Raw genomic sequence first — 56,087 nt, forward strand, 5'->3', positions numbered from 1 at the left:
GAGGTGACGATGTCGCGCATCACGCCCCGGGGGATGACGGCGTAGGCCTCGGTGAACACGGCCCGGCCGGTCATCAGCGCGGTCTGGGGCGGCAGGCCGCCGCAGGGCGGGTGGTAGGGCAAGGGGGGCATCCAAAGGGCTCCGTGTCCGACAGGTGTGACGAACTTCCCCGGAACGCGTCAAGCTGCCGGTGCACCCGCCACACGGCGTGGCGGTTTTTCGATCTCGTTTCACAGGGGATGTGAAACCCTGCCAAGCTTGCCGCGTCGGCTTCGGAGGCGGCGTCCTGGCTTGCGCTCACGGGATCGCCGCCGAGAAACGGGCTCGCAACACGGCGTCGCGGCGCCATTCGCCGATTGCCAACGATCCCGGCTTTTTATGATCGTTGATTTCTTCAACAGATCCGTATGTCTGGCGTCAGGGCAACAATATGCCGAAAAAGCTAAAGGCATTCGTCTTCACTGTTGCTGTGTTTGTCATCTTGGCGGGAGCCTATGTGGCTTTCCGAGCCCGTGGCACGGAACAGGGAAGCTTTGTGACGGCGCCGGCCTATCGCGGCGACATCACCACCATCATCGCGGCCAGCGGCTCGATTGAGCCGATCCGACTCGTCAGCGTCGGCGCACAGGTGTCCGGACGGGTGGTGGGCCTTCATGTCCAGCTCGGGCAGCAGGTGACGGAAGGGCAGCGCATCGCCGAGATCGACTCGATGCCTCAGATGAACGCCGTGCAGCGCAATCAAGCGGCCCTGAATGCCCTCCAGGCGCAACGCGAGCGCGCGAAGGTCGTTCTCAGGCAGACCGAGTCGGCCTTTCGCCGCCAGGGCGACATCGTGGCTGGAAAGGCCGGGACCCGTCAGGACTACGAGGCGGCCGAAGCGGCCTACGGGATCGCCCAGACCGACATCGCCGCCCTCGACGCGCAGATCGAGGGGGCGACGGTCAACGTCCGGAACGCACGCACCGAACTTACCTACACGCAGATCACCGCGCCGATCGGCGGTACCGTCGTGGCGATCGTCACGAAGCAGGGACAGACGGTGATCTCGTCCCAGATCGCGCCGACGATCGTCCGCCTCGCCGATCTCGGTACCATGTCGGTCAAGGCCAGGGTCTCGGAGGCCGATATCGGACGTCTCAAGCCGGGCATGTCCGTCCTCCTCAGTACCCTGGCGCAGCCCAACCGGCGCTACGAAACGACCTTGAAGACGATCGATCCGGCGCCCGATCAGATCGCGATCGAGGCGAATGCCTCCACGCAGGCCGGCGGCGCCAACGCGTCCAGCACGGAGAACCCGGCGGTCTACTTCAATGCAAGGTTCGAGATCGCGAACGCGGATGGGGCGCTCAAGCCGCTGATGACCGCCCTCGTGAGCTTCATCCTGGAGGAAGCCAAGGATGCGGTCCTGGTCCCTGCCGCCGCCGTCGAGCGGACCGGTCCGCGCCAGGGCCGCTTGCGGATCCTGGGTCAGGACGGACGGCCGGAGGAGCGCAGCGTTCGGACCGGCTTGAGCAACGGGGCACAGCTTCAGGTCCTCGAGGGGGTCGCCCCCGGGGAGGTGGTGATCATTGCCGACCCGCGGGACGGTGCCAGTTTCGCCAATTCCCGGAAGCGCTCGTGATGGAAGGGCTCGAGGCTCCGCAGACGCCGCGCGACGGGGGCACGGCCCCCGACGCCGAGGCGCCGGTCCTGCTGGTCCTGGAGAACGTGCACCGGACTTACCGGATGGGCGACCAGATCGTGGCGGCGCTCGACGGGATCGACCTGCGGATCCGGGCCGGGGAATTCGTGGCCATCATCGGGCAGTCGGGCTCCGGCAAGTCGACCCTGCTGAACCTCCTCGGCTGCCTCGATCGACCGAGCGAGGGCCGCTACTGCATCGATGGGCGCGATACCGCCGGGGTCGATCCCGACGCGATGGCAGCGCTGCGCCGGCACACCTTCGGCTTCGTCTTTCAAAGCCATAATCTGCTGCCGCGTCTCCCGGCTTGGGCCAACGTCGCCCTTCCGGCGATCTACGCCGGGGAAGCCGCTGCCTCGCGCAAACGGCGGGCCGCCACCCTGCTCGTCCGGCTCGGCCTCGGGGAACGCCTCGATCATCGTCCGACCCAGCTCTCCGGTGGACAGCAGCAGCGCGTCGGCATCGCCCGGGCGCTCATGAATGGTGGGCGGATCATCCTGGCGGACGAGCCGACCGGATCACTCGACAGCCGCACGAGCGCGGAGCTTCTCACCCTGGTCCGGACCTTGTGCGACGAGGGCCACACCGTGGTGATCGTGACGCATGATCCCCAGGTGGCCGCGACGGCCGACCGGGTCGTCGAGATCGCCGACGGGCGCATCCGCACGGATCACACGCAGCGGATGGGTCAGGGGACCCGCCCGCCCCTCCAGCCGATCCCGGACGGATCGCGCCGCTGGGCCAATCAGATTCCGGAGGCGGTCAAGAGCGCGATCGGCACCCTCCTCGCGCATCGTCTGCGCAACGTCCTCACCATGCTGGGGATCGTGATCGGGATCGCCGCGGTCATCCTTGCCGTGGCGATCGGCCAGGGCTCGGAGCAAGAGGTGCTGGAAAAGATGAAGGGCCTCGGGAGCAACAGGACCGAAGTCTTGTCTCGATCCTACTACAGTTCCGGCCTGGGAAGTCAGAGGGGATCCCTGTCCCAGGCGGACCTCGACCGATTTTCGGCCTTCTCCTTCGTGACGGGGGCAACGCCCAGTGAGGAGAAGCCGAGCGTTCTTCGCCATCAGAACATGGTCATGTCTGGGACGGTGTACGGTGTCGAGCCGGCCTTCTTTCGCATTCACGATTTTCCGATCGTCTTGGGGCGAAACTTTACGGAAGGCGGCGCGCGAAGTTCAGGCGTCGAGATCATCATCGATGCGTCGACACGTGCGTCGCTGTTCGCACCGGGTGAAGATCCGCTCGGCGCCCTCATCCTGGTTGGGATGGTTCCGGCGCGCGTCGTCGGCATCGCGCAGATCGATGGTTCGTCCCGCTTCGGGCGTCGGCCATTCGCCGCCATCCTCAACAAGACCTTCAGCTATCGCATCTCGGGCCACGCGTACTTCGGACATCTGACGCTCCAGATCGCCGAGACCGTGGACCGCGACGTGGCCCTGGCCGCCATCTTCAAGTCGTTGCGCGCCTGGCACGGCGCTCAGGATTTCATCTTGTTCGACGCCGAAGCCCAGCGGGAGGCCATGCTGAAAGCCAAGGTCATCCTCGGGTTGGTGACCGTCTCCATCGCTGGAATCGCCCTGGTAATCGCCACCGTCGGCGTGATGAACATGATGCTCGTCGCGGTGACCGAACGAACCCGTGAGATCGGTCTGCTGATGGCGCTGGGCGCACGGCGTTCGGACGTGATGCTGCAGTTCTTCATCGAGGCCTCCACCCTGTGTGTCGTGGGCGGGGCCCTCGGAACCGGCCTGGCCCTCGCGCTCGGAGAAGTGGCGCAGGTCGTCACGCTGCCCTTCACCCTGGCCTTCGGCTGGCGCTCGGCGGTGGCCGCGTTCCTCTGTGCCAGCCTCGCCGGCCTGGGGGCGGGCGTCGTGCCGGCGCGGCGGGCCGCTCAGGTCGATCCGGTCGAGGCGCTGACACGATGACACCACCCGCCACCGGCCCGATGCCGTTTCTGGCGATGGCCGCCCTCCTGACGGCCGCCCTGCTGATGGCGGGCGGGTGCGTGGTGGGGCCCGACTTCGTGCCGCCCGTCCCGCCGGATGTTTCCCGGTACGGCGAGCGAGCCGATCCGACGCATCTGGTCGCCCCTGGGGTCGGGGGAACGCAGGTTCTGATCGCGGGAGCCAACCTGCCCGACGCGTGGTGGCACCTGTTCCGCTCCCGTCGTCTCGATGCCCTGGTGCGCGAAAGCCTCTCGGCGAACCCCACCGTCGAGCAGGCCGAGGCCGCCCTCCGCCAAGCCCAGACCCTGACCCAGTCCGTGCGGGCGGACATGCTGCCGAACCTCTCCGTCGGTGCCACGCGCGCCGGCGGTGGCGGCCTGGGACAGGCCGGCCCCGTCTCGTACGGGCTGTACGGTGCCAGCGTCACGGCCGGTTACACGCCCGACCTGTTCGATGGGATTCGCCGCGCCGTCGAAGCCCAGGCGGCCCTGGAGGTGGTGGCGAGCGAGCAGCTGCGCGCGGCGACGCTCGCGCTCACGGGCAACATCGTCACCGCGGCGATCCAGGAAGCGACCGTGTCGGAGCAGATCGCCCTCTCCGAGGTGATCCTGCGCCAGTACCGAGATCAACTCGCGCTCGTGAAGGTCCGTTACGACGCGGGGGCCGAGCCCATCGCCAACGTCCTGAGCCAGGAGAGCTTGATCCGTTCCCAGGAGGTGACGATCATCGCCAGCCGGGCCGCGCGGATCCAGACGCGGCACCGACTCGCCGTGCTCCTGGGGCGACTGCCCAGCGCGTACGAACGCCCGAGCTTTCGCCTTCGCGAGCTGACGCTGCCCCGGCGCCTTCCGATCAGCCTGCCGTCCCGCCTGCTGGAGCAGCGTCCGGACATCCGCGCGGCCGAAGCTCAGTTGCACGCGGCCTCAGCCGGCATCGGTGTGGCGACCGCGAACCGGCTGCCCAACGTCACCCTGACCGCCAACCTGGCTGCGAGCGCCGCGACCCTCGCAAGCCTGGCGGCATCGAGCGTCTGGGGGGCCGGGCTCGGGCTGGCGCAGCCGCTCTTCGACGGAGGAGCCCTGGCGGCCCGACAGGCGGCGGCTTCGGAGGGCTACGCGATCGCCCTGGCGACCTACCGCATGACGGTCTTGAACGCGTTCCAGAACACTGCCGATGTGCTGACGGCGCTCGAGGCGGACGCGAAGATTCTGACCGGCGCCATGCAGGCGGAAGCTCTCGCTCAGGAAGCGCTCACGGCGTCCCAAGTTCAGTACAAGGCTGGGTCCCTCGCCTATTCGGGCCTTCTTCTGAGCCAAGTCCGCTACGCCTCGGCAACGCTCACCCGTCTCGCGGCTCAGAGCCAACGCCTCATCGACACAGTCGCGCTTCAGCAGGCCCTGGGCCGGAACCGGTTCCAGCCGGACATCGATTGATCGCGATCCGGTCTGAAGTCCAAGGCGGAAGGCCACGGCGCCAGTTTACGGCGATCCTGTCGATCGACCTGCACCGTGGCCCTCTCGACGACGATCCCCCCTGCCCGGCCCCGGGGCGCTGCGCCGGCGGTCGCTGGCTCTGCCCCCGGTACCTGGATCGGTTCACCCTGCCGGGCTGTGTCGTCTCTCCGGGATGGCACTTCCGGGGGCTGGGTCCCGATCCGGTCCGCATCGACGGAGCCCCGTGGACCTGGCCCGCTCCCGTCCGGTCCTTCGGAGCTCAGGTCGCGGTCCTGAGACCGGCATAGCGACCGACCGAGGCGTGGCCGCCCCTGAAGCCGGTCGCCGGACCTGCCGATCCGGGCATCGGGGTCGCGCGTGGCGGGGATCCACGCTCCCTCCCGGCCGATGCCGATGCGAGGAGTGCCTGCCGGAGAGACATGACTTCACTCCGCAGGCGCGCGTTCTCGCGCTCGATGTCCCCCAGGCGCGTGACACCGGCCGGCGACAGGCCACCGAAGCGTCGGCGCCAGCGGTAGAACGTGCCGATGGAGACGTGGGCGGTCGCGCAGATGGTCGCGATGGCGGTTCCGCTGGCCGCCTCCTGCAGCAGGAAAGCGATCTCTTGATCGGTATGTTGGGATCGACGCATGCGCCTCAGCCAATCGAGCGAGTCTCCGAGGACGCGGTCCAGCAAGAAACGCACCGTCGACCGATGGGTGCGGAAAGACCTGTCGCTCGGTCGAGAATGCAATTTTTGACGTTCGACCTGCGGGAGCGCACGCGTCGTGGGCGGAACGCCGTGGTTTTACGCAAGCCGCCGCCGCTCTGCAGCCTATTTGGCCTTCCTCACCGAGCGCTCAACTCGGACAATTCGCCGGTCACGGAACGAGGCGAGAGCGATGGTCGAATTCACGAGACGCAGCTTCCTGGGAACGGCGGCGACCCTGTCCGCTCCGGCCATCATCCGCCCGGCCTGGGCCGCCGACACCGTCAAGCTCGGCTGCCTGTTCTCGTCCTCGGGCACCATGGCGAATATCGAGGGCCGCCTGAACCACGTGGTGCGGATGGCCGCCGACGGCATCAACGCGAAGGGCGGCGTCAACGGGCGTCGCCTCGAGGTGGTGACTTCGGACCCCGCCTCCGACTGGCCGCTCTACGCGCAGATCGGTCGACAGATGCTGCAGCAGGAGAAGGTCGCCGCCCTATTCGGCTGCTGGACCTCCGTCTCACGCAAGTCCGTGCTGCCGGTGGTCGAGCAGAATGACGGGCTGCTGTTCTATCCGCTCCACTTCGAGGGCGACGAGAACTCGAAGAACATCGTCTACGTGAATTCGCCCCCGGCGAGCTCGGTGCTGCCGGCGGTCGATTACCTCATGGGTGCGGAGGGCGTCGGGGCCAAGCGGTTCTTCATGATCGGCTCGGACTACGTCTGGCCGCGGACCATCAACAAGCAGCTCAAGGCCTACTGGACGTCCAAGGGCGTGCCCGAGACCGCGTGGCGCGAGGAATACGTACCGCTGGGCTTCTCCAACTTCCAGACCCTGGTGAACCAGATCCGCAGCTTCGCCGCGCAGCCCGGTGGACAGCCTATCGTAGTACTTACAGTGGTCGGCTCCTCGATTCCCGATTTCCTGCGGGAATTCGCCAATCAGGGCATCCGCGCCACCGACGTTCCGATCCTCGGACTCGACATGGTGGAGGCGGATCTCGAGGGCCTCGACACCGCCCCCCTCGTCGGCCACCTCAACTGCTGGGCCTATCTCCAGGCCGCCAAGGCCGAGGCGAACACGACGTTCCTGTCCGAGTGGGCGGCCTACGTGAAGGCCAAGGGCGTCCCCTTCAGTGCCGACACGGTCATCGACCCCATGGTGTCGGCCTATGACAGCGTCCAGCTCTGGGCGCTCGCCGCCGCCAAGGCCGGCAGCTTCGACGTACCGGAGGTCCGCAAGGCTTTCCCCGGCCTCAGCTTCGCCGACCCGTCCGGTTACACGCTGACCATGGGGAGCGAGAACAACTACGTCGCCCGGGGCGTCTTCATCGGCTCGGTCAACGAGAAGCAGGGCTTCGACATCCTCTGGCAATCGCCCGATGCTCCCAAGCCCGTGCCGTTCAGCCCGTATGGTTGAGGGCCCAGGACGGTTCGGTTTCGTCGCTCTCCTGCTGTGGGCTTCGAGCCTGGTGATGCCGCCGGCCCTGGCGGCCGAAGCGACGCTCGATCGCGGCGCCCTCGCCACGGCGCTCTGCGGAGACGGCGCGGCGCAGGCCAAGGCGGTGGAGGGGGTCCTGCGCAATTCTGCGGAGGCGACATCCGGTGACCTCGCCTGGGCCGGCACGATCCTGCGCGCCCTCCTCGATCGGCGCCTGGCCTGCCTCGGTGAGTCGGCCCTGGTCCTCGACCGAGCCGGTGCCACCGATGGTCGCGACGCGGCCACCGGCACGGCGCGCTCGGTCACGGGCGGGCGCTCGCCGGTGCTCGGCCTGCGCCAGCGCGCCCTCATCGAGACCGCCTCCGGAGCGGCGTCGCTGCTGACCGGGGCGGATGTCGAGTTGCGCCGGGCCGGCCTTGCCGCCCTGGAGCGCCGGATCGCCACCGTTCCGGAAGCCCTCCTCCTGCGCGCCGCCTCCGCCGAGACCGATCCGGGCCTCAGGGCCGGCCTCGCGGCGATCGCGCAATCGGCCGCCCTGTCCTCCGCCGATCCGGCGCGCCGCCTCGCGGCGATCCGGGCCGTGTCGGAGACGCCCTCGGGCGCGGCGTTCTCGCGGCTCTCCGCTCTCAAGGCCGATCCCGCCTATGGCAGCGATCCCGCCTTCCGCAGCGCCCTCGACGCGGCCCTGGCCCGCGTCGAGCAGGCCGTGTCGATCGGGAACGGTCTCGCCGTGCTCTACAACGGCCTGAGCTTTGCCAGCATCCTGTTCATGGCGGCGGCCGGCCTCGCGATCATCTTCGGGCTGATGGGCGTCATCAACCTCGCCCAGGGCGAGTTCATCATGATCGGCGCCTACGCCACCTACGGCGTGCAGGAGGTCCTCCGGCGCCTCGCGCCGGGCTGGCTCGACGCGTACCTGCTGGCCGCAATCCCGGTGGCGTTCCTGGCCTCGGCGCTGGTCGGCATCGCCATCGAGGCCCTGATCCTGCGCCATCTCTATCGACGACCGCTGATGAGCCTGCTCGCCACCTGGGCGGTGAGCTTGTTCCTCATCAACGGGGTACGGGTCGCGGTGGGGTCGCAGAACCTGCAATTCGCGATGCCGCCCTACGTCAGCGGTGGCGTCCCGCTCTATGCCGACTTCGTGGTCACCTGGAATCGCCTGTTCGCCATCGCCTTCGCGGCCGTGACCCTGGTGCTGACCCTCGTCATCCTGAAGCGGACGCCGCTGGGCCTCGACATCAGTGCGGTGACGCAGAACCGCGACATGGCCGCCTGCCTCGGCATTCGCACCCGGCGGGTCGACCGGCTCGCCTTCGGCTTCGGCTCGGGGCTGGCCGGCCTCGCCGGGGTGGCCCTTTGCCCGATCTACAGCGTGAATCCCGGGATGGGCGCGAACTTCGTCATCGACAGCTTCATGGTGGTGGTGCTCGGCGGCGTCGGCACCGTGGTGGGCACCCTCGTGGCGGCGCTCGGCATCGGGGGCGCCAACGTCCTGATCGAGCCGCTCTACGGGGCCGTGGCCGCCAAGGTCATCGTGCTCGCCGGCATCATCCTGTTCCTGCAGCGCCGCCCCGAGGGCCTGTTCGCCGTGCGGCGCCGGCGATGAGCGGCGCTCTCGACCTGTCGCCCGGCATTCCGGCGGCCCGACGGCGCAGCCCGATCCTCGGGGGCGACCCGCTCCTGGCGGGCCTCGTCGGGCTCGTCCTGGCGGCGGCCCTCGGCCTCGTGCTGCTCCCACCCGCCCCCTACCTCGTCAACATGGTCGGGCAACTCGCGGCCTTCGCGATCCTCGCGGTCTCCCTCGACCTCGTCTGGGGCTATCTCGGTATCCTCAGCCTCGGGCACGGATTGTTCTTCGCTATCGGCGGCTACGTCTGCGCGATGCACCTGCTCGCCCATGCCTACGCGGTCACCGGCACGGCCCCGGACCTGATGCAGTTCATGGGCTGGAAGAGCCTGCCGGTCTACTGGACCGGCCTGACCAGTGCGCCCTACGCCCTGGCCCTGGCGCTGGGCCTGGCGGCGGCCGTCGCCTTCGTGTTCGGTCTCGCCTCGTTCCGCTCCCGGGTGAACGGCGTCTACTTCTCGATCATCAGCCAGGCCCTGGTCTACGTCGCCATGCTGCTGATGTTTCGCAACGATACGGGTCTGGGCGGCAACAACGGCATGACCGGGTTCTCGCTGCTGTTTGGCTGGCCCATGGGTGCCCCCGGGGTCGTCACCGGTCTCGCCGTCGCGACGCTCCTGTCCCTCGCGGCCGTGCTGGTCGGTGCGCGGGCCCTGGTGGCGAGCCCCCTCGGGCGACGCATGCTGGCCTGCCGGGACGACGAGGCGCGGCTGCGCACCCTCGGCTACGGCACCACGCGCCTCAAGCTTGGAATCTGGTGCCTCTCGGCCGCCATCGCGGCGCTGGCGGGTCTCCTCTACGTGCCCCAGGTCGGCATCATCAATCCACGGGTGCTTAGCCCCGACCTATCCATCGAGATCGCGGTCTGGGTCGCCATCGGTGGTATGGGCCGGCTCGGCGGCGCCGTGATCGGCGCGATCGCGGTCAACGCCCTCAAGTTCTGGCTCAGCGCGGCGATGCCGGAAGCCTGGCCCTTCATCCTCTCGGGCCTCGTCCTCGTGGTGGTCCTCGGGTTGCCCAACGGTCTCCTCGACCTCGCCACGCTCCGGCTGAAGCCGAACTGGCTCCAGCGCGCGGGACCGCAGCCGTGAGCGCCCTCGTCATCGACAGCCTCGAGGTCGTGTTCGGTGCCTTCCGGGCCCTGGACAGCCTCTCTCTCGCCGTCGATCCGGGTGAGGTCCGCGCGGTGATCGGTCCCAATGGGGCCGGCAAGACCACGCTGCTGGATGCGATCACGGGGATTGCCCGACCGAGATCCGGGCGCATCCTCCTCGGCGACGGGCGCGACCTGACCCAGGCTTCGGAGGCCGAGATCGCCCGGGCGGGGGTACGCCGCAAATTCCAGAAGCCGAGCGTCTTTCCGGCCCTGACGGTGCGCGAGAATCTCGGCCTCGGCTGTGGCCCGGATTGTCCGGCGCGGGAGCGGCCGGTCCGCCTGGCGCGGGCCCTGGCGGAAACCGGCCTCGAAGCGCGCGCCAGCGTGCCGGCCGGCGCTCTCGCTCATGGCGAGAAGCAATGGCTCGAGATCGGAATGGTGCTGGCGTCCGAGCCCCGGGTCCTCCTCCTCGACGAGCCGGTGGCGGGCCTGTCCGACGACGAGACCGCGCGTACCGCCGAACTCATCGGCGCCCTGCGCCGGCCCGACCGGGCCATCCTGGTAATCGAGCACGATATGGCCTTCGTCGAGGCGGTGGCCGACCGGGTCACGGTGCTGCACGAGGGCCGGACCCTGTTCGAAGGCGCGATGGCGGGAGCCCGCGCCAATGCCCGCGTGATCGACGTGTTCCTCGGCCGATGACGCGCGCCCCCATGCCAGCGCCCGCACATCCGGCCAGCCTGACGGTGACGGGGCTCGACCAGCACTACGGCAGCGCCCAGGTGCTCCGGAACGTCGGCTTCAGCGTCGCGCCCGGCACCTGCCTCGCGGTGCTCGGCCGCAACGGTGCCGGCAAGACCACCCTGCTGCGCTGCCTCACCGGCCTGATCCCGGTGACGCGGGGGACGGTCACCCTCGATGACGTGGACTTCACGCGGCAGCCTTGCGACCGGCGGGCCCGTTCCGGGCTCGCCCTCGTGCCGCAGGGCCGCGAGATCTTCGCGGACCTCAGCGTCGCAGAGAACCTCCGGGTCGCGGCCCGGGCGCACGGGCTGGACCGGAGTGGCGCCGTCGACGAGGCCGTCTCGCTGTTCCCGGCCCTGCGCGACCTCTGGCACCGCCCGGGCGGCAACCTCTCCGGCGGCCAACAGCAGCAGCTCGCCATCGCCCGGGCTCTGGCGACGCGGCCCCGCGTCCTGCTCCTCGACGAACCGACCGAGGGCATCCAGCCCTCGATAGTCTCCGCCATCGAGGGCGTGATCGCCGGGCTCCAGGGCCGCGTCACCGTCGTTCTGGTGGAGCAGTACCTCGCCTTCGCGATCCGGCTCGCGGACGCCTTCGTCGTTCTCTCGCGCGGCGCCGTGGTGGAACAGGGCCTGCGCCAGGACCTGAACCACGACGCCGTTTCCCGGCACATCGCCGTCTGACCCGCCCGACCCAGGAGCCCGCATGTCGACGCATCACGAGATCCCCGCGACCCCCGAGAGCATGGTGCTGGGCTACTTCGACGCCACCCTGCCCCCCGTGCTGGAGATGGCCTCAGGCGACACCGTGACCCTGCACTCGTTCCCGGCCGGCGGACGGGAATCCCTCCACCCCGATCCCGCTCGCGTGCCCGCGGATTACCGGTTCGCCCTGGACACCCTGGCGCAGGGGCCCGGCCCCCACTTCGTCACCGGACCCGTCCACGTGCGCGGTGCCGAACCCGGCGACGTGCTCCAGGTCGACATCCTGGACCTGAAGTTCCGCATGGACTGGGGCTTCGTCGCGATCCTGCCGCTCCTCGGCACCCTGCCGGACGAGTTCACCGACTACGAGACCATCCACCCCGACATCGACGTCGCCCGCGGCGTCGCCGTGCTGCCCTGGGGCACGGAACTGCCCCTCGATCCGTTCTTCGGCATCATGGGCACGGCGCCCCCGGCCGCCTGGGGCCGGGTCGGAACCCCGGTCCCCCGCGGCTTCGGCGGGAACATGGACAACAAGGAGCTCAGGGTCGGCACCACCCTCTACCTGCCGGTCTACAATCCGGGCGCCGGCTTCTACGCAGGCGACGGACACGGCGTGCAGGGGGACGGCGAGGTCTGCATCACGGCCCTGGAGACGGGCCTCACCGGCACGTTCCGCCTCACCGTGCGCAAGGATCTCGGCTACGCGTGGCCCTTCGCCGAGACGCCCACGGACCTGATGTCGATCGGCCTGCACGAGAGCCTGGACGAGGCGATGCGCCAGGCCGTGCGCGAGATGGTGCGTCACGTCTGCGACCGCACGAACCTCACCCGCAACCAGGCCTACATGCTGTGCTCCCTCGCTGGGAACCTGCGGATCACCCAGACGGTGGACGGCAACAAGGGCGTGCACATGCTGATGCCGAAGAAGGCTCTGATGTCGAAGCGTGCCCTCTGATCCCGAAGAGCGCTCGCGGCTCGCGCGGGCACCCGGGCTGCGAAGGCCGGCCTCCTGAGGCCGGGCTCACGCCGGGGCGTTGAGCCGTCGCGAACCGAGCCGCCAGGGCCGGATGGACGAGGCTGTTCGCGGACATCCTCGCGGAGGGGCCGAGTTTGGTGCGTGCAACGGCCGGCCTCGCGGCTTACTGAGGTCTGACCCATCCAAGCCGCCAGGGAATCTCAGCCGCATGGTCATGAGACGAGTCGTCAAGCTCACCGCGTTCGGCGCGCCGCAGGTCCTTTCGATCGTCCTGGAGGCGCTTGCCCCGCTCGCGCCCAGTGAGGTGCGGGTTCGCCAGACCGCCATCGGTTTCAATTTCATCGACATCTACCAGCGCCAGGGGGTCTATCCCCTCCCCCTGCCGACCGGCCTCGGCTTCGAGGCGGCCGGCGTCGTCGACGCGGTCGGGTCGGAGGTCGCGGGCCTTCGGGTCGGCGACCGGGTCGCCTACATGAATGCCGGGGTCGGCGCCTACGCGGACCTGCGCAACGTGCCCGCCGACAAGCTCGTCACCTTGCCCGAGACGATCACCGACGCGGCTGCGGCCACCCTCCTGTTCAAGGGCATGACCGCCCAGTACCTCCTACGCCGGACATACCCGGTCCAGGCGGGGGATCTCCTGCTCGTCCATTCGGCCGCCGGCGGCGTCGGGCAGATCCTGACCCGCTGGGCGACGGCGCTCGGGGCGGAGGTGATCGGAACCACGGGCTCGCCGCACAAGCACGAAGCCGCGCGCGCCGCCGGATGCGTCGCGGTGGTCGACCTGAACGACCCGGACTGGCCGGAGGCGTTCCTGACGGCGAGCGGCGGTCGCAAGGCCCGCGTCGTCTACGATGCGGTCGGCAAGGACACCCTGATCCGATCCCTCGACTGCGCCGCGCCCTTCGGGCTCGTGGTCTGCTACGGCGCGTCGTCCGGCAAGGCTCCGGCGGTGGATCCCGAATTGCTCAACAAGAAGGGCTGCCTCTTCCTCACGCGCCCCTCCGTCTTCCCGCACAACGCCGATCCGGCAACGTTCCGGGCCAACGCGGCCGACCTCTTCGATGCCATCGCCCGGGGGCACGTGACCGTCGACATCGGCGGCCGCTTCGCGCTCGACGCGATCGTGGAGGTCCACCGCGCGGCGGAGGAACGTCGCTGCAGCGGAGCACTCCTCATCACACCGTAGACGATCGGTCACCGGGCCGGTGTTGCATCCATAATTCGGTTGGCCCGAGGTTTGCTGGAGCCCTGTCACAGACACGGAGGGTTCATGACGGCTTCCTCGGTCCAACTCAGCCTGGACAGTATTCGCAAGTCCTTTCCCGGCAAGGGCGGATCGGTGCCGGTTCTCGACGGACTGAGCTTCGACATCTTCGAACGCGACTTCGTCAGCATCATCGGGCCCAGCGGCTGCGGCAAGACGACGGTCTTCAACGTGATTGCCGGGCTGCTCGAACCCGACAGCGGGACGATGACGTTCCGCGGCGAAGTGGTGTCCGGACTCCAGGGCCGGGTCGGCTACATGATGCAGAAGGACCTGCTCTTCCCCTGGCGGACGGTTCTGCAGAACGTGATGCTCGGCCTGGAGATGAAGGGCGTCGACCGGGCCCAGGCCCTCGACACGGCGCGAGAATACCTCTCGACCTTTGGGCTGTCGGGCTTCGAGAACGCCTATCCGAAGATGCTCTCCGGCGGCATGCGCCAGCGGACCGCCCTGATCCGGACCCTGATCATGGATCCCGACATCCTGCTGCTGGATGAGCCCTTCTCCGCCCTCGACTACCAGACGAGGCTCTACCTCGAGGGGGTTCTGCTGGACGCGGTCGAGACCTTCCACAAGACCGTCGTCCTGGTGACGCACGATATCGACGAGGCCGTGGCCCTGTCCAAGCGCGTGGTCGTTCTCGGCAACCGTCCCACGACCGTGAAGTCCGTCCACGAGATCGGGCTCGATGCCCGATCGCCGATCGGCGCACGAAGCGATCCGCGCTTCTCGGACTACTTCCAGACCCTCTGTGGCGAACTCGAGATCCAGACCCGTCAGAGGGCTGCCTGATGGCGACGCAGACGCTGAAGTCCTCCCCGACCCTAAAGCCTGCGACGGCGACGCGGCCGGCCCGCGCGACGTCCGCGCGGTCCCGCCCAGGTCCGGGATCCCTTGCGCGGGCTGCGGACACGACCCTGGGGCGCGCCGTCATCCAACTTCTGGCCGTCGCGGCGTTCTTCCTGGCCTGGGAGGTCGCGGTCCGGGCCGGCTGGCTGACGGAATTCCTGGTCGGCGCCCCATCGGGCATCGGGCGGGTCTTCCTCGCTTCCCTGCTCGACGGGTCCTTGCCCGTCGACACCTGGTACACCGTGATCGAGGCGATCATCGGGTTCCTGATCGGCACCCTCCTGGGCTCGGTGGCCGGTCTCGGGCTGTGGTACTCGGCCTTCGTCGCCCGGCTCGTCGAGCCCTTCATCGTGGCGATCAACTCGGTGCCGAAGATCGCCCTGGCCCCGATCGTGATCCTGTGGTTCGGCACCGGATTCGTCTCGAAGGTGGCGCTCGCGGTCTCCCTCACCGCCCTCGTCGCCCTGATCGCCGCCTATCAGGCCGCGCGCGACGCCGACCCCGACCTGCAAGCGCTGCTGGCCTCGATGGGCGCCTCGAAGAACCGCATCTTCAAGAGCGTGATCGTGCCCTCGACCCTGCCGGCCATCATCGGGATGTTCCGCATCAACATCGGCTTCGCCCTGGTGGGCGCAGTGGTCGGCGAGTTCATTTCATCCCAGCGCGGGCTTGGGCATCTGATCTACGCGGCCTCGAGCCTCTACGACCTTAACACGGTCTGGGTCGGCTTGTTCGTGCTGATGTTCGTGGGCTTCCTGCTCTACCACGTCATTGATTTCGCCGAGCGTCGCATCCTGCCCTGGCGTCAGGTCACCACGGCCGGGCAGGTCCAGGTCTGATCGCCCCGCCCGCTGAGCCAATCCGTGTCTCCGGCCCGTGCTTCCGCGCTGAACCGAGGCCGAACGGGCGCAGCTGGATTCTGCCTCCATCGAACCTCCCGACCATCTTTCGAAGAAGGGCCCCTCGGATGATCCGCTCCAAGCGTCTGCGTCTCTCGACCACCCTGGCGGCGACCCTCGGGTTCGCCGGTCTCGCGACGCTGCCGGCCCGGGCGGCGGACAAGGTCACGATCTCGCAAGCCTTCCAGTCCATGCTCTACCTGCCGTTCTACGTCGCCATGGATGGTGGCTTCTTCGCGGGCGAAGGCGTCGAGGTCACGAAGGAGACGGCAGGCGCCCCCGCGGTCGCGCTCTCGGCCGTGATCTCGAAGAGCGCGCAATACTCGATCCACGGGCCCGAATGGACCGCGATCGCCGCCTCGAAGGGCGCCCCGGTCAACGTGGTGGCGAACGTGGTCAACGGGGCCGCCGTCTGGATCGCCACCGCGCCCGACGTGACCTTCAACGACGTGAAGGATCTGAAGGGCCAGAAGATCGTCACCGGGCTGATGCCGACCACGAGCACGTCGCTGTTCCTCAAGCTCCTGAAGGAGAGCGGGCTCAAGCCCGAGGACGTCGAGATGACCCAGGTCCAGCTCGGCTCCGAGCCGGGGCCCCTCCTGGCCGGCCAGGCCAAGATCGCCGTGATGTACGAGCCCGGCCTCGACCAGGTCGTGGCCCGGGGCATGAAGGTCGTGCTGGGCTTTCCCGAGCGCTACGGACCTTACGCCTTCTCGGCCGTGAGCGCCCGCAAGGACGTCGATCCCGCCGTCACCCAGAAGGTCGTCACCGGACTGCAGAAGGCGATCCGCTTCATGCACGCCGAGCCCGAGAAGACCGTCGCCATCGCCAAGAAGCAGTTTCCCACCCTCGATCCGGCCGTCGTCGAGGCGGCCGTCAAGCGGATGATGCGGGAGAAGGTCTATCCGGACAGCGTCGACATCACGGCCGAAGCTCTCAAGACAGGCATGGAAACGCAGGTGGCGCTGGGCAACCTCTCGGCCCTGCCCGATTACGCGACCTTCGTGCGCCGCGACTTCATCGAGAAGAGCCTCGCGGCGAACTGACGGCGTGCATCCCCGGAGGCCGTGCCGCATCGGCGCGGCCTCCGCCCGCCCAACACAATGGACCCCCCGATGCTCAACCACCTCGGTCTCGTCGATGCCCTGCGGGCGTTCCGCGATGGGCGCGCGTCGCCCGGCGCCTACCTGGCGGCCTGCCATGAGGCGGCCCGCGCCCGCACCGATCTGGCCGCGTTCACCTTTCTGGCGCCGGAGCTCTCGGTGCCGGAGCTCTCGGCGCAGGACGGTCCCTGGGGCGGCATCCCCGTCGGGGTCAAGGATATCATCGCCACCGCCGACATGCCGACCACGAACGGCTCGCCGATCTATGCTGATCGGGTGCCCGCCGCAGATGCCTGGACCGTCGCGCGCCTCAAGGCCCTCGGGGCGTCGGTTCTCGGCAAGACGGTCTCCACCGAGTTCGCCTGGCGCCACCCGGGACCGACCCACAATCCCTGGAAGCGGGGCTTCACGCCTGGTGGGTCCTCTAGCGGCTCGGCCGCTGCCGTCGCGGCCGGGATCGTACCCCTCGCCCTCGGGACGCAGACCTTCGGATCGGTGATCCGACCGGCGGCCTATTGCGGCGTCGTCGGCTTCAAGCCGAGCTACGGCGCGATTCCGCGCACCGGCGTGCATCCTCTCGCCCCGTCTCTCGACCACGTCGGCCTGTTCACCCGCTCGGTGCGGGATGCCGCCTTCGCCCTGTCTCACCTGATCGGCCAGGATGACGCGGATCGGCATGGGCGCCCGCTGCCGGCCTTCGCCCTGGATCTGGACACGGAGCTCGCCCCGCGCGCCGCCCCGCGCCTGGCCTTGGTTCGGACGACGCTGTGGGATCGGGCCGAGCCGGAACAGCACACGATGCTCGAATCCGCGGCGGCGGCCTTCCGAACGGCCGGAGCGCAGGTGTCCGACCTGACGCTGCCGGTGGCCTTCGAGGGCCTCTGGGATTGCGCCCGCCTCCTCCTCGCTGCCGAGGCCAGCGCCTGCTTCGGGCCCCTCGTGGCCCGGTTCCCGGATCGGACGAGCCAGGTCCTCAAGGACCTCGTCGCGGAGGGGGCGCGGATCCCGGCCGTCGCCTATCTCGGCGCCCTGCAGCAGCAGGCCGCGCTCCGGGCGGAACTCGATACCGTGCTCGCGGGCTACGACGCGGTCCTGACCCTGCCCGCCTCCGGGCCTGCCCCGGAAGGCTTGGCCTCGACCGGCGATCCTGCCTTCTGCGTGCCCTGGACCTGCCTCGGCGTTCCGGCCGTCGCCCTCCCAGCCGGAACGCACGGGGGTCTCCCGCTCGGGCTTCAGCTCGTTGGCCCCTACCGGACCGATCGCGCGTTGCTCAGCACGGCTCTCTGGTGCGAGACGGCCCTCGCCCGTCCCCTCGCATTCCCCGCCCTCTGAAGGGCCGTCCTCGCGTCACCGGACCACTTTCCCATGCTCTCCCTCCTGTCGCTGCGAAAGCAGATCGATGCCGGATCCCTCACGCCGCGCGCAGCCATCGCACACGCGGAAGCCGCCATCGCCGCGCATGAACCGATCGTCAGGGCCCTGGTCAGCCGACTGCCCGACCCGATCGTGCCGGAGCGGGGGCCCCTCGCCGGCCTCGCCGTCGGCGTGAAGGACATCCTGGACACTGCCGACCTTCCGACGCAGATGGGCTCGCCGATCTATGTCGACTGGCGCCCGCGCGCCGATGCGGCGGTCGTGGCACGCCTCAAGCGCCTCGGTGCCGTTTCCCTGGCCAAGACCACCACCACGGCCTTCGCCTTCCTCGACCCGACCGAGACGCGCAATCCGCGCCATCCCGGCCATACGCCGGGCGGTTCGTCGGCGGGCTCCGCCGCCGCGGTGGCCGCCGGGATGCTGCCTCTGGCCCTCGGCACCCAGACCGGAGGCTCGGTGATCCGCCCGGCCGCCTATTGCGGCGTCGTGGGGATGAAACCCTCCTTCGGACTGCTGCCGACGGTGGGGATGAAGTGTTTCTCCTGGACGCTCGACACGCTGGGCCTGTTCACCGCCGGCGTCGCGGATGCCGCCCACGCCCTCGCGCTGATGACGGGACGCCCCGGTCTCGACCTCTCCGCCGCCGACCCGGGCACCCCGCGGATCGGTGTCGTGCTGCCGGACTTCTGCGCCCCCGGGGAGCCCGAGGCCCTGGACGCCCTCGCGCGGGTGCGTGCCGCCATCGAGACCGCCGGAGCCCGCGTGCGCGACCTGGTCCTGCCCGCGGTCTTCGCCGAGGCCTTCGGGCTTCACGGCACGATCCAGGATTACGAAGCGGCCCAGTCTCTGGACTGGGAATACGCGACCCATCGCGCGGATCTCGGCCCGCTTCTGCGCGCGCATCTCGACGCCGCCCAAGCGGTCCGCCCCGCCGCTTACGACGCGGCACTGGCGGTGGCGGACCGCGCGCGACGGCAACTGCCGGACCTCTTCGCCGCGCATGATCTCGACGTGATCCTGACGCTCTCGGCCCCCGGCCCGGCGCCTGAAGGCTATGCCAGCACGGGGGATTCCCGCTTCAACCGGCTCTGGACCCTCATGGGCGTCCCTTGCGTGACCGTGCCGGTGGGGAGTACCGCGGCGGGCCTGCCGCTGGGTGTGCAGGTGATCGCCCGCCTCGGCGACGATGCCCGAGCCATCCAGGCAGCCCATTTCGTCGAAACGCGAATGCGCGGCTAGGTTTCTCGCGAACGGGTTTTTCCATAGAGTAAGGGTGGGAGTCCTGCGTAATACTTGATTGGCGTCGATGATCTGCCGAATCGAGGTAAGTCATTGGGCCTGTCATATTCGCACGATCTTCGCCGAGTCGCCGGTCTTATCGCAGGTCTGCTTAGGTCCGCCTCGCCACTTCCCGTCCCTTTTCGGAAGGCGGCCGATCGAGACCGGACCGGCCGAATCCCGCTGGATCCGGTCGAGCGCGGACAGGCCGGTGGCGACCCGATTCGGACTTGGCACCGATGGTCAGATCGCGCCGCCTAACCGACGTCCTGCGATCGCTGCGACCCTCCAAGGCGGCGATCGGGCCATTCAGGTGTCGGCGCCGAACGATTTCGTGCACACCATCGGTGAGGATGCGGGTGCCGATCGCGCCGAAGGCCAGTCCCAACAGAGCCTCCGTGGTACGCGCGAACCGCACTTTGATCCGCCGCACCGGTCCCGTCGAGACCAGCCGTGGGTAACCGTGGGTGATGAGGAGCGCGGAAGCGCAGCCGAGCACCTGCAACGGGGTCAGACCGGCACCGTAGAGGAAGGCCGCGACGGAGGCAGAGGCCGCGGCGGCCTTCGGGTTGGAGAAAGTGATGAGCAGGCCGTGTCGCCAATCGGCAAGGGGCGTCTGGCCTGCCCCCTGAAACGTGGTTCTCCCGATAGGTATGGCTTCGAGCCACCGACGATGCACGACCTTCGAACCTGGGCCGTCGAGTACGTCGTCGTCGTCGAAATCGCACCCGTTGAGGGATCAGGCGCCCGCGCGCCGCTGGGGCTCGCCACCGGCATATCCGTGGCCTGAGCCCCTTCCCCCTGGAGCGACGCTCAGTGGGGGCGCGCCGTCTGCAGGCCCGGTACGGCTCCGAGGAGATCGCGCGTGTAGGCGTGCTCCGGAGCGCGGAACAGCTCGGCGGTGGGACGCATCTCGACGATGCTGCCGCGATGCATCACGGCGATGCGATCGCAGATCTTGGCGGCGACGCGCAGGTCGTGGGTGATGAACAGCATCGCGAGGTTCAGGCGTTGCTTGAGGTCTTCCAGGAGATCCAGCACCTGCGCCTGGACCGAGACGTCGAGGGCCGAGACCGCCTCGTCGGCCACCAGCACGTCCGGCTCCATGGCCAGCGCCCGGGCGATGCCGATGCGCTGGCGCTGGCCGCCGGAGAAGGCGTTGGGGTAGCGCTCGGCTGCGCTCGCCGAGAGGCCCACGAGGTCGAGGAGGTCGCGGGCCCGAGCGCGGGCCTCCCGCGCGGGCGTGCCGTGCGCGATCGGTCCGGCGGTGATGATCTGCTCGACGGTGCGGCGCGGGTTCAGGGACGCGAAGGGGTCCTGGAAGATCATCTGGATGCGCTTGCGCTCGGTCCGCAGGGCGCGGGGGGGCAGCGCCGTGTAGTCGAGGCTGCCGAGGCGCACCGTGCCCCGGTCGGGCTCGATCAGCCGGATCGCGAGGCGCGCGGTGGTGGACTTGCCCGAGCCGGATTCACCCACGAGGCCGAGGGTCTCCCCGCGGCGGACGTCGAAGGCTACCGCCTTGACCGCCGCGACCACGCGCGGCTTGCCGAACAGGCCGGTGCGGGTCTCGTAAGTCTTGGTCAGGCCGATGGCCGAGAGGGCGAGCGGCTCGGCCGCGCGGGAGGCGCGCGCCGGCGGCACCAGGCTCGGCACCGCGGCGAGCAGGGCTTGGGTGTAGGGGTGCTGCGGGTCCTGCAGGACGGCCGCGGCGCTGCCCTGCTCCACCAGCCGGCCGCGCTGGAGCACGGCGACGTGGTCGGCGATGTCGGCCACCACGCCGAAATCGTGGGTGATGAACAGGACACTCATGCCTCGGCGCTGCTGCAACTCCCGGATCAGCTTGAGGATCTGGGCCTGGGTGGTGACGTCGAGGGCCGTGGTCGGCTCGTCGGCGACGAGGATCGAGGGTTCGAGGGCGAGCGCCATGGCGATCATCGCGCGCTGGCGCTGGCCGCCGGAGAGCTGGTGCGGGTAGGCCCGCACGATCTGGGCCGGGTCGGGCAAGCCGACCTCGGTCGCGAGGGCGATCGCCCGGACCCTGCGCTCGGCCGGGGTGAGGAGACCGTGTGCCTCGAACATCTCGGCGATCTGGTCGCCGATGCGCATGACCGGGTTGAGCGCTGTCATCGGCTCCTGGAAGACCATGGCGATGCGGCGACCGCGCAAGCCGCGCCAGCCGCGCTCGCCCAGGGTGAGGAGATCCTGGCCCTCGAACAGGATCTCCCCGCCGACCGGCTTCAGCGCCCGGGGCAGGAGGCCGGTGAGCGCGTAGGCGCTCATCGACTTGCCCGAGCCCGACTCGCCGACGACGCAGAGGATCTTGCCCGGCATCAGGTCGAGGGAGAGGTCCTCGACGGCGTGAGGCCGGTCCGAGCCCTTCGGCAGCGCCAGGGTGAGATTCCGGATGCGGACGACGGGCTCGGTCATGCTCAGGCTCCCTTGAGGGTGGCGCGCCGGGCGAGCACCGCCGGTCCGGTCTCCGCGAGGTCCCAGTACAGGCCCGCCATCAGCATCAGCGCCTCGCGCGAGGGCGGCCCGAGCAGGTGCTCGTCGGGTCCGTGCTGGAGACAGGCCGGATAGGAGTGGGGCACCCACAGGGTGGGCAGCCCGAGGATCTCCGAGAAGGCGTCGTTGGGCAGGGACCCGCCGAGGTTCGGCAGCAGGGCCGGCCGCTTGCCGGTGCTCGCGGCGATCGAATCCAGCGCCCAGGTGACCCACGGGTCCTCGACGGGAAGCCGGGTGGCGCGGAACACCTCGGTCCGGGCGGCGCGGACCGTGACCATGGGATAGCCGTGCGCATCGAGATGGGCGCGCAGTGCCGGCAGGATGCCCTCCCAATCGGTGCCGACGACGAAGCGCAGCTGCAGGGTTGCCTTGGCGGTGGGCGGCACGGCGTTGAGGGGGCCGTCCGGATCGCCGGTCTTGAAGGCCAGCACCTCGAGGGTGTTCCAGGCAAAGACCCGCTCGGCGGCGCTGAGGCCGGGCTCGCCCCAATCCGTATCGATCGTCGGCGCGGTCGGGTCGGTGCCGACGGTGATGTCGGCGAGCGCCGCGCGCACGGTGTCGGGGATTGCGGGCGGCCGCAGGGCGTCGAGGAGGATCCTGCCGCGTCCGTCGACGAGGGTCGCGATGGCGTTGGCCAGCACCGTGCCGGGATTGCGTAGGAGGCCGCCCCAGTTGCCCGAATGGTGGCTGCCTTCGCGGAGATCCAGCAGCATCTCGAAGGTGTAGCCGCCGCGCGAGCCGAGAAAGACGGTCGGGCGCTCGGCGCTGACCCGCGGTCCGTCCGAGGCGATGAGCACGTCGGCTTTCAGGGCTTCGGCCTCGGCGCGGCAGATCTCGCGCAGGCCCGGCGAGCCGGATTCCTCGCCCATCTCGACCAGAAGCTTGGTGTTGAAGCCGAGGCGTCCGTCCCGCGCCGCCATCACGGCCGCCAGCGCGCCGAGGTTGAGGATGTGCTGGCCCTTGTTGTCGGCGGTGCCGCGCCCGTACCAGCGCTCGCCCTCGATGGTGATGGTCCAGGGGGCGAGCCCGTCGCGCCACTGCTCGGGATAGCCGCGCACGGTGTCGCCGTGCCCGTACATCAGCACCGTGGGCAGGTCGGGCCCCTCGTGGCGCTCGGCGATGAGGAAGGGGCCGTGCGTGCCGTCCGGGTTGTCGAGGATGCGGCTGGTGAAGCCGAGCGGCGCGATCAGCGGGACGAGGAACTCGTCGAGATAGGCGTGCAGTTTCGGCAGTTGGCCGGGGGCCTGACTCTCGGTGGGTCGGGCGACGGCCTCCTGCAGGACCTGGAGGAAAGCGCCCTCGTCGTAGTGGCGCGCGGCGCGCGCGATCGCATCGTGTCGGGACATGGACTCACTCGATCTCGGTGACGGGTCGGTGGGAGGGGCGCTCAGCGCCGCCCCTCGGGGGCGGTGACGTCGCGGATGCCGTCGCCGAGCAGGTTGATCGCCAGGACGAGGACCAGGAGGGCGACGCCCGGGATGGTGATGACCCAGGGCTGGAAGAACATGTACGGCTTGCCCTCGGCGATCATCAGGCCCCAGGACGGCAGGGGCGGCTGGACGCCGAGGCCGAGGAAGGACAGGGCGGCTTCAAGCAGGATGGCGTGGGCCATCTCCAGGGTCGCCACCACGATGAGCGCGTTGAGGATGTTCGGCAGCACCTCCTGGAACAGGATGCGGGCCGGGGAGAAGCCCGTGGCGCGCGCCGCCGCGATGAAATCCTGGTCGCGGATCTGCCGGGTCGCCGCGCGGGTGACCACGGCGAAGCGGTCCCAGAGCAGGAAGCCGAGCACCAGGACCACGACCTTCAGGGAGCCGCCCACCAGGGAGGCCATGGCGAGGGCCACCAGCACCACCGGCATGGCGAGCCGCGTGGTCACGACGTAGCTCACCACCGCGTCGACCCGGCCGCCGAAATAGCCGGCGCAGATGCCCAGCGTCGTGCCGATCACGCCCGAGATGGCGGCGGCCGCGATCCCGATCAGGAGCGAGATCTGGCTGCCGTAGATCAAGCGGCTGAGGTAGTCGCGCCCGAGCTTGTCGGTACCCAGCACATGTTCCCAGGTGCCCTTCTGTTGCCAGATCGGCGGGATCAGGCGGCGGGAGACGTCCTGGGCATAGGGATCGTGGGGGGCGATCAGGGGCGCGGCGAGGGCGCAGAGCATGATGATCCCGAGGATGCCGGCACCGATGAGGAAGCCGCCATGGTGAAGGCCGCGCCGGAGGGCCAGGGCGGTGGGCGAGCGGGCGGCGGGCAGCGAGGCCGCAGCGTCGGTCGGACCGGTCATGGGCGTCTCCGGAAGGCCGGCGCGGAGCGGGGACACGGATGGCTGGAGGGTCATTGGCGCAGCCGGGGATCGAGGGCGGCATTGAGGAGGTCGGCGGCCAGCGTCAGGGCGATGTAGATCATCGCCAGAACCAGCACGATCGCCTGCACCACGGGGAAGTCGTTGCGGGCGATCGACTCCCAGGCGAGCTGGCCCAGCCCCTGGAGCGAGAACACCGCCTCGATCACGATGGAGCCCCCGAGCATGAAGCCGAACTGGACGGCGGCGAGCGCGATCACCGGAATGACGGCGTTGCGCAGGGCATGCCGGATCAGGATTTTCCGCGGGGGCAGGCCCTTGGCCCGGGCGGTGCGGACATAGTCCGAGGCCAGCACCTCGAGCATGCCGTTGCGGGTGAGCCGCATCACCGCCGGCATGGCGTAGTAGCCCAAAGCGACGGCCGGCAGCACGAAGTGCTTCCAGGTCGTGTTGCCGGAGACCGGCAGCCAGCGCAGGTTCACCGAGAAGATCATGATCAGGGTCAGGCCGAACCAGAAGCTCGGCATCGCCTGGCCCAGTACAGAGACCGAGAGGGCGGCCCGGTCGATCCAGGTGTCGCGCTTGACCGCGGCGAGCACCCCGAGGGGGATCGCCACGAAGAGCGCGACCGCCAGCGCCACCACGCCGAGGAACAGGGTGATCGGTAGGCGGGCGGCCAGCAGGTCGATCACACGTTCGCGGAAATAGAACGAATTGCCGAAATCGAGCTGGATCGCGCGCCCCGCCCAGGCGACGAACTGCGCCAGGAGGGGCTGGTTGAGCCCGTACTGGACGCGGATCGCCTCCACTTGCACGGAGGTCGCCTCCGGCCCCGCGATGGCGGTGGCGAGGTCGCCGGAGAGGTGCAGCAGCATGAAACTCGCCACCGACACCGTCACGGCGACCGCGAGGGCCACGAGACTTCGTTGGATCATGAACCTGAGCATGGTCCGGCTCCCTCGCTCGATGTTGGCGGTCGGTTCGGCGTCAGGGACCGGCCGTCACTTCCACTGGGCCGCGTAGAAGCGCGGCAGCTCGTCGGGCTGCGCCGTGAAGGTCAGGTCCGAGGTGAAGGCGTAGTTCGTCGAGTAGGAGAACAGCGGCAGGGCATAGGCCTGGCCCGCGATGCGCGTCAGGGCTTCGGCGTACTTCACCTTCCGCACGGCCGGATCGGTGGCCCCGTCCCCGGCCTGGAGGGCCGCGATGGTCTCGGGATCCTTGGTCAGGTCCTCGTCGCCGCCGCGGAAGTAGACGCCGGTGAAGGCCGAGACGTCGAGCACCGAAAACGAGCCCCAGGTCTGGAAGGCGATCGAGACCTTGCCGCCGCGGATCAGGTCGCGCAGGGCGGCGTAGCGCAGGTAGTTCAGCCGCGCCTTGATGCCCACCGCGCGCAGGTAGCCGATCACCGCCTCCGCGTAGTCGCGCTCGCGGTAGGCTCCGAGGTCGATCTCGAAGCCATCCGGGTAGCCGGCCTCCTTCAGGAGCGCCTTGGCCTTGGCCGGGTCGTAGGCGTAGCGCGGAACGCCTTCGTCGGTGCAGCCGAACTGATCGATGAAGCAGGCGGCGTTCATCACCCGGCTGCCGCCGCGCACCAGGTTGTCGACCATGGCCTTGCGGTCGATGGCGTAGGAGATCGCCTGGCGCACGCGCGCGTCCTTGAGGGGCGAGTTGGCGGCGGCGCGTCCAAGGGTGTCGAACTGCAGGAAGCCGACCCGCATGGTCTCGGCGCTGAGCACGGTGACGTTCGGGGCGGCCTTCAGCTGGTCGGCTTGGTCGCTCGGCACCCGCCAGATCCAGTCGATTCCGCCGGTGACGAGTTCGGCCATGCGGCTGTCGGCGTCCGGGATCACGCGGAATTCGAGCTTGCCGATCTTCGCCGAACCGATCGGGCTGCCGGGCCAGTACTTGGCGAAGCGTTCCATTTTCACGCCGCGCCCGTTCTCCACCGCGGTGACGCGGTAGGGGCCCGTGCCCACGGGCGCCTTAGCGAAGCCGTCGAGGCCAACTTTCTTGAAGTAGGCCGCGGGGAAGATCGGGGTCGGACCGGCCAGGTATTCGAGGGCTGCCGGGAACGCCGTCTTCAGGTGGATGCGGACCGTATGCGCATCGACGACCTCGGTCGATTTCATCCAGTCGACGTTCTGCTTCGTCACCGTGCGGGCGTCCGGTGTCAGCACGTAATTGAAGGTGAAGGCCACGTCCTCGGGGCCGAAGGCGTCGCCGTTGTGGAAGGTCACGCCCTCGCGCAGGGTCAGCTCGAGGGTGACAGGATTGATCCATGTCCAGGCGGTGGCCAGCATCGGCTGGTAGGTGCCGGTCTTCGGATCGCGGTAGATCAGCGTGTCCCAGACGTTGCGAGCCAGGATGACGCCCTCGCGGGCGCTGTTGTGATAGGGGCTGACATTCTCCGGCTCCGTGTCGGAGGCGTAGACCAGGGTGTCGTTGGCCTTGCCGGCGAATGCGGGCGCGCTCGTGGCCAGCATCAGCAGGGTGAGCGCAGCGCGCAGCGCGGAGTCGTGTCGCGCTCCAGTCCCATTCGCCATGATCCGGTTCCTCTCAGCGCTGGCATGAGCCGGCGAAGCCGTGACCGCTCCGTCCTGCCACTTTTTTAGCCTTGCCATGGTGTTGTGCAATTAACATCGCAACAAGTAGAATTTTGCGATTGCTGCCGTGCCGATTCAGCAATGGATAGCGACGGTTTCGCCGACGGAGAGAGGCCATGCAGAGTGCGAGCCTGCGTTACTTCCTAGCCGTCGCCCGCACGGGCTCGATTGCCGCCGCCTCGACACAGCTGAACGTCGCGGCGTCCGCGATCAGCCGGCAGATCGCCAATCTCGAGGCCGAACTCGGCTGCATTCTGTTCGAGCGCCGCCCGCGCGGCATGGTGCCGAGTCCCGCGGGCGAGCTCCTGTCGGCGCACGCACACCAGACCCTGATGCGGGCCGAGCAGGTGGCGGCCGAGATTCAGGAGTTGCAGGGTCTGGCCCGCGGCTTCATCCGGGTCGCGACGTCGGAGGGCTTCGCCCTCGACCTGTTGCCGAATGCCATCGCGGAGTTCCACGCCGTCCATCCGGGCATCCGCTTCGAGGTGCAGATGCTGCCGCCGGCCCAAGTCACGCAGGTGGTGGCGGCGGGCGACGCCGATATCGGCATCACCTTCGCGATGGCACCATCGAGCCTCGTGTCGGTCGTCTATGACAACGCGGTCGAGATGGTCGCGCTCAGCGCCCCCAATCACCCCCTCGCGCGTCAGCCCGCGATCCAGCTCGCGGACCTGCGGGCCTATCCGATCGCGGTGCCGACCCTCGATACCACGGCTCGCCGGGTCTTCGACGCGGCCTGCCTGGCGGAAGGGATCACCATCGAGCCGACCCTGACGGCCAACGTGCTCTCGGCCCTGCTGCCCTTCGTCCGCCGGACGAAGGGATTGGCGCTGATGTCGGCGCTGACGGTGCAGACCCCGGTGCGTCTCGGCGAACTCGTCTGCATCCCGGTGCGCGCCCGAGCGAGCCTTATGCGCGGCATCCAGGTCCAGGTCATGCGCGACCGCAAGCTGCCGCATGCCGTGCAGGCGTTCCTGCGCCAGCTCATCGCTGCGCTGCCGCAGGCGGGGGGCGCAACGATCTGATCAGGCCTGGAGCGGCGGGACCTGACCGGTTGTCCCGCGCACGTCCGGTCTGACCAGCGCCCCATGGGCGACGTCCGCGGCCTAGCCACCGAGAGCCTCGGTGCGGCGCCGGCCCAGGTTCGTTTTGCGAGGGGGCCGGGCGAAGGCTCGCCGTCTGATCGCCAGCCATTTCGGTCCCAGGGCCGGCGGGGGAACGACCGAAACGGGTCGACCCGGGCGGTCACGCGTATCGCGGTCAGGAGGCGCGCGCAGCAGGGACGTTGTCAGCGATACCGATTGGGAAGACCGTCTCGTCCGAGGGTCCTGAGATCGAGCTGCTGAAGGTTTCGCGAATAAGGTTATTTCTCGGTCTAATCTTGTGCCTAGCTCGAAAAGTTCCGGGAATTCTGGAGTGTTTTCATCATAGGCCCAACATGAGCAGGGTTTGAATTGCTTTTGTTCTGCCGGGTTCGAAGCGTGCGCCGTGTGCTTCGCCAGCACCCGCCGGGTCCTGACACGGACAGCCTGCATGGCGATCCTCAGCATCACGAGTTGCGACTACGCCGATGGACAGGCCTTCGAAGCCGACAGGGATCTCCACAGCGGCGGCTCGGAGATCACGTCGCTGGGCACGCCGTTTGCGGCCTCCGTCAGGGGCCTCCGCTACCCGCACGCCGGCGCCACGCCCGGACAGCGGATCTTCATCGCCCGTCCATTGACTTCGGCATGAGGCGACGACCAGGCCCTGGCCATGCGCGCCAAAGCCGATATTCAGCTGCGACTGTCCGATTGCACGGCAGCAACGGCCACTCGGCTTGCTGCAGAAATCGAGGGATCTGAACCCGCCAGCCCGTTTTCGACACGGGTTGTCGGCCGTCGAAGACCTGAAAGATGGTACGTATCAAAGTGATCCGGCGGAGGGTATCCGTTTCGAGGAAATCCAGCGCCCCGCGCGGATTCCCGTTGCTGAGACCAGGGTGCGACCCTTGCCACACGTTAGCTTCGATCCGCCGCCCAAAGGGGTGCGGGGGGAGTCGTGTGCCGGCTGACGCCGAGCCAGCGAGACGGGGCGTCTCCCCCTGCCCGTCCCTGTCAGCGTGCCGGGTTGCGTGCCCGAACGATCCACGCCGCGCCGTCGATCATCACCGACCGCGCGCCGGGGCGGTTCGCGAAAGCGGCTCGGACCGCGGTCAAGGCGCGGGCGCGGATGTCGTCGGGCTGATCCGCGAGCACGCGCGACAACGGGCCGACCTTGGATGCCATCGCCACCGCGTCGTCGATCGCCGCGTCCCACGTCTCGCCCTCGCCGTACGGGATAGACGCATCGAAGGGCGCGATCGCGATCTCGGTGAAGCCGGCCGCCGATAGGATACGCTCCACCCGACCCCGGTCGCCAAACGAGAAAGGGCCGGGCGCCTCGGCATCGGGCTGCACGGTCGGCGGGACGATGCCCTTGATCGCGCCCATCGGCAGGCGCACCCAATCGTTCTCGGCCGCCCCGCGCCAGCAGACGAACGCGACCCGCCCGCCTGGCCGGAGCGCGCGGCGCATATGAGAGAACGCCCCGGTCGGATCGTCGAAGAACATCACGCCGAAACGCGAGAAGAGGATGTCGAACGCCCCCTGGGGCAGCGCCGCGCTGCCGGCGTCCGCCACCTGGAACAGGGCCGGAATCTCCTGTGGTGCAAGCGTGCGCGCGCGGTCGATCAGTGCTTCGGAAATGTCCACGCCCAGCACTTGGCCCCCCGCGCCGACGCGGGCGGCCAGAGCCAGGCTCGACGCGCCCGCGCCGCAGCCGACGTCCAGCACGCGCTCGCCCGTCCCGGGCGCGGCGGCTTCGATCGCGGCCTCGCCGAACACCGCCAGCATGGCGTCGAGCCGGGCCTGGTACGTGACCCAGCGCTCCCCGCTTCGGCCATTCCAGTCGGCGATCTGATCGGCATTTCGGTCGGCCATGCCTGATCCCTTTTCGAAGCGAAGGGTACATGTCGAATTTGATAGTGCCCTATAGATCGGCTGCACAAGACAAAAGAAAGACTAGCGAGGCGCGTTCGTCGCGCTCAGGCCGCGGAAAGCCGACATCCCTCCGCGACTGCATCTCGGGCGCAGCCCATCCAATCCATGCGCATGACGGATCGGTGAGAACGACGCTGTGTAAAACACCATGTCTGTCGAAGAGGCGTCCCTCGTGCACCCGGAACCGTGCAATCACAGGCGCCCCGACTGCACCGCGAGTGTCATCCAGAATGTTCGGATGGTGGCATTGCAGAAGAACGTTTGGCAGTTTCGGCACACGCCTCGGACCACCTACGCGTCGCGCGCGATCCGCGCCGAGACGAGAAACGCCAAGTCCCAGACGATCGTGCCGGCCGCCGCGCGATGCTCCTCCCGGAGACGATCCGCCAGCGTGTCGAGGCCCAGCGCATCCGCGCTCGTCACGCCGCGCTCGACCATGCGGGGGAGCATGGCTTGGGCCAGCGTCGCCAGGAAGGAGGGCTCGCCAGCCTGCAGGAGCACCCCTTCGCTGCGTGCTACCTCGATGCCGTGCCCCGCCGCCCGCATCAGGTCCACCAGGCGCAGCGCCAGCCCCGGATCGCCGCCCTCCGCCGCGACCGTGTCCCACAGCCAATCGTAGAGCCGACGATGCAGCGTCAGCGCGCCGAGCCCGGCGGGCAATCCGGCACGCCCGTGCTCCTGGAACGCCAGGATCGCCCCGGGCTTCCCAAGGGCGCCGAGTCGCGCGAGCGTCGCCGCGGCGGCGGGCAGGTACATCAGGACGCGGCGCCCGACGATGGCATCGAAGCGGCCCAGTTCGGGCAGCGCACCCGCGAGGTCCGCCTGCCGGTACCGGATCGGCGCGGCTTGCAGTCCCGCCTCGGCCGTATGGCCCATCGCCATCGCCTCCGGGCTCCGGTCGATCGCGATGACCTCGCCGTCCGGTCCCACCAAGCGGGCGACCAAGCGGCTCAGGTCCCCGTTTCCACAGCCGACATCGAGTACGCGCATACCGGGGGTGAGGCCGATCTCGGCGAAGAACCGGGCACTGGGTCCGTTGGCCGGGTTGGGGGCGGCCTGCGCGACGGCAGGTGGCAATGCGAGAGCGGGCGAGGCGACATGGGACATGGCCTCACCGGTAGGATCAAAGCGCTTCTCCGCCAAGTCGCTCGCCCCCGCCCGGCTCTGGCGAGGGCCATCGGCCTCGGACGTGTCGCCGCTCGGAGGGACGCTTTCACGGCTGTGGACCGGGAGGCCCAGCAAACGCCCTCCGTTGTCGCCGGGTCGCGACGCGATGGGGTGCGGCCCTCGCGCCGCTTCCCCCTGCCGGCAGGGGCCAGGGGCCCGTCAGTCCGCTACCTTGTAGCGGGCGCAGAGCTTGTTGCCGTCCGGGTCGCGCAGGTAAGCCAGATAGATTCGGCCCATCGGCGTCTGACGCTCGCCCGGCGGGTTCTCGACGGACGTCCCCCCGTGGGTGATCCCCGCCTCGTGCCAGGCCTTGGCCTCGTCCGGGCTGTCCATCGCGAACCCGATCGTGCCCCCATTGGCGGCGGTCGCCGGATCCCCGTTGATCGGCTTGGTGATGACGAAGCGGCTGCCGCGATGCGCGTAGACCAGGCGCCCGAGGGCATCGGTTTTGCCGGCCTCGCCGCCCATGGCTCCGAACAGCGCGTCGTAGAACGTCTTCGACTTGGCGAGGTCGTTACTGCCGACCACCATATGGCTGAACATGTGGTTCCCTTCCGCGATCATCCGCTCGCTGAGCTACCGCGTCCGGTGCCCCGGCTGCAACCGCGGGCCCTTCCGCGTCTGGGCGGGATGCTGGTGAGAGACGATCCATCAACGCGCCTCTCCGCACCTCTCGACGCCAGGTGCGCTGGAACCGGTCCTTGCCCACCTGCCCGCAGCAGCGTGGTGACGCGGCGATAGCCGGAGCGTCCGTACGCGAATGCAAGGGCGACAAGGGCGTGGGTCCACGCATCCTCGTCAGCCGGGGCCGGCGACACGTCGCGTTGCGGGCCCCGGTAATGGCCGATGATCCGGCAGGCGCGGCGCACCGAGAGGCCGTACTTCTCCTGAATCGCGTCGACCGCCCGCCGGCGTCGCTCGAGGGCTACAAGTTTCCCGAGGCGGCGCCCGCTAGGACCTGACCCTCCAGGGACGAGTCAGCCACGAGCCGGCGCAATTGCGCGTTCTCACGCTCCGGATCCTTCATCCGGCGCGCTTTAACGATCTGCAGGCCACCGTATTTCATGCCCTCGCCGATCTCCACGGCTCTGACGACGCGCGGGATCGTGGACGGCACGGCGGACGCCATCGTGCAATTCGTTCGACAGGAGTCGGCTGCGCCAGCGCATCGTGGCCTCGCTGCTTCCAGAGGGGACCTACACCGACGACCCGCACGGCTTCCCCGTCTGGATCATGCTTCCTGAGGGCTGGACGCGCGCGACGTTCGCCAGTCAGGGACGGCCGGCGGGGCTTGGCGTGGTCGGCAGCGACCCCTTCTGCGTGGCAGGGACGCCACCGGAGACGGTGCGCCTCAGCCTCGGCGACCCCTCGACCCGGCAGCAGACCACGCAGGGCTTGGAGGGTGCACGCCCACGCGTTTGAAGGCTCGCCAACCCTCGCCCGGCACACAACGGAGACAGTCGAAGCGCAGTCTCTTGGTTGGTCTTCGGATGGTTTCCGCGCCAGAACGAGGCGAATAGGTCCCCGAGCGGACGTTAAAGCCGCAGTCGAGAGAAGCCCGCTCTGGGTGGCTGGCGGACCCCGGTCTTTCGCCCCGGAGCAGACGTTCCGCCTTCGACCGAGCCTCGCCGTTCGAAGGTCTCTGGCCGGTTCTCAGAAGCGGACGTTCGACGGGAAGGTTGCAGGGGTCCTAGGCTTCTCGCGATGGTTTTCGATGCCCGGGCCTACGGCTCGCGTCCGCCCTCAGGTGCTCCTTGGCCCGACGTGGATCGCGGCGGCCATCGCTTCAGCGGGACCGGGATGGGATTGGACGCGCGGCCATGCTGGAGAAGACCCCGTCCCGGCGGATCAGCCCGTGCATCAGAGCTGCGCCGAGATGGGCGAGGATGACCCCGAATAAGGCATAGGCCAGGAGGGTGTGAAGCGAACGCAGCCACGCATAGAGGCTCGGATCACGCGGCAGGATCGGCGGAAGCACCACCGCGCCGCCGAGCCCGATGGGGTAACCGGCGGCCGACAGCATCGCCCAGCCGACCAGCGGCAGCCCCAGCATCAAGCCGTAGAGCAGGAGGTGCGAGGCGTGTGCCGCCCGCCGCTGCCAGGCCGGGAGGTCCGACGGCAGTTCCGGCGGTGGATGGCGCCAGCGGTTCGCGAGGCGCAGCAGGGCCAGGACGAGGATGCCGAGGCCCAGCGGACGGTGCAGGGCGACGAGCGCATGATAGTGGGCCACGGAGGTCACCATCGCCACGCCGATCAACAGCATGGCCAGGATCATGACGGCCATCGTCCAGTGCAGAAGTCGGGCCAGCCGGTTGAAGCGTGCGGTGGTGCTCACAGTCCGGCTCCTGAAACGGGTGTGTCGTGGACGGCGCTCGGCCCCTTGGGCTCGCCGGCGCGCCGCGTGAACGAGACCGAGTAGGCAGCCGAGCGGGCGGTGAGCAGCGGATCGTCCGACGCCATGATGCCGGCGGGCAGAACCAGGGGGTCGAAGTTCACGTCGCGGCAATTGCCGTCCGCCTCGGCTTGCGTCTCGGCGACGATGACTGTTCCGACGTCGAGGCTTGGTCTCTCGGCGGGCCAGGGACGCGTCGCGTCCGCTGTCGGATCGCCCGCGTCTCCCAGCGTGACAACGAGGTGCCAGCGCACGGGAGCCTGACGGACCGTGTCGGCGAACGCGTCGAACAGGTAATTCTTGTCCGTGGCCGCAGCCTGAGCCGGGCTCTGCGCCGTAGCGGTCTGCTCCGGGATGAACGCCCATCGGACCGGTGTCCGCGTGCCGTCCGCCGTGACGAACCGGAAGGCATTGAGGCTTCGGAAGGTGTCGTCGGCGAACCCGGAGGTGATCGCCCGCGCCTTGATCTGGGCGGCTGCCTTGGCACTCTCCGGGTGCGCGGCAAGGAACGCCTTCAGCGCCTCGGGATCGGGCTTGCCCGTGGCCGGGTCGGGCTTGGCGGCGAGAAGCTGTTCGTAGAACGCCTCCGGGGTGCGCACGGGGAAGACCGGGATGTCGTTGTTGCCGGTACGCCATTCCTCGCCGTCGGGAAGCTCGAAGCGCAGCGCGAGGCTGCGCACCGTCGTGGCTGCGTCCGCCGCGTAGGGCTGGCCGCCCGCCAGCGCGATGCGTCCGGTGACCGGCGTGGCCCGGTCGGGGGCGAACAGCGAGGCCCTCGACACGCGCGCGCCTCGGCCGCTGCTCTCGAAGCGTCCGGCGAGGCAGAGCCCCTTGGCGTGGTTGCGCCGGAACCCCGGATGGGAACCGTTGACCGCCTCGAAGCGATCCACGATCCGCGCCTGGGTCAGCATGCCCGGCGAGAGCCAGCCGCCGGCATACGCGAAAGCCCCCGCGGTGCCGGTCACCAGGGCGCCGATCGCGCCGAGACGCAGGAGGACGGCGCGCGGACGCAAGTCGGGACCAGCGCCGGTAAGGTCGTTCAGGAGAGACATGGTGGACCTTCAGAGAGACTTTGCGAGCTTTCAGAGAGACTTTGCGATTTTTCAAAGAGACTTGGCGGTGGCGCGCCGAACCGCGTCGGCGAGCGGATGCAGAACGCTGTCGTCGGCCGCACCCACGAGGCTGTAGCCCAGCCCGTCCTGGGCCCAGGCGTAGCCGCTCGAGGTCTCCGTCGTATGGGGACGCATCGGCGCATCGCCCGGCACGTGCATGGGCCGCATCAGCATGACGAAGCGCGCGCCGTGCCCGTCATCGTACATCAGCAGCCCGGCCGGTCCCTGCGGCGTTGCCACGAGGCGTCCACCCATCAGGCGATAGCCTGAGCCGCTGAGGTCCGGCACGCCCACCGGCCGCTTCAGCCGGGCTGAGAACCAGCCGGCGAGTTCGTCCCGGTTCGCGGCGGCGAGCTCGACGGGCCGGGTGTGGTCGGGCGCGTAGACGGCGTAGTTCATGCTCGCGGACTGGGCCAGCGCCTCGATGCCGGTCGGCGCGGGCGAGACCACCTCGCGCAGGCCCCAGCCTCCCGCTCCCCCGATGAGGAGCAGAAGCCCGGCCGCCATCGCCTGCCAGGCGGGCCGCGCCGGTCGACGGCGCGCCTCGACGATCCGTGCCAGGTTCAAGCGGGCCGGCACGGGTTCGGCTGCGACGGGTGCGAGCGCGGCACGCATCTCCTCACGCAGGCCGACCATGCGCGCGACCCGCATGCGCGCCTCGGGATGGTCGTCGAGATAAGTCTCGACCTCCCGCCTGCGGCTGGCCTCGAGCCGCTCGTCCACGAGGCCCTGGAGATCATCGTCGCCGATCGGACGCATGGTCATTTTACCCTCCGCAGGAGCGGTCGCTTGGCGGGAACGGCGGCGTCGGTGCCGTCCATGAGCTGGATCATCCGGTCCCGGGCCCGGGACAGACGGGACATCACGGTCCCGGTCGGGATCGCGAGGATGTCGGCGGTTTCGGCGTAGGACAGGCCCTCCACCGTCACGAGCAGGAGGACGCTGCGCTGCTCCTCCGGCAGGGCGTCCAGGGCGGTCATCAGGTCCCGATGGCGCAGGCCGCTCTCCTGGGTCGGCGCCACCGCGAGGTTGGCTTCCGCCGTGTCCTCGATCGGCATGTGGGCACCGCGGCGGACGCGCTGGCGCATCTGCGTCACGGCAAGGTTGTGGAGAATCGCGAAGAGCCAAGTCCGTGCATCGCCATCCGCCTGGCGCTGATGCCAGCGGCCGACCGCGCGCTCGAGGCAGTCCTGCACGAGGTCGTCGGCATCGGTGGGATTGCGCAGGAGTGCACGCGCATAGCGGCGCAGGGCCGGGATCAGCGGCTCGATGAGGCGCATCATGTCCGTCATGTCCGGTCTCCTGGCATGGGCGGGACTCCTCTGCTGGCACACCGGGCGTTTCGAACGCGCTCCGAGGCAGGCTACGGAGGCATAGACGCCGCCATTTCGAGATTATTCCACGCACGCATCGACATTTATCGAGCCAGTATCGCCTCGTGTCGCGCGCCGCTGGGCTCTGAAGACAGCGAGTCGATTTTTCTGACAATGCTTGGAATAAGCAGCTGGAGACGTCGTCTGTCCGGTATCCCTGCTCGACACTCTTGGATCGAGCAGGAAACACTGGAGATCTGACATGACGATGCGCAAGACCATCTCGGCCGTCGCTCTCGCGTCCGCCTGCACCTTCGCTGCCCTGACCGGCGCCTCCGAGGCCCGGAGCGTCACTCGTCCGATGGAGAGCCCGGCGGTCACGGGCTCGATCCTGCCGCAGGCGCGGTCCGCATCCTGGCTCGGCGGCCCGGACACCGACAGCGGGAACGCCCGGAACCCCGCCCTCCCCGGCTATGCCCAGGCCCGCGGTCAGGAGACCGGCGGACCCGCCCGTGAGCTGATCCCGAACTAGCTCCGGTTTCCCCGAGCGCGGACGAGCCCGCGCTCGGGCACTCGCGACTCCAGCCAGTCGAGGCAAGCGGTTTAAGATCGGCACCGAGGTCACGACCCAGGCATCCCGCGGGCAACCGGGGGCGGTCGCCCGTGCGGGGGGCTGATTGGGAGGGATGGCCGGCGGTCCGACGTTACGGACGTAACGCTCCCGCGTGCCGCTGAAACGCTGCAGTCATCTGCAGGGCGCAGACGATCGCACCGGGATGGCATCGGTCGTTCACCGCCGAGCGCAAGCGCGGCGCGTGCGGCCGCCCATCCCTTCTCCTTCGTCGCACCGGGGACCGCATGAAGATCCTTCTTGCCGCCACGCCTTCCGCCGGCCATCTCAATCCGTTGCTCGCCATCGCCCGCATGGCCCTCGCCCGCGGCGACGAGGCCCTGGTGGCCACAGCCACTTACCTCCGGACGGCGGTCGAAGCCTCCGGTGCTCGATTCCGACCGCTCGCCCCCGGTGCCGACATCGATTTGACTCGGGTCGAGGAGGTTCTGCCCGAGCGCGCCAGCCTACCTCCCGGCCCGGAGCAGCTCCGCTACAATTTCGAGCGGATCTTCCTCGATCCGATGCTGCCACAGGCAGAAACGCTGCGCCGGATCATCGCGACGGATCGCCCCGATCTCGTCGTCGTCGACGATCTGTTCTTTGGCGCGACGGCCTTGTTTCTGGATCGCGAGACGCCCCGCCCGCCGATCGTCGCCTGCAGCATCACGATCATGGTGGCGAATAGACCGGACGGTGCGCCGACCATGATCGGGCTGCCGCCTGCCCTCGACGAGGCCACGCGGGCGTCCTACGCAGCCATGGCGGTTCAGGCTGAGACCGTCTTCGGGGCGCCGGTCCGAGCCTACGCGGATGCCAAGCTCGCCGAGTTGGGCCTGCCGCCGCTGCCATGTGGAGTGCTGCACTCGCGGCACCTCATGGCGGACGCTTTCCTGCAGACGACCGTCCCGGCCTTCGAGTACGATTTCGGACGCATGCCCGCTCACGTCCAGTTCGTTGGCGCCTTGCCCCCTCCGCCGTCGCGGGATGTCGCCCTGCCGGATTGGTGGGATCAACTCGACGGATCCAGAAAGGTCGTGCTCGTCACGCAGGGCACGGTCGCGAACGCGGATTTCGGTGAGCTTGTCGAGCCGACCCTCGCCGCCCTCGGCGACCGCGAAGATCTGTTGGTGCTCGTCACCACCGGACGTCGGCCGATCGGAAACGTCCGCGGACCGATCCCGGGCAATGCGCGGCTTGCGGAGTTCCTCGATTTCGCGGCGCTCCTGCCGAAGATCGACGTGCTGGTGACCAATGGCGGTTACGGGACGGTGCAACTGGCCCTTCAAGCCGGCGTACCGATCGTATCAGCGGGGCGGACCGAGGACAAAGCCGAGGTCGGTGCTCGGGTCGCGTGGTCGGGTGTGGGTCTCGAGATCCCCTCGCAGCGGGCGGAACCTCGGGAACTGCGTGAGGCGGTCGATCGCGTTCTGACCGATCCGTCCTATCGCGACCGTGCAAGGGCGATTGCGGCGGACATGGCTGCGATCGACACGCCGGCTGCCATATTCGGGGTTCTTGATCGCCTCGTCCTGAAAGCCCGAACAGCCTGACCGGCGTTTCGGCAGCGACAGGCACGTCCTGTCGGTCGAACCGTCATGGCCGAGACTTAATCCGCTTCTCCTGGCCTGCCAGACAAAGCGGTATCGATGATCAGCAAACCGCGGGGCTTGCCCGACGTCCCGTCGATCGTCGCGACGGCACGCCACAGGCGCTCGCTGCTGACCAGAAAGGGTCGGTAGTCTCCGTTGACATCCCCGACAAAGACCAGGTCCGCGTCCGCTAGATATCCAAGGATCGGCGAAAAATGCCCGGCTCCCCGGCCGAATAAGGGGCCTCGATGGAAGTTGACGATCAGCCGTTTCTCAGGATTGTTGCTGCTCTTCATCGCCTCGCGGAACGCGGGCAACGAGAGATCGCGTACGACATCGACCTGACGGTCGAGCCGTCGTCGTAGCAGGTCGGCCAGCTCCTCCAGCGTCAGACCGTTCACAAGCACGCCGAACCAGGGCTGGAACGTCGTTCCGAGAAGGATGTCGGCTTGCGAGAAGTCGACGCCGAGAGAGCGGAGCAGGTTCGCCACGGTGGCGGGCCCGCAGAAACTCGGGTTGCTCTGGTATTCGTAGGGCCGCCGGCGGTACGCGGCGGCGACCGGCAGCGCCCAGGCCTGCGCCAGCAGCGCAGGATCATGGAAGTCCGACCGCCTCTCGATCGACCTGACGGATGCATAGGCGTTCGGTCTGAGATGATGCGCGCCGACACTGGCCGCGCCGGCGCATCCTGCCAGGAGTGCGGTCAGTCCGAGGAAGGGCGCCAGGCGGCGCTTCCTGACCCCGCCTCGTCGAACCTGTTCGGCCACCATGTAGATCGTATCCCGGTGCGTTGGAGATGGTGGCCGGCCCGCTACGTGGCCAGCGCGATCGCAAACAGGCGCAGGACGGCACGCGCGCCTCGTACGGGCTGAACGGCGACGATCCGCGCCTCGCAGGACGTCGCATCCCGCACCACGGCTTCGGAGACGATGCAGTCGCAGTCGGTTGTGCGGGTCATCTGCTCCAGGCGGCGGGCGACGTTGACGGTATCGCCCACCGCGGTGAACTCGACGCGGTCCGCCCCGATGGCCCCGACGAACACCGGACCGCGATGGAGGCCGATCCCGATGCGGACCGGCGGCAGACCGGCCCGCCCTCGCTCGCGAGTCCAGACCAGCATCGCGGCGGCGAGGGAGCGGGCCGCCGCGAGGGCGCGGTCCGTGTCGTCGTACGCGGCCTGCGGTACGCCGAATACGGCCATGACCTCGTCACCGACGAACTTGTCGACGAGGCCACCCGCCGCCTCGATCGCCGCCGCGGCGCGGCGCCGAAATTCGGTGAGGAAGGCCGCGACATCGCCCGGTGACACCGTTTCGCACAGGTGGGTGAAGTCGCGGATGTCGGCGAACAGCACCGTCGCCTCCTGCTCCCAGCCAGCGCGCAGGGTGACGGGATCCGTCTCAGCCACCAACCGTGCCACCGCTGGCGACGCCAACCGCGCCAGGTTGTCCCTGTGTCGTGTCGCGACCCGCGCGGCGGAGCGCAGGCGCCGCACCTGCAGCGCCAGCGTTGTCAGGGCAAGCCCGGCGAGGCCGAGCGTAACAGGGGCGGACCCGGTCGCGGATGTGAGCCCGACAAGCAGGGGTGCCGGAACCGCGGTGAGAAGCGCGCCACCCCAGGCCGCGGCCGTGCGGTACCGGCAGAGTGCCGGAGCCGCCCCGATCCCGCGCCGCGGCGAGCCGAACCAGGGAGCCGGATCCGTCGCCGCGCCGGTGGTCTCCGGAAGGACCATCGCCGACATCAGCAGCCCGAGCAGATGCGATTGATGATGCGTTGCGCCCGGAGATGCTCGCGCTCGAGCGTGGGCGAGCGGACTTCCCGGCTCGTCGCGTGCAGGAGCGGGCGCAACCGCGCGGCGGGGCTCGGCAGATCGACTTGCGCGAAGCGCGGGGCCGCCTGCGACAGCGCGGCGCTCGGAAGCGCGAGGAACAGGAGAAGGGCTCGCGCCGCCGTGCCTGCGATCGGTCTTGTTCGCCTGAGAACCATGATCGTATGCTCCGATGTGTGGAGCTCCAGGATTAGGCTGGTGAAATTTCACTGCGATGTCGCAGAAACTGGCGATCCGTGACATCTGCAATGTAATTGAATGGATTTGTACTTGCGCTATTGGTCCAGACGCTGGCCGTTCTCGAGGATAATCCGCAGAAGCTCGGTCGGCACCCGTTCCGTTCGGTCGGGTGCCGTTGGGCGTGCCAGGGATTGACGGCCGCTTCCGGGTTCCGATGCGCGATCAGGCGGCGACCTGCAGCGGCCCGATGCGACGGATGCCGCTATGGCCCTGGAGGACCGGCATCGCGCCTGTCAGGCGCAGGCCCGGAGCGAGGCGCATCAGCGCGCCCAGACCCTCCTCCAGCTCGATCCGGGCGAGGGCCTCGCCGATGCACCGGTGTGCGCCGCCGCCGAAGATCGGGTGCAGGCGCGGAAGGTCGACGCGACGGATGTCGAACGTGTCGGGCTGCGTGTAGACCGCCTCGTCCCGCAGGGCCGACAGGGTCGAGAGCATGATCATGCTTCCGGCCGGCACGACGGCCCCGTCGAGGTCGATCGCCTCGCGGGCGACCCGCCCCGCGGAGCCGACGCTCGGCTCGTAGCGGAGGGCTTCCGCCACAGCGGCCGGGATCAGGCCTGGATCGTGGCGCACCGCCGCCCACTGCTCCTGATGCTGCAGCAGCAGCGCCGCCTGCATGGCGCCGGCGACCCGGGTCGTATCGGTCCCGCCGATGATCATCTGTACGAGCTGGACGACCACTTCCTCGGGCGTGAGATCGCCCGCCGCCTCGGCCTCCGCGAGGAAGCACGATAGGAAATCCTCCTGGGGCGCCGACCGACGGGCCTCGAGGATCGTCCGCACGTAAGTCTGCAGCGCGGCCGCCGCCCCTTCAAGATCCGCGATGTCCTCCGGTCCGAAGGTGAAGCTCAGCACCCGGGAAACCTCGTAGGCGAGGTGCGTGAAGCGGGGGATGTCCTCGTGCGGCAGACCCAGGATGTCGGCCAGGGTCTGCGCCGGGATGAGCGCGGTGTAGCGCTCGACGAGGTCGACCTCGCCGTCCGGCAGCCAGGCTCGGACGAGGCTCTCCGCAGCCGCGCGGATCCGGGGGCGCAGGCCTTCGATCATTCGGGCTGCGAATGTCCGGGTGAAGGGCGAACGGCGCCGGCGATGGACCGCCCCATTGGCGGTGAGCATCCCGTGCGCGAAGATGTCGAAAAGCCGGCCCTCCGGGATCCCGCGCGTCTCGGGGTAGAGCGTCTCCGTTGCTTGGACCCGCGGATCGCGCATGAGCCGATCGACGTCCCTGGCCCGGAGGACGACGAAGCCCGCGACCTCGTGGCCGACGACGGGCAGCCGGGGCCGCCAGGTGCGGAACGTCCCGTGCGGATCGGCCTCCAGTTCGGCAACCGTCAGGGTCGGGATGCCCTGGGATGGCGCCAGCGGGCCGGCCTGTCGAACCCGATCTTCGTTTCCATCCATCGACACATCCTCGCTGTTGCTTTGCGAGAGGAGTCTCGAACGCCGAAGTTACACGATCATGTCCGATGTAGAGCCGACGGTTACCGTCATAACATGCGGCGGAGCGGAAGGCCGTACGTGCCATTCGTGCGAAAGAACACGTCCAGTGTACGACTTCGCAGGGGGCGCGATTTCTGAAATCGTGCCGTCATCGAGTGCTCTGAGAACGACTCCGCATCACGGGAGGACTTCTCATGCGGGCAGAGCAAGCGGACCAAGACATCTTCGAAGCGTTGCTGAGGCGTACGATCACCCAATCCGTGATCGAGGGCCTGGATCACGCAATCCCCGGCGTGACGGTCCTCGCCGCGCTCCTGCAGCACGACGCGTGGCAGGCGCGCAAACAGCAGCTGAGCCCCCAGACCCTCTAGGTCATGGCGTCGGCGCAGCGCCTCCTGGGCAACCAGGCGGCAAGGCGGCGCGAGACCTGAGACGGACTCGCGGTCCAGAGCGGCATCCGTCCCGGATGCCCGCCCTGGACACAGGCATTGTCTGACCTGATGCGGTCGGTAAGGTGTACCGACCCTCTCAGCCGCGGGCCTTGAGGCCCACAGTCAGGAACCGCTCGATCATCGCGTTGACCTGATCGGCGACCTCGATGGTATTGAAATGCCCCGCGAGCAGCGTCTTCGCCGTCACCAGTTGCGGGCAGAGTTCACGCAGCCTGTCGAGGTCCCGCGCCTGTTCCACCAGGGGGACGTCTGCCGAGATGTAGACCATGGGGATCCGGCAGGCGCGTGCGGCCGGGACGGGGTCGTGGTGCAGCACCATGCTGCGCAGCGCCGCGTAAGCCACGTGCTGCGGCGTCCGCTCCGCCGGGCCGCGGATGAACGTGTCGAAGAGCGCCTGCCGTCGCGCCGGATGATCGTAGTCGCATCCGATCGCCCAGGCCATGTCGCGCACGACGGTCCGGTAGTTCGAACCGCCCACGCCCGCCAGCAGGCCCTCGATTTCGGAGCTGCCCGCCGTGTCGGGCGACGGCAGGACGATCGTGTCGATCATCACGAGACCGGCGGCGAGTTCGGGATGGCGGCCGCACAGCTCCAGGGCCACCGCGCCGCCGAGGCTGTGACCGATGACGACAGGCTTCGACAAGCCCAGGGTTCGGCACTGCCACGCAATGTCGTCGGCAAAGCCCTCCATCGCGTAGTCTCCCTCGGGTGCATCGCTGGCACCGTGGCCGCGCAGGTTGACCGCCACGACGCGGCGTGTGCCCGAGAAATGCGCGATCTGTGGCGTGAAGACCCCGTGATCGCCGGTCCAGCCGTTGATCAGGAGCAAGGGGGGAGCCTGGGGCGCGAGGGGTCCGGCCTCGATATGGGCGAGCCGGGTGCCGTCGCGGGTGAGGTGGACGGGCTGCCACGGGGGCGGGTCACAGATCATGCGGGTTCTCGGTGTGGCTGCGAGGGGGGAGCGGGACGAGGACGGCCGGACGCGCAAGGCCGGCCAAGGCGGCGGTCGCCGCCAGACAGCCGCCGAGCATCACGGTGGCCATCGACAGGGCGGAGCGCCCGTCGAAGAACCGGGCGACGAGATCGCTGGCGATGGCCGCTCCGACCATCTGCAGGCAGACCGCCACGGCGCCGGCGGTGCCGGCGGCCCCGGGGCTCGCCTCCGTCGCACCGTGCAGGGCGTTGGGCGAGACGAGGCCGAATGCGAAGCTCGTGCCCGCCATGGCAGCGATCACCGGCGACGCCGCGGGCGGGCAGGCCAGCGCATGGAGGAGGAGCATCGCCGCCAGGAGGGTCGCTCCGGCAAGACCGACGCCGATCACCCTGTGGGGACAGATGCCCCGGGCGGCGAGGCGGCCGTTCACGGCGGCGCCGGCCATCACCGACAGGGAACTCGCCCCGAAGATGAGCCCGTAGGCCGACGGGCTGAACCCGAGGGCGTCGAGGAAAACCAGCGGGGAGCCCGTGATGTAGGCGAAGACTGCGCCCGCCGCCGCGGCGTTGCAGAGGGCGTGGCCGAGGAAGGCGCGGCACCCCAGGATCGTGCGATAGGGACGCAGAATTCCGACCGGAACCGGGCCGGCGGCGCGAGGCAGGGTTTCGGCGAAATGTGGGATCGCCGCCAGGACCGTCAGGGCCGCCACGAGCGGTGCGGCGTGGATCAGGCGCCAGCCGCCGAGGTCCATCAGGCCGGCCCCCAGCGTCGGGGCCACCATGGGCACCACATTGACGGTCAGGACGACGAAGGACATCCGGGCGCGCGCGACCTCATCGGCGAACAGATCTCGCACCATCGCGAAGACCGCCATACCGGGGCCGGCCGCGCCGATCCCCTGGATGGCCCGGAACAGCAGGAAGTGCGGCAAGGTCCGCGCTGCGGCGCAGCCGATGCTGCCTCCGATCAGGAGAAGGCAGCCGCAGACAATCGCTGGCCGGCGGCCGACACGGTCCGAGACCGGCCCGTAAACCGGGAGCGCGGCCCCAAGCCCGAGCAGGTAGACGGCCATGGCGGCCCCCATCGCGGCGGCCGGGACGTGCAGCGCGGCCGCCGTCTCGGACAGGCTCGGCAAGATCATGTCGATCCCGAAGGTCGGGAGTGCGGCGAGGAGCCCGAGCAGCGCCGAGAAGGCGCGCGAATCGGGGCGAATTCGGGGGCGTACCGGCACGGTGGCGGTTCCCCTCAACCCCAGAGCCGGCCTCCGTCCCGGGCTGCGCCGCCCCGCTGCGCGGCGACCATCGCGGTGATCTCCCGGACGAGCCCGCCCGCGTCGAGATCGGCCCGGACGGCGGCTCCGAGGCCCCCGGCGGCCGTGCGGAAGCCCGGTTCCGCCAGGAGCCGGTGGACCGCCGCCGCGATCTCGTCCGCGCTCGCCGTCGTGGGCAGGCGCAGGCCGGCGCCGCGCAGCGCGATCCGGGCGGCGTTGTCGGTTTGGTCGCGGGCGAGCGGGATCACCAGCAGCGGCACGCCGTGCAGCAATGCGCGGCTGACGGTCCCGTGACCGCCCTGGCAGACCACCAGGCCGGCCTCGGTCATGAGGGTGTCATGGGAGGCGGTCGCCACGACGCGCATGGTGTCGGGGGCGTCCAGGTCCGCGGCGTCGACGTTCGGGCCGGTGGTCACGATAGTCTCGGCCTCGACCGTTCCGACGGCGCGCACGATCCGCCGGAGGAGGTCGGTCTGGTTCTGGGCACCGGTGCTCCCGGCCACGAGGATGCGCGGCCGGTCCGCCCCGGACCACAGGGTCCCGGCGCCCCGCGACCAGATCGGTTCGTCGAGCAGCGGGCCGATGTAGCGGTAATTGGCGGGGAGCACCGCCCCGTCAAAGTCGAAGGCTTGGCTGACCGCCAGGAGGACCCGCTCGGCCCGTTCGTAGTGGGCGAAGGCGGTCGTGACCGGCGCCAGCCCGAATGCGCGGCGTGCGTCGTTGAGCGCCGGTCGGCTGCGCTCCATTGCCAAAACGATCGTGTCGGTTGCTGCGTCGACCGCGGCCCGCTCCGCTTCCGTCCGCGGCGGCGCCAGGCCGCTGGCGGCGGGGGGCATGCCGGGCAGCGGGCGAATGCTGATATGCGGCGACAGGACGGCGTGCGGGATGCCGGCCACCTCGGCGGCCAGGGCGCAGCCGACCAGCAGGTCGATGCTGAGGACCGCGTCGGTCGGGAGGCGACGGATCTCGTCGAGCGTGTCCGCGGCGTAGGCGCCTGCCGGGGCGAACATGGCTTGGCGCAGCCAATCGGCCAGATCTGAGAAATCGACCGGATCGGCCTCCTGTCCGGTCGGAGCCCGGCGCCACCCGACGAACGGGAAGCCGGCCGCCGCGATCTCGGCCTGCATGGCTGGATCGGCCATGATGCGCGGATGGTGACCTGCCCGGTGCAGTTGCCGGGCTGCCGTGAGCACGGGGCTGAGATTGCCCGTGGTTCCCCACGAGATGCACAGGACGTCGAGCGACATGGCGGGTTTCCCAGTCTGGGCGCACGGGAGTGCGGTCTTCAGGTCGTGCTTGGGGGATTTGCCGACGGGCAGACGGTCGATCTAACCCGGGCGGATGATGGGGATGCAGCCGCCGAAGGCGACGCTGGTCACCGACCTCTCGCGCCTTGCGTATACGAGACCGTTGCGTCCCGGTCGGCGTCCCGGACCTGGCAAGGGGACCGAACCGGCAGGCACCGGCCGCCTCGCGGCGGGCAATCCGACAGGGTCGGCGAACGACCCGCGACGCCCAAAGCTGGAAAGGTGAAAACGTCTGAGGCAGAGCGTTCGTCGCCCGGCAATCGTGGAGACAGTCATATCAACCTGCCGCACTTGGTATGATGACTGTCGATTTCCTCAATTACGCCGCGGTTTCGGCCTGAGAAATTTTGTATTACAACGGTAATACATCTCTTTGAATCCCGTACGGAAGCCATGTCTGACGCGAATGCTTGCTCGGAAACGACCGCGTATTATGAAGGGCGCAATCCTTTAGGGGGCGTGATACCAAATCGGCGGTTCGAGGCCCGACGCCCGGACACGACCTGATCGGGATTCGGGGGCGGGCTGGCGACGGACACGGGGGCTGCCGGGATTGATCGCCCGGAGCGCAGTCCGACGAGGCGGCCGCGGGTTCGTCGGAGGATGCGCGCAAACACAACGCCCTGGAGACGCCGGCCCGATGCAATCGGGCCGGATACGGCTCTAGCGCGACGGGTCTCCCGGTTTCCGAACCGGCCTGTCGAGATCGTGCCGGCGCGGCAGGCTGCCGCGAGAAGGAGTTGGTAATGATCGAACCCAGTCTGAGCCGGGGTCCGGCTCGAGGTGCGCGGGCCGGTACGACACGCATCCTGCTCATCGAGGACGATGCGGGCATCCAGCGCATCGTCTCCGATCACTTCGCCGACCACGATGTCGACGTCACCCCGGCGACGGACCGGAAGCAGGCGGAGCGGCGGCTCGCGGAGGGCGCGTTCGACCTCGTGGTGCTCGACCTGCGCCTGGGATCGGAGAACGGCCTCGACCTGCTGCGCGACCTGCGCGCCCGGAGCGAGCTGCCGGTGATCATCACCACCGGCCACCGCCGGGACGAAATCGACCGGGTGATCGGCCTCGAACTCGGTGCGGACGACTACATCGTCAAACCCTACGGCCTGCGCGAGCTGCTGGCGCGGGTGCGGGTCATCCTGCGCCGGGCCGAGGTCGCGCCCGCCCCGACGCGGGTTCAGGACTCCCATCGCAGCCGCTTCGACGGCTGGGTGCTCGACCGCCGGCGCCGGCGCCTGACCAACCCCGACGGTGCGGACGTCGCCCTGAGCAAGGGCGAGTACGCGCTGCTGGCTGCCTTCCTCGATGCCCCCCAGCGTCCCCTGAGCCGCGAGCAGCTCCTGCAAGCCACGCGCGTCCACGAGGATGTGTTCGACCGCAGCATCGACGTGCAGATCCTGCGGCTGCGCCGCAAGCTGGAGGCGGATCCGAGCGCGCCGCGTCTGATCGTGACCGAGCGCGGCATCGGCTACGTCTTCGCCGTACCGGTCGAGAGGCTGTGATCGTGGCGCCGTCGCGCCGGGCCCGTTCCCCCGTGGCGGCGTTCGGCGCCGTCCTCATCGGCGGCGCCCTGGCCATCCTGCCGCTGGCCGCCGGGGAAGGGCCGCCCGGAGCCCCGCAACCGGCTGAGGCCGTGGAGGCCCGGGACGTCATCACCCCCGTCCCGAGCAGTCTCGGGGCGGATCCGGAGCGGGTCGCCCTCGGCCGGATGCTGTTCGCCGACACCCGGCTGTCGCGTGGGGGCGACCGGGCCTGCATCACCTGTCACGATCTCCGCAGCAACGGCGCGAGCGCGGCCGCCAGGAATGTGACCACTGACGGCACGCCGATGCCGCGCAATACGCCGACGGCCTTCAACGCGGCGCTGAGCTTCCGCTTAGGGTGGGCGGGCGACATCCCGACGCTGCGGGACCAAGCCGAGATCGCCCTGACCCGGCCGGAGTTCCTGGGCGGATCGTGGCCCCACATCCTCGCGGTGATCCAAGCCGACCCGGCCCTCGATGGTCCGTTCCGGGCGACCTATGGCCGGGACGTCGATCGAGCGGCGGTGATCGACGCGATCAACAGCTTCGAGCGCAGCCTGCTCACTCCCGACAGCCGCTTCGACCGGTGGCTGCACGGCGACGTCCATGCGATCACCGAGTCGGAGCGGGCAGGCTACGCCCTGTTCAAGGGCATCGGCTGCGCGGCCTGCCACCAGGGCGTCAACGTCGGCGGCAACCTGTTCGAGAAAGTCGGGATCTTCGTCACGATCCCCGACAAGGCCGCCGAGGTGCTCCGCGTGCCGAGCCTGCGCAACGTCGCGGTGACGGCGCCCTACTTCGACGACGGCGGCGTCGCCACGCTCCCCGAGGCGGTGCGGCTGATGGCCCGGGTGCAACTCGGCCGTGAGCTCACCGAAGCGCAAACCAGCGCGATCGTGGCGTTCCTCGGCACGCTCACGGGTTTCTACGAGGGGCGTCCCCTCACGGCTTCGCGGGCGCCCGACGCGCTGCCGCAGCCAGATGCCCGGCCTCAGCCAGATGCCCGGCCTCAGCCAGATGCCCGGCCTCAGCCATGAGGCTGACCCTGCAGGCCGCCGTCCTCGGGGTGCTGCTGGCCGCCCTGCTTACGTGGCTGATGATCAACGGCAAGGGCGAGATGGACGCCGCCTTTGCGCAGACCCGGCGCACGGTCGATGCCATCGCTCTCGCCGAATCCCGGATGCAGCACGACGTGCTCCGGGCGCGGACCGGGCTCCTGCGCAACTACGATCCGATCGTGGCCCACCTTCACGAAATGCAAGCGGCGCTGTCCGGGTTGCAGGCGGCGAGCGGACCGGACGATGGCGAGATGCGCTCGCTCGCCGAGGCGATCGCCCGGGAGGCGCAGATGGTCGAGCGCTTCAAGACCGGCAATGCCCTGGTGCAGAACTCGATCGCCTACTTCGACTCCCTCAGCGATCGGCTTTCGGAGCCGGACATCGATCCCAAACTCGCCCGCGCGGTCGCCGCCCTGCAGATCCGGGTCTCGGAACTTGCCCGCGAAGCGAGCCCCAAGCGCCTCGACGACATCCGCACGCGGCTCGATGTCCTGGCGGCGAGCGCACCTTCGGACCGCGGTGCGGACATCTCCGCCATCGTCCTGCACGGGCGCCAGCTCTTGGATCTGCTGCCGCAGGTCGACACCGTCGCCCGTTCCCTGCCGAACTCGTCGAGCGAGGCGGCGCGCCAAGCGCTCCTGGAGGCTCGCCGTACCCTTCGGGACCAGCGGCAGGCCCGCGCGGACGGATTCCGTCTCGCCCTCTATGCGGCCGCCTTGTGCTTGGTGGCCTTGGTGGTGCGCGTAGGCCTGCTGATGCGAGCGGGGACCCTCGTCCTGCGCCGAACGATCGCCTTTCAATCGGTCGTCGCGCAGGCCGCCAACCATTTCTCGGCGAGCCAGCCCGACGAGATTGCATCGCGCATCGTCGATGTCATGGCGATGGTCAGCACGGGAGCCTGCACGGACCATTGCTACATCCTGATGCTCGACGGTTCCGACACGGTCCACTTGTGGAACCGAGCGGGGCTGCAGGCGCCCCGCGGCTGGCCGCTCGCGCAACGTGCTCTCGTGCCTGACATTATCGCTGCGTCCGAAGACTACATTTTCGTCGAGACCGCCGACGAAATCGGGCCCCCGGCGTTGGTTCGCCCCCTGGCGCAGCGCGGGGTCGCAACGTTCACCTGCGCGCGCCTGCGACGGGGCGGACACATCGTCGGTGTGCTGTGCTTCGAGCGCACCATCAGCGTCCTGCCTCCCTGGATGCGGCACTCGCGCGGGCTCCTGCGCGTCGTGGCCGAAAGCTTCGGCGCGGCGCTCGAGCGCCAGCACGTCTGGGCCGAACGTCGCGAGATCGAGGCGGCCCTGCGGCGCGCGCAGCGACTCGAAGCGATCGGGATCTTCGCCAGCGGCGTGGCGCACAACATCAACAATGTCCTCAACGTCATGCTCGGTCATGCCGAGATCGCCGCGGATGCCCTGCCGGTCGATCCGGGACGGGCAACCGAGCATATCGGGCTGCTGGTCCAAGCGGGTGGTCGGGCCCATGAGATCGCGGGACAGATCCTGGATTACGGGCGGCGGGGCTGCTCATCGCAGAACACGAGTGCGGTCGACGCGATCGTGGCCGAGACGGTGGACGTGATCCGCACATCGACCGCCGACCCGACCGCGATCCGCCTGACCGGGACCACCGACGGCGCGATCGTCGACGGCGAGCCGGCGCAGCTGCAGCAGGTGATCCACAATTTGATCCGCAACGCCATCCAGGCGTCCGAGCCGGGTGCCGCGGTCGACGTGCAGCTCGAACGGGTCCGATTACCAGAGCCGCGGGCCTTCTCGCACGGAGAGCTGCCATCCGGCACCTACGCCCGCATCCGCGTGTCCGACGCGGGCTGCGGGATGGACGAGGCCACGTGCGCACGGATCTTCGAGCCGTTCTTCACCACGCGTCCGGCCGGAACGGGGCTCGGTCTCGCCACGGCGTTCGAATTTGTCCAGGAACAGGCGGGCGCCTTCGACGTCCGGAGCGCCCCGGGCGCCGGCAGCGCGTTCGAGGTGTGGCTGGCCGCACGCGCGGCGTCGGAGCGCGGCGTCCCGGCCGCCGGCGGCACTGTGATGATCGTTGGAGCCGCGCGCGCCACGGTGCAGGAGGATGAGGAGACCCTCGCGGCCCTGGGTTACGAGCCGATCGGCTACACAGATCCGGACGCGGCGCTGACCGCTCTGCGGACGGAGCCGAAGCGCTTCGACGTGTTGATCGTCGAGAACCAGCCGTCGCGTTCGCTCGGTCTCGCCTTCGCCCGCCGCGCCGCCCGTATCGTCGATCGTCCGATCATCCTCTCCCTGTCGGCCTCGGACACGGTACGACCGGAGGTTCTCTCGGCGATTCCGATCGTCGATGTCGCGCACCGACCCTGGCGTTCGAGCGCGCTCGCACTCACGCTGCGGCGACACCTGGGGTCGGAAGCGCGGAGCGCGCCGCCCCAGCGCACGGTCGCCGAGGATCGCGTGGTCGCGCAGTAGCACGTCATCCCGGAGCCCCGACACGGGCGGGCAAGCGGGCGGGCAAGCGGGCGGGCAAGCGGGCGGGCAAGCCTGCTTCACCCCGCCATGCCGCCGCTGGCGCCGGACGGCGTGGGCGCGCTCGGTCATCTTGGCGGCCCTGCGCCGCAACGCCTGATCCGCCTTCCCGCCGCGGCGCCGCGGCGGGAGGCGGTGCGCGTACCGCCCCTGCTCGGCCCTGACGTGGTCGTTGCGGCTCGCCCGCAGGCGAGGCGCGACGTGCTGCCCACGCGCCCGGGTCTCTCCCGGCGCGTTCGGGCCGCTCTCACCGTCCGCGGGACCCGTCCACGCGGCAACGGCCCGGACGCACGCACCCGCTCGGCGACCGCGCGTTGGGCCGCTCCGGTCAACCGCCGTGCATTTGCAGCCACCCGACGATCCCGCCCACCACCGCCGCCTCGATGCCGTCGTAACCATGAGGTGAGAGCGAAGCGCAGTCCCGGGCCGAGCTCCGCATGTCGCCGCTGACCGCAAGGATGCGGACACTCGGCGCGTGCGGCAGGGCGGCGGCGATGCGTGGAGCCATCTCGGGTGGGGTCACATCGCAGGTGTCCTTGCGGTTGGCCACGACGAGCACCGGAACGCGCACGCTCTGCGGATCCGCGTCGAAGACCGTTTCGGTGCTCCGTCGTCCCGGTAACGACACGGCCTCGGTCAACACCAGGCCCGCAAGGAGACCCGGCCCGGCTTGGGCGGCGCCGCTCACCGCCGCGATCGTCCCCTGGCTGGTGCCGACGAGGAAGACGGGCGAAGGCGCTTGCTCCCGGGCGAAGGCGGCCAGACCGGCCACCAGACGGCCGTAGGCTGGAGCGCTTCGCCTGCCTCGCAGGTTCGCCCGATCGATCGTGTCCGGGATCAGGACGGCGTAGCCCCTCGCCACCCAGTCGGCCCTCGTGCGGACAAGGAAATTCTCCTGGTGTCGCAGGTCGCCCTCGCGCCCGACGCCGATGTCGCCGGAGCCCCCCGGCAACATCACCAGCGTTGCCCGGGGGTGAGGCGGTGCCTCGTAGAGGACGCGCTGGTTTCGACCGTCGCCGAGCGGCAGATCCACCACCCGCTCTCCCGCGACAAGGGTTTGCCGCGCCGATCCGGTCTGAGCGATGGCCGGCGTGCCGAGCAGGCTCACGGCGACGAGCGAGCGGGTGAATGTGTTCAGCATCGCAACGCGCCCCGAAGAGACCGACCGGACTGTCTCGCACGCTTCACGAGGACGGCGCGTGCCTCCTTGCACGTTGTGCGCAAAGCCATCGGTTTCTTCGGGGGCGGCCGGTCGCGAGCGGTCCATCAACGTCGGCTCGCGGTGGCAGGCGGACACGCGTTCGAGGCCCGAAAGCCGACCTTCGGTCGAGACCGGCTCATAGGACGTGCGGGTCGGATACCGATGCGTCTGTCCAGAGCGATGCTGGGTCGCCAGTCGCTCACTGCCAGGCCGGCGACGATACGGTGCCACGGGTCGTCTGCTGTTGCCCGTCCCTCACATCGGCCTGGGCGACATCACGGATCTCCGCTCGGGCGGCGCCCGTCTCCCGCGGCACGGCGGTCACGTCTTCTCGCGTCACGGCTATCGGCCGAGCATGGCCACGGGTCCGCGGTGAGGTGTGTTCGGCGCAGATGTCGCCGGGCGTCTTCCTGTCAAAGCCATCGGACTGACGTTCACGGCGACTGCCACGGACGTCAGTCCGACGCCTGCGGTGTCCCTCAGCCCTTTTTCTTATAGGCTTGGATGGCGTTCTGGCAGCCGGGGGAAAGCTTCGACATGTTCTTCTGGAAGCATGCCTGAGTCTCGGGACCGTCTTCGGGCGGCAGTCCCGCACAGAAGGTCGTGAAATCGCCGGCGCACTGCTGCTGCAGGGCGGCCTTGTCCTCGTCGGACATCGGTGCGGCCAGGGCGGCGCCGGCCGCCGTGGCGGCCAGAATGAAGGTCAACCCGAAACGTATCAGCATGTTCTGCTCCCACGACCCCCAAGTGCTTCGGGTCGGGAGCGAAAACGTCGGTACCGTCCGAACCGTTGCACCCGTCACCCAGATTGCGGAGGGGTAACGGGCAGACGCGTGCGGGTATCGAATCCCAATCCGAGCTGGCGCAGGGCCGCAGACCTCCGCAGCCAAGTTGAACGGCTGCTTTTCTTATCCTCTCGCGCGGAAGCGGACGGGAGAAAACCACCCGACCCGGTCGTCCATCGCTGCTTTCTCAGGGGCGAGGAGCGGACGTTCCCAGGTTTCTCGGGTCGTGCGCGGGTCCGAAAACGACGGCCGCCTCATGCCTCGGCCGTCCGAAAATCGACCCTTGGAAATCTGCCGATCCCCGGCGGCGGTGAGACCGATGGGGTCCGGTCCGATGATCTCGCCTGCCGTGACGTTTGCCGCATGCGGAGCTAAAGCGGTCCGGTCGATTCCGTCGAGATGCGGAGGATCGACGTCACGCCTTCCGGGACGTCCCTGCGGATTCAAGCCGGGTCCGTGCGGGGCCTCTCGGCCTCGGCCCGATCGCGGGACCCCCGAAGCAGCGCGCCGATTCCCTCTCGAACGCGTGGCGTGACAGGGTTGTAGACGATCATGCCGAGATCCGGACGGCCGTCCACGGAGAAGGCCGAGAACTCCAGCTCGATGGAACCCAGGATCGGGTGCCGGAGCCGCTTGACCCCGTCCGTGTGCGCCCGGACGTCGTTCTCCCGCCACAGGGCTGCGAATTCCGGGCTGGTGCGACTGAGTTCCTCCGCCAATGCGTTCACCTCGGATGCGGCGCCCGCCCGCACCGCATCCGCCCGGAACGCCCCGACGACGTAGCGCGCCACGCTCTGCCAATCATGCTGCGCGGCTCGCACGCGCGGGTCGCCGAACATGCGGCGCAGGATGTTGCGCTCGCCGGGAGGGACCGTGTCCCAGTCGGTCAGCACCACGGCGGCGGCCCGGTTCCAGGCGACCACGTCCCAGGTCGCGGTCTTGATCAGCGCCGGGCTGACCTCAAGCGTGTCGAGCAACCGCTGGAGGCGCGGGGTGATCCCCTCCTTCGGCGTGTAGCGGACCTCGGGAGGACGCCCGAGGGCGAGCATGAACACGTGCTCGCGCTCCGGTTCGGTCAGCATCAACCCGACCGCGATGCGGTTCAGGACGTCAGCCGAGGGCGCTCCGCCACGTCCCTGCTCCAGCCACGTGTACCAAGTGGCGCTGATGTTCGAGCGCTGGGCGACCTCCTCCCGGCGCAGGCCGGGCGTGCGCCGGCGGCCCGAGAACCCCAGCGCGGCAGGATCGAGCCTGGTCCGCCGATCCCGCAGGTATGCTCCGAGCGAGGTTTCCGAGCTGGCAAGCATGGCGATCCTGTTAGCCGGTATACCGGGATACGGTCACTACTTTAACGGGATCGGCGCCGAGCGGATAGTTGGCGTCCGAACCCAACGGACCGCATCCCATGCTCATCTTCCTCACCGGCGCCACCGGCTTCATCGGCTCGGCCATCATCCCCGAACTCCTCTCCGCGGGCCATCGGGTCCTCGGGATGACGCGGTCGGAGGCCGGAGCACGGGCCCTGGCCGAAGCGGGGGCCGAACCGTTCCTCGGCACCCTGGAGGACGTCGACAGTCTCCGTCGCGGCGCTGCCAGGGCGGACGGGGTCATTCACACCGCCTTCGACCACGACTTCTCCGACTTCGTCGCCAACTGTCAGAAGGACTGGCGCGCCATCGCGGCCCTGGGCTCGGCGCTCAAGGGGTCCGACCGCCCCCTCCTGATCACCTCCGGGGTCGGCATCGGTTGCTCAGAGCCAGGGCAGCCGGCGACCGAGGACGTTTTCAACGCCGCGTATGCGAACCCCCGCGTGGCCTCGGAACTCGCGGGGGCGGAGCTCCTGGACGAGGGTGTGAACGTCTCGGTGGTGCGCCTCCCGCAGGTCCACGACACGGTCAAGCAGGGGCTCGTCACCTACCTGATCGATCTCGCGCGCGCCAAAGGCGTATCGGCCTATGTCGGGGACGGGGCGAACCGCTGGGCGGCAGGTCCCGTGCTCGACGTGGCGCGCCTCTATCGCCTCGCCGTGGAAAACGCGGATGCGGGGGCTCGCTACCACGCCGTCGCCGAGGAGGGGGTCCGTGCCCGCGACATCGCGGAGGTCATCGGCCGCGGCCTGAAGGTGCCCGTGACGGCCCTGTCGCCGGAAGAGGCGGCCGGACATTTCGGGTGGCTCGGCATGTTCGCCGGCCTCGACATGTCGGCATCCAAGGCCTGGACGCAGGCGCGGCTCGGCTGGCATCCGACCGGGCCGGGATTGCTGGCCGACCTTGAGCGGATGGACTATTCCCGCCCCCCGTCCTGAGACGACGGACGCGGCGCGTGACCGGCCGCGTCGGCGCCGTTCCCGATGGGAAGCGCGATGTCGCAGATCCACCCGCCCCGGACGTAGAGCGGATGGACGCGTCTTATCCGACCTTTGTCGGTCACGTGCGCCGATCCGCTCTTCGTCGGCGGGCAAGCCCGTCGTCTTCGATCTTTGACCAGGACCGGTGGGAAGCCGGATGACAGCGTCCCGTCTCGTAGGGCGGCCCGAGCACGCCGAACCGTCAGGGCCATTCACTGACGGATCGACACACCGGTTGAAGTGGTCCTTCGTCGCCAGGGTCGTGCCGTGCTCCGGTCCAGCGACCGCCTTGGGCAGACGATTTCGGCTGTGTCGCTCCGTGCGGACGGCGACGAGCACTGCCCCATCGTCGACGCGGGTGCCGACCACACCAAGCCCTGGCATTGGCGCGACGGCCCCATGCTGCTGCCTCGGGTTGGCGTTCTCAACCACAGGCACGGGCAACGACCCGAAGGCGCGTGGGTCACCGACGACCGTGTCGCATCGTCCCGGCAGCGCACCCGCACGATACGCGTGCGCATCGCTCGAACCAGAGCCATATCGCCGTCTCCCTCATGGATGCTGCCTCGAGGCGCGGTGAGGCACAGATCGGTTCGCCGAGCCGGGTCCGGGCCCTGATCCGGACCAGCGCCATGTTCCCGCTCGACCCGGACATCCGCGCCTTGCACGCGCTGTGTCGAGAGGAAACCCACGGTGCGGTTGGCCCAGCCGCGGTCCGCGCCCCTCGCGGACGGTAGCAGGCCAAGCGGCTGGACGGTCGACGGGAACTCCGGAAACGCCGGGCGAAATCAGCCGCTGAGCACCCGCTCCGCCGCCGCTCCGAGCGCGCGCACGCCGAAGGCCAAATCCGCGTCGGTGGTATTCTCCGCCCAATGGTGGCTGATGCCGCCGATCGATGGGACGAACAGCATCGCGGCCGGGAGGATGCGGGCGACGTTCTGGGCGTCGTGGCCGGCCCCCGAGGGCATCACCTGCCAGAGGCCGGGGCAGACCTCCTCGGCAGCCTCCGAGAGGGCTCGCATCAGGTCGGGGTCGCAAGGGGCGGGGATCGCCTTCGACAGCGCGAGGAGCGTGGCGGTGCAGCGCTCCCGCCGGTTCGACTCGCGCACCAGCGCGTCGAGGCAAGCCTCCATCCGCTCCAGCACCGGAATCGATACGTCGCGAAACTGGAAGGCCACCTCGGCGCGCCCTGGGATGATGCTGTAGCCGCCGGGATCCAGGGTGATCCGGCCCGTCGTCCAGGTGCTGCGCGGGCCGCAGACCTTCGGAAATTCCCGGTCGATGGCCGCGAGCAGGCGTACCGCCGAGAGCCCGGCATCCCGGCGCTCGGCCATGGTGGTGCCGCCGGCATGGTCCTGATGGCCTTCGAAAACGATCCGGAACTGCCAGATCGCCACGATGCCGCTGACCACGCCG

At 69.4% G+C, this 56,087-nt stretch carries 49 protein-coding genes and 3 pseudogenes (1 of these 52 running past the window's edge); 26 read left to right on the plus strand and 26 right to left on the minus strand.

The window, feature by feature from the left end; translation table 11 throughout:
• Positions 1-131: pseudogene (locus AC0IY1_RS11895) on the minus strand ((S)-ureidoglycine aminohydrolase); the annotation flags it as partial.
• Between the two features lie 404 nt (positions 132-535).
• Here AC0IY1_RS11895 and AC0IY1_RS11900 point away from each other — a divergent pair.
• The 3 genes from AC0IY1_RS11900 to AC0IY1_RS11910 are packed head-to-tail and all read left to right on the plus strand — an operon-like array spanning position 536 to position 5,066.
• The gene (locus AC0IY1_RS11900) at positions 536-1,621 is read left to right on the plus strand and encodes an efflux RND transporter periplasmic adaptor subunit (RefSeq protein WP_471769751.1); all 1,086 of its coding nucleotides are present in this window, start codon (positions 536-538) and stop codon (positions 1,619-1,621) included.
• Complete coding sequence (locus AC0IY1_RS11905) at positions 1,621-3,612, plus strand: ATP-binding cassette domain-containing protein (RefSeq protein ID WP_471770001.1); 1,992 nt, start codon at positions 1,621-1,623, stop codon at positions 3,610-3,612. The genes AC0IY1_RS11900 and AC0IY1_RS11905 overlap by 1 nt, the downstream gene beginning before the upstream one ends.
• A complete protein-coding gene (locus tag AC0IY1_RS11910; protein WP_471769752.1) occupies positions 3,609-5,066 on the plus strand; it encodes an efflux transporter outer membrane subunit in 1,458 nt (485 codons plus the stop codon). The genes AC0IY1_RS11905 and AC0IY1_RS11910 overlap by 4 nt, the downstream gene beginning before the upstream one ends.
• 280 nt (positions 5,067-5,346) lie before the next feature.
• Here the strand turns inward: AC0IY1_RS11910 and AC0IY1_RS11915 are convergent, their stop codons facing one another.
• The gene (locus tag AC0IY1_RS11915; RefSeq protein WP_471769754.1) at positions 5,347-5,763 is read right to left on the minus strand and encodes a transposase; all 417 of its coding nucleotides are present in this window, start codon (positions 5,761-5,763) and stop codon (positions 5,347-5,349) included.
• Positions 5,764-5,968: 205 nt separating this feature from the next.
• On the opposite strand from AC0IY1_RS11915, the gene AC0IY1_RS11920 reads away from it, so the two are divergent.
• The 13 genes from AC0IY1_RS11920 (at position 5,969) to AC0IY1_RS11980 (ending at position 19,929) form a co-directional block, all read left to right on the plus strand.
• Positions 5,969-7,195 carry a transporter substrate-binding protein gene (locus tag AC0IY1_RS11920; protein WP_055958482.1) on the plus strand — a complete coding sequence of 409 codons (1,227 nt, stop codon included), beginning with the start codon at positions 5,969-5,971 and terminating at the stop codon, positions 7,193-7,195.
• Entirely contained in the window at positions 7,188-8,825 is a 1,638-nt protein-coding gene (gene urtB / locus AC0IY1_RS11925) for an urea ABC transporter permease subunit UrtB (RefSeq protein WP_471769756.1), read from the plus strand. Before AC0IY1_RS11920 ends, urtB begins: the two co-directional genes overlap by 8 nt.
• The gene (gene urtC, locus AC0IY1_RS11930; protein ID WP_471769758.1) at positions 8,822-9,937 is read left to right on the plus strand and encodes an urea ABC transporter permease subunit UrtC; all 1,116 of its coding nucleotides are present in this window, start codon (positions 8,822-8,824) and stop codon (positions 9,935-9,937) included. The genes urtB and urtC overlap by 4 nt, the downstream gene beginning before the upstream one ends.
• Positions 9,934-10,644 carry an ATP-binding cassette domain-containing protein gene (locus tag AC0IY1_RS11935; RefSeq protein WP_471769760.1) on the plus strand — a complete coding sequence of 237 codons (711 nt, stop codon included), beginning with the start codon at positions 9,934-9,936 and terminating at the stop codon, positions 10,642-10,644. Before urtC ends, AC0IY1_RS11935 begins: the two co-directional genes overlap by 4 nt.
• An 11-nt stretch (positions 10,645-10,655) precedes the next feature.
• A complete protein-coding gene (gene urtE / locus AC0IY1_RS11940; protein ID WP_471769762.1) occupies positions 10,656-11,369 on the plus strand; it encodes an urea ABC transporter ATP-binding subunit UrtE in 714 nt (237 codons plus the stop codon).
• A gap of 22 nt (positions 11,370-11,391) precedes the next feature.
• Entirely contained in the window at positions 11,392-12,348 is a 957-nt protein-coding gene (locus AC0IY1_RS11945) for an acetamidase/formamidase family protein (RefSeq protein WP_471769763.1), read from the plus strand.
• A 229-nt stretch (positions 12,349-12,577) separates the two neighbouring features.
• A complete protein-coding gene (locus AC0IY1_RS11950; protein ID WP_471769765.1) occupies positions 12,578-13,558 on the plus strand; it encodes a quinone oxidoreductase family protein in 981 nt (326 codons plus the stop codon).
• An 84-nt stretch (positions 13,559-13,642) separates the two neighbouring features.
• Complete coding sequence (locus tag AC0IY1_RS11955; RefSeq protein WP_471769767.1) at positions 13,643-14,428, plus strand: ABC transporter ATP-binding protein; 786 nt, start codon at positions 13,643-13,645, stop codon at positions 14,426-14,428.
• Positions 14,428-15,324 carry an ABC transporter permease gene (locus AC0IY1_RS11960; protein ID WP_471769769.1) on the plus strand — a complete coding sequence of 299 codons (897 nt, stop codon included), beginning with the start codon at positions 14,428-14,430 and terminating at the stop codon, positions 15,322-15,324. The genes AC0IY1_RS11955 and AC0IY1_RS11960 overlap by 1 nt, the downstream gene beginning before the upstream one ends.
• A 128-nt stretch (positions 15,325-15,452) precedes the next feature.
• The gene (locus AC0IY1_RS11965; RefSeq protein WP_471769771.1) at positions 15,453-16,430 is read left to right on the plus strand and encodes an ABC transporter substrate-binding protein; all 978 of its coding nucleotides are present in this window, start codon (positions 15,453-15,455) and stop codon (positions 16,428-16,430) included.
• Between the two features lie 69 nt (positions 16,431-16,499).
• Entirely contained in the window at positions 16,500-17,819 is a 1,320-nt protein-coding gene (locus tag AC0IY1_RS11970) for an amidase (RefSeq protein ID WP_471769773.1), read from the plus strand.
• Positions 17,820-17,852: 33 nt separating this feature from the next.
• On the plus strand, positions 17,853-19,100 hold the full coding sequence (locus tag AC0IY1_RS11975; RefSeq protein WP_471769775.1) for an amidase: 1,248 nt from the start codon (positions 17,853-17,855) through the stop codon (positions 19,098-19,100).
• Positions 19,101-19,350: 250 nt separating this feature from the next.
• Positions 19,351-19,929, plus strand: a complete 579-nt coding sequence (locus AC0IY1_RS11980) for a hypothetical protein (protein WP_471769776.1) — start codon at positions 19,351-19,353, stop codon at positions 19,927-19,929.
• 23 nt (positions 19,930-19,952) lie between these two features.
• Here the strand turns inward: AC0IY1_RS11980 and AC0IY1_RS11985 are convergent, their stop codons facing one another.
• From AC0IY1_RS11985 to AC0IY1_RS12005, 5 genes are read right to left on the minus strand one after another with little or no spacing between them, the layout of a single operon-like run.
• The gene (locus tag AC0IY1_RS11985; protein WP_471769777.1) at positions 19,953-21,566 is read right to left on the minus strand and encodes a dipeptide ABC transporter ATP-binding protein; all 1,614 of its coding nucleotides are present in this window, start codon (positions 21,564-21,566) and stop codon (positions 19,953-19,955) included.
• 2 nt (positions 21,567-21,568) lie between these two features.
• Entirely contained in the window at positions 21,569-22,990 is a 1,422-nt protein-coding gene (locus AC0IY1_RS11990; RefSeq protein ID WP_471769778.1) for a M20 family metallopeptidase, read from the minus strand.
• Positions 22,991-23,031: 41 nt separating this feature from the next.
• Positions 23,032-23,931 carry an ABC transporter permease gene (locus tag AC0IY1_RS11995; RefSeq protein ID WP_471769780.1) on the minus strand — a complete coding sequence of 300 codons (900 nt, stop codon included), beginning with the start codon at positions 23,929-23,931 and terminating at the stop codon, positions 23,032-23,034.
• Between the two features lie 50 nt (positions 23,932-23,981).
• Positions 23,982-24,896: an ABC transporter permease gene (locus AC0IY1_RS12000; protein WP_055958525.1), complete on the minus strand. Its 915-nt coding sequence runs from the start codon at positions 24,894-24,896 to the stop codon at positions 23,982-23,984.
• A gap of 54 nt (positions 24,897-24,950) precedes the next feature.
• Positions 24,951-26,432, minus strand: coding sequence for an ABC transporter substrate-binding protein (locus AC0IY1_RS12005; protein ID WP_471770003.1), 1,482 nt, complete (start codon positions 26,430-26,432; stop codon positions 24,951-24,953).
• Between the two features lie 236 nt (positions 26,433-26,668).
• Here AC0IY1_RS12005 and AC0IY1_RS12010 point away from each other — a divergent pair, with 236 nt between their 5' ends.
• Positions 26,669-27,577, plus strand: a complete 909-nt coding sequence (locus tag AC0IY1_RS12010; RefSeq protein ID WP_471769781.1) for a LysR family transcriptional regulator — start codon at positions 26,669-26,671, stop codon at positions 27,575-27,577.
• Between the two features lie 508 nt (positions 27,578-28,085).
• Positions 28,086-28,286 (plus strand): hypothetical protein, encoded by a 201-nt coding sequence (locus tag AC0IY1_RS12015; RefSeq protein WP_471769783.1) that lies wholly within the window; start codon positions 28,086-28,088, stop codon positions 28,284-28,286.
• A 362-nt stretch (positions 28,287-28,648) separates the two neighbouring features.
• On the opposite strand, the gene AC0IY1_RS12020 is transcribed toward AC0IY1_RS12015, so the two are convergent.
• The 4 genes and pseudogenes from AC0IY1_RS12020 to AC0IY1_RS12035 all read right to left on the minus strand — a co-directional run.
• The gene (locus tag AC0IY1_RS12020) at positions 28,649-29,512 is read right to left on the minus strand and encodes a class I SAM-dependent methyltransferase (RefSeq protein WP_471769785.1); all 864 of its coding nucleotides are present in this window, start codon (positions 29,510-29,512) and stop codon (positions 28,649-28,651) included.
• 351 nt (positions 29,513-29,863) lie between these two features.
• Positions 29,864-30,679, minus strand: a complete 816-nt coding sequence (locus AC0IY1_RS12025; protein ID WP_471769786.1) for a class I SAM-dependent methyltransferase — start codon at positions 30,677-30,679, stop codon at positions 29,864-29,866.
• A 219-nt stretch (positions 30,680-30,898) separates the two neighbouring features.
• Positions 30,899-31,282 (minus strand): VOC family protein, encoded by a 384-nt coding sequence (locus AC0IY1_RS12030; protein WP_103710943.1) that lies wholly within the window; start codon positions 31,280-31,282, stop codon positions 30,899-30,901.
• 127 nt (positions 31,283-31,409) lie between these two features.
• Positions 31,410-31,802, minus strand: a pseudogene (locus tag AC0IY1_RS12035) (IS3 family transposase); the annotation flags it as partial.
• A gap of 1 nt (position 31,803) precedes the next feature.
• Between AC0IY1_RS12035 and AC0IY1_RS12040 the strand changes: the two are divergent.
• Positions 31,804-32,180, plus strand: a pseudogene (locus AC0IY1_RS12040) (PLP-dependent aminotransferase family protein); the annotation flags it as partial.
• Positions 32,181-32,525: 345 nt separating this feature from the next.
• On the opposite strand, the gene AC0IY1_RS12045 reads toward AC0IY1_RS12040, so the two are convergent.
• The 4 genes from AC0IY1_RS12045 to AC0IY1_RS12060 are packed head-to-tail and all read right to left on the minus strand — an operon-like array spanning position 32,526 to position 35,535.
• The gene (locus AC0IY1_RS12045; protein ID WP_471769788.1) at positions 32,526-33,074 is read right to left on the minus strand and encodes a cytochrome b; all 549 of its coding nucleotides are present in this window, start codon (positions 33,072-33,074) and stop codon (positions 32,526-32,528) included.
• Entirely contained in the window at positions 33,071-34,183 is a 1,113-nt protein-coding gene (locus AC0IY1_RS12050) for a catalase family peroxidase (protein WP_471769790.1), read from the minus strand. The genes AC0IY1_RS12045 and AC0IY1_RS12050 overlap by 4 nt, the downstream gene beginning before the upstream one ends.
• A gap of 51 nt (positions 34,184-34,234) precedes the next feature.
• Positions 34,235-35,008: an anti-sigma factor family protein gene (locus tag AC0IY1_RS12055; RefSeq protein ID WP_471769792.1), complete on the minus strand. Its 774-nt coding sequence runs from the start codon at positions 35,006-35,008 to the stop codon at positions 34,235-34,237.
• On the minus strand, positions 35,005-35,535 hold the full coding sequence (locus AC0IY1_RS12060; protein ID WP_055958572.1) for a sigma-70 family RNA polymerase sigma factor: 531 nt from the start codon (positions 35,533-35,535) through the stop codon (positions 35,005-35,007). Before AC0IY1_RS12060 ends, AC0IY1_RS12055 begins: the two co-directional genes overlap by 4 nt.
• 283 nt (positions 35,536-35,818) lie before the next feature.
• Here AC0IY1_RS12060 and AC0IY1_RS12065 point away from each other — a divergent pair, with 283 nt between their 5' ends.
• Together AC0IY1_RS12065 and AC0IY1_RS12070 are read left to right on the plus strand one after the other, a co-directional pair.
• Positions 35,819-36,088: a hypothetical protein gene (locus AC0IY1_RS12065; RefSeq protein WP_055958575.1), complete on the plus strand. Its 270-nt coding sequence runs from the start codon at positions 35,819-35,821 to the stop codon at positions 36,086-36,088.
• Between the two features lie 374 nt (positions 36,089-36,462).
• Positions 36,463-37,719, plus strand: coding sequence for a nucleotide disphospho-sugar-binding domain-containing protein (locus tag AC0IY1_RS12070; RefSeq protein ID WP_471769793.1), 1,257 nt, complete (start codon positions 36,463-36,465; stop codon positions 37,717-37,719).
• 56 nt (positions 37,720-37,775) lie between these two features.
• Here AC0IY1_RS12070 and AC0IY1_RS12075 read toward each other — a convergent pair whose 3' ends face one another.
• From AC0IY1_RS12075 to AC0IY1_RS12090, 4 genes are all read right to left on the minus strand, one after another.
• Positions 37,776-38,528: a phytochelatin synthase family protein gene (locus tag AC0IY1_RS12075; protein WP_471769795.1), complete on the minus strand. Its 753-nt coding sequence runs from the start codon at positions 38,526-38,528 to the stop codon at positions 37,776-37,778.
• 41 nt (positions 38,529-38,569) lie between these two features.
• Positions 38,570-39,490 carry an adenylate/guanylate cyclase domain-containing protein gene (locus tag AC0IY1_RS12080; protein WP_471769796.1) on the minus strand — a complete coding sequence of 307 codons (921 nt, stop codon included), beginning with the start codon at positions 39,488-39,490 and terminating at the stop codon, positions 38,570-38,572.
• Positions 39,491-39,498: 8 nt separating this feature from the next.
• Positions 39,499-39,744, minus strand: a complete 246-nt coding sequence (locus tag AC0IY1_RS12085) for a hypothetical protein (RefSeq protein ID WP_471769798.1) — start codon at positions 39,742-39,744, stop codon at positions 39,499-39,501.
• A gap of 244 nt (positions 39,745-39,988) precedes the next feature.
• Positions 39,989-41,227, minus strand: a complete 1,239-nt coding sequence (locus AC0IY1_RS12090; RefSeq protein ID WP_471769800.1) for a cytochrome P450 — start codon at positions 41,225-41,227, stop codon at positions 39,989-39,991.
• A 233-nt stretch (positions 41,228-41,460) separates the two neighbouring features.
• Here AC0IY1_RS12090 and AC0IY1_RS12095 point away from each other — a divergent pair, with 233 nt between their 5' ends.
• Positions 41,461-41,637, plus strand: coding sequence for a hypothetical protein (locus tag AC0IY1_RS12095; protein ID WP_471769802.1), 177 nt, complete (start codon positions 41,461-41,463; stop codon positions 41,635-41,637).
• Between the two features lie 157 nt (positions 41,638-41,794).
• Here the strand turns inward: AC0IY1_RS12095 and AC0IY1_RS12100 are convergent, their stop codons facing one another.
• From AC0IY1_RS12100 to AC0IY1_RS12110, 3 genes are all read right to left on the minus strand, one after another.
• On the minus strand, positions 41,795-42,547 hold the full coding sequence (locus AC0IY1_RS12100) for an alpha/beta fold hydrolase (RefSeq protein ID WP_471769803.1): 753 nt from the start codon (positions 42,545-42,547) through the stop codon (positions 41,795-41,797).
• Positions 42,548-42,638: 91 nt separating this feature from the next.
• Positions 42,639-43,883: a Bcr/CflA family efflux MFS transporter gene (locus AC0IY1_RS12105; protein ID WP_471769805.1), complete on the minus strand. Its 1,245-nt coding sequence runs from the start codon at positions 43,881-43,883 to the stop codon at positions 42,639-42,641.
• A gap of 14 nt (positions 43,884-43,897) precedes the next feature.
• Complete coding sequence (locus AC0IY1_RS12110) at positions 43,898-45,169, minus strand: glycosyltransferase (protein WP_471769807.1); 1,272 nt, start codon at positions 45,167-45,169, stop codon at positions 43,898-43,900.
• 806 nt (positions 45,170-45,975) lie between these two features.
• Here AC0IY1_RS12110 and AC0IY1_RS12115 point away from each other — a divergent pair.
• The 3 genes from AC0IY1_RS12115 to AC0IY1_RS12125 are packed head-to-tail and all read left to right on the plus strand — an operon-like array spanning position 45,976 to position 50,281.
• On the plus strand, positions 45,976-46,737 hold the full coding sequence (locus tag AC0IY1_RS12115) for a response regulator (RefSeq protein ID WP_471769809.1): 762 nt from the start codon (positions 45,976-45,978) through the stop codon (positions 46,735-46,737).
• Between the two features lie 2 nt (positions 46,738-46,739).
• Entirely contained in the window at positions 46,740-47,795 is a 1,056-nt protein-coding gene (locus AC0IY1_RS12120) for a cytochrome-c peroxidase (RefSeq protein ID WP_471769811.1), read from the plus strand.
• Positions 47,792-50,281 carry a two-component system VirA-like sensor kinase gene (locus AC0IY1_RS12125; protein WP_471769813.1) on the plus strand — a complete coding sequence of 830 codons (2,490 nt, stop codon included), beginning with the start codon at positions 47,792-47,794 and terminating at the stop codon, positions 50,279-50,281. The genes AC0IY1_RS12120 and AC0IY1_RS12125 overlap by 4 nt, the downstream gene beginning before the upstream one ends.
• Positions 50,282-50,666: 385 nt before the next feature.
• On the opposite strand, the gene AC0IY1_RS12130 is transcribed toward AC0IY1_RS12125, so the two are convergent.
• From AC0IY1_RS12130 to AC0IY1_RS12140, 3 genes are all read right to left on the minus strand, one after another.
• Complete coding sequence (locus AC0IY1_RS12130; RefSeq protein ID WP_471769815.1) at positions 50,667-51,479, minus strand: alpha/beta hydrolase; 813 nt, start codon at positions 51,477-51,479, stop codon at positions 50,667-50,669.
• A 539-nt stretch (positions 51,480-52,018) separates the two neighbouring features.
• Entirely contained in the window at positions 52,019-52,264 is a 246-nt protein-coding gene (locus AC0IY1_RS12135; RefSeq protein WP_103710915.1) for a hypothetical protein, read from the minus strand.
• 503 nt (positions 52,265-52,767) lie between these two features.
• Positions 52,768-53,631, minus strand: coding sequence for a helix-turn-helix transcriptional regulator (locus AC0IY1_RS12140; RefSeq protein WP_471769817.1), 864 nt, complete (start codon positions 53,629-53,631; stop codon positions 52,768-52,770).
• Between the two features lie 98 nt (positions 53,632-53,729).
• On the opposite strand from AC0IY1_RS12140, the gene AC0IY1_RS12145 reads away from it, so the two are divergent.
• Positions 53,730-54,629: an SDR family oxidoreductase gene (locus AC0IY1_RS12145; protein ID WP_471769818.1), complete on the plus strand. Its 900-nt coding sequence runs from the start codon at positions 53,730-53,732 to the stop codon at positions 54,627-54,629.
• An 830-nt stretch (positions 54,630-55,459) separates the two neighbouring features.
• On the opposite strand, the gene AC0IY1_RS12150 is transcribed toward AC0IY1_RS12145, so the two are convergent.
• Positions 55,460-56,087 carry the 3' portion of a hydantoinase/carbamoylase family amidase gene (locus AC0IY1_RS12150; protein ID WP_471769819.1) on the minus strand. 575 nt of this gene lie beyond the right edge of the window, so only the last 628 of its 1,203 coding nucleotides appear in the window; the start codon falls outside the window, past its right edge; it ends in the stop codon at positions 55,460-55,462.

Source organism: Methylobacterium sp. AC690, from assembly GCF_979256535.1.

Excerpts from the sequence above, each read along its gene's own strand:
- AC0IY1_RS11995 (WP_471769780.1), bottom strand. The coding sequence starts at position 23,931 with ATGACCGGTCCGACCGACGCTGCGGCCTCGCTGCCCGCCGCCCGCTCG.
- AC0IY1_RS12135 (WP_103710915.1), bottom strand. The coding sequence starts at position 52,264 with ATGCTGATACGTTTCGGGTTGACCTTCATTCTGGCCGCCACGGCGGCC.
- AC0IY1_RS12050 (WP_471769790.1), bottom strand. The coding sequence starts at position 34,183 with ATGTCTCTCCTGAACGACCTTACCGGCGCTGGTCCCGACTTGCGTCCG.
- AC0IY1_RS12065 (WP_055958575.1), top strand. The coding sequence starts at position 35,819 with ATGACGATGCGCAAGACCATCTCGGCCGTCGCTCTCGCGTCCGCCTGC.
- AC0IY1_RS12140 (WP_471769817.1), bottom strand. The coding sequence starts at position 53,631 with ATGCTTGCCAGCTCGGAAACCTCGCTCGGAGCATACCTGCGGGATCGG.
- AC0IY1_RS12055 (WP_471769792.1), bottom strand. The coding sequence starts at position 35,008 with ATGACCATGCGTCCGATCGGCGACGATGATCTCCAGGGCCTCGTGGAC.
- AC0IY1_RS11990 (WP_471769778.1), bottom strand. The coding sequence starts at position 22,990 with ATGTCCCGACACGATGCGATCGCGCGCGCCGCGCGCCACTACGACGAG.
- AC0IY1_RS11905 (WP_471770001.1), top strand. The coding sequence starts at position 1,621 with ATGGAAGGGCTCGAGGCTCCGCAGACGCCGCGCGACGGGGGCACGGCC.
- AC0IY1_RS11960 (WP_471769769.1), top strand. The coding sequence starts at position 14,428 with ATGGCGACGCAGACGCTGAAGTCCTCCCCGACCCTAAAGCCTGCGACG.
- AC0IY1_RS11910 (WP_471769752.1), top strand. The coding sequence starts at position 3,609 with ATGACACCACCCGCCACCGGCCCGATGCCGTTTCTGGCGATGGCCGCC.
- AC0IY1_RS12080 (WP_471769796.1), bottom strand. The coding sequence starts at position 39,490 with ATGGTCCTTCCGGAGACCACCGGCGCGGCGACGGATCCGGCTCCCTGG.
- AC0IY1_RS11975 (WP_471769775.1), top strand. The coding sequence starts at position 17,853 with ATGCTCTCCCTCCTGTCGCTGCGAAAGCAGATCGATGCCGGATCCCTC.
- AC0IY1_RS12060 (WP_055958572.1), bottom strand. The coding sequence starts at position 35,535 with ATGACGGACATGATGCGCCTCATCGAGCCGCTGATCCCGGCCCTGCGC.
- AC0IY1_RS12145 (WP_471769818.1), top strand. The coding sequence starts at position 53,730 with ATGCTCATCTTCCTCACCGGCGCCACCGGCTTCATCGGCTCGGCCATC.
- AC0IY1_RS12090 (WP_471769800.1), bottom strand. The coding sequence starts at position 41,227 with ATGGATGGAAACGAAGATCGGGTTCGACAGGCCGGCCCGCTGGCGCCA.
- AC0IY1_RS11945 (WP_471769763.1), top strand. The coding sequence starts at position 11,392 with ATGTCGACGCATCACGAGATCCCCGCGACCCCCGAGAGCATGGTGCTG.
- AC0IY1_RS11965 (WP_471769771.1), top strand. The coding sequence starts at position 15,453 with ATGATCCGCTCCAAGCGTCTGCGTCTCTCGACCACCCTGGCGGCGACC.
- AC0IY1_RS12000 (WP_055958525.1), bottom strand. The coding sequence starts at position 24,896 with ATGCTCAGGTTCATGATCCAACGAAGTCTCGTGGCCCTCGCGGTCGCC.
- AC0IY1_RS12115 (WP_471769809.1), top strand. The coding sequence starts at position 45,976 with ATGATCGAACCCAGTCTGAGCCGGGGTCCGGCTCGAGGTGCGCGGGCC.
- AC0IY1_RS11955 (WP_471769767.1), top strand. The coding sequence starts at position 13,643 with ATGACGGCTTCCTCGGTCCAACTCAGCCTGGACAGTATTCGCAAGTCC.
- AC0IY1_RS12110 (WP_471769807.1), bottom strand. The coding sequence starts at position 45,169 with ATGTCGCTCGACGTCCTGTGCATCTCGTGGGGAACCACGGGCAATCTC.
- AC0IY1_RS12030 (WP_103710943.1), bottom strand. The coding sequence starts at position 31,282 with ATGTTCAGCCATATGGTGGTCGGCAGTAACGACCTCGCCAAGTCGAAG.
- AC0IY1_RS12085 (WP_471769798.1), bottom strand. The coding sequence starts at position 39,744 with ATGGTTCTCAGGCGAACAAGACCGATCGCAGGCACGGCGGCGCGAGCC.
- urtE (WP_471769762.1), top strand. The coding sequence starts at position 10,656 with ATGCCAGCGCCCGCACATCCGGCCAGCCTGACGGTGACGGGGCTCGAC.
- AC0IY1_RS11970 (WP_471769773.1), top strand. The coding sequence starts at position 16,500 with ATGCTCAACCACCTCGGTCTCGTCGATGCCCTGCGGGCGTTCCGCGAT.
- AC0IY1_RS12025 (WP_471769786.1), bottom strand. The coding sequence starts at position 30,679 with ATGTCCCATGTCGCCTCGCCCGCTCTCGCATTGCCACCTGCCGTCGCG.
- AC0IY1_RS12005 (WP_471770003.1), bottom strand. The coding sequence starts at position 26,432 with ATGCTGGCCACGAGCGCGCCCGCATTCGCCGGCAAGGCCAACGACACC.
- AC0IY1_RS11985 (WP_471769777.1), bottom strand. The coding sequence starts at position 21,566 with ATGACCGAGCCCGTCGTCCGCATCCGGAATCTCACCCTGGCGCTGCCG.
- AC0IY1_RS11920 (WP_055958482.1), top strand. The coding sequence starts at position 5,969 with ATGGTCGAATTCACGAGACGCAGCTTCCTGGGAACGGCGGCGACCCTG.
- AC0IY1_RS12010 (WP_471769781.1), top strand. The coding sequence starts at position 26,669 with ATGCAGAGTGCGAGCCTGCGTTACTTCCTAGCCGTCGCCCGCACGGGC.
- urtC (WP_471769758.1), top strand. The coding sequence starts at position 8,822 with ATGAGCGGCGCTCTCGACCTGTCGCCCGGCATTCCGGCGGCCCGACGG.
- urtB (WP_471769756.1), top strand. The coding sequence starts at position 7,188 with ATGGTTGAGGGCCCAGGACGGTTCGGTTTCGTCGCTCTCCTGCTGTGG.
- AC0IY1_RS12095 (WP_471769802.1), top strand. The coding sequence starts at position 41,461 with ATGCGGGCAGAGCAAGCGGACCAAGACATCTTCGAAGCGTTGCTGAGG.
- AC0IY1_RS12130 (WP_471769815.1), bottom strand. The coding sequence starts at position 51,479 with ATGCTGAACACATTCACCCGCTCGCTCGTCGCCGTGAGCCTGCTCGGC.
- AC0IY1_RS12020 (WP_471769785.1), bottom strand. The coding sequence starts at position 29,512 with ATGGCCGACCGAAATGCCGATCAGATCGCCGACTGGAATGGCCGAAGC.
- AC0IY1_RS12015 (WP_471769783.1), top strand. The coding sequence starts at position 28,086 with ATGGCGATCCTCAGCATCACGAGTTGCGACTACGCCGATGGACAGGCC.
- AC0IY1_RS12125 (WP_471769813.1), top strand. The coding sequence starts at position 47,792 with ATGAGGCTGACCCTGCAGGCCGCCGTCCTCGGGGTGCTGCTGGCCGCC.
- AC0IY1_RS11950 (WP_471769765.1), top strand. The coding sequence starts at position 12,578 with ATGGTCATGAGACGAGTCGTCAAGCTCACCGCGTTCGGCGCGCCGCAG.
- AC0IY1_RS12075 (WP_471769795.1), bottom strand. The coding sequence starts at position 38,528 with ATGGTGGCCGAACAGGTTCGACGAGGCGGGGTCAGGAAGCGCCGCCTG.